Genomic DNA, 55,770 nt, shown 5'->3' on the forward strand with positions numbered 1-55,770 from the left:
CCACTACAGGCCCGCATCGGTTTAAGACCCCAAAATCCGGCGCATCCCCTGCAATCAAGCCCTGCTCCGTCGTTTGACATATCGAACGGCTCTGGCAAGCTATCTACAAGCCCCGACCGGAATCGTCGCCTCCGACGAGCCGGCAGTGCTCGGGGCTACAGGTTGCACCCATGGCCCCGCGCCGTGCACCTGCACAACAACGACAGGCCGAACCTGTCCCAAGGTGACATATGTCCAACAGCAACATTGGCAACAAGCAACCCTCCCTGCGCAAACCCGTCGTCCTGATGACCATGGGCAGCCAAGAGCGCAAAGGCCATGACTATCAGGTCATGACCCACAAATACATCACCCCGCTGGTCGAGTTTTCCGATTGCGTCCCGGTGCTGGTGCCCACCTGCTGCGGCATCGAAGATCTCGAGACCTATCTGGACATGGCCGACGGCGTGTACCTGACCGGCGCCGGCAGCAACATCGACCCGGCCCTGTACGGCCAGGAAAACGAGACCCCCGGCAAAGGCCAGGACCAGAACCGCGACCTGTTCGACATCCCGCTGGTCAAGGCCGCGATCAAGCGTGGCCTGCCGATCTTCGGCATCTGCCGTGGCATGCAGGAAATCAACGTGGCCCTGGGTGGCGACATCTACCAGAAGGTGTACGCCGAGCCAGGCTTCAACGACCACCGGGAAAACCCGGAAGACCCGGTCGAGGTGCAATACGCCCAGGTGCACGGCGTGAAGATCAAGCCGGACAGCTGGCTGCGTGACACCCTGGGTAGCGACGAGATTCGCGTCAACTCGCTGCATGGCCAAGGCCTGCGCAAGCTCGGCGCCGGCATCGAGGCCATCGCCCACGCCGAAGACGGCCTGGTCGAGGCGATCCATGCCCCGAGCATCTCGCCATTCCTGTTCGCCGTGCAGTGGCACCCGGAATGGCAAGCAGCGAAGAACCCGGATTCGATCAAGATTTTCCAGGCTTTCGGCGACGCTTGCCGGGCCCAGGTACGCAAGGCGCAGATCAAGCGTCAGCACGCTGCCTGACCCCAGTTTCCTCTGCTTTGATCGCGGGGCGGCGCAAGGTCGCCCCCGTTTTCCCCGGTCACCCTCTGCTGGTCCCAGAACACTTCCTGTGGAAACGGGCGGCGGGCTTGTGCCTGTCTCCGCGATCGTTTTTTCCTGCCCCATAAAGAGATACGATGACTGATCGCGATGAATCTGCCATCTGCGTCTCGTGCATCTGTTGTTGTCGCCTGTTCTGGCCTCTTCGCGGGTAAACCCGCTCCCACAGGGATCTCCGAAAATTTCAAGCGCGAAGCGGTGCCTGTGGGAGCGGGTTTACCCGCGAAGAGGCCGGCACAGGCAATAACATTCCTTCCTCCCCTCCACAAAAAAATCTCCCAGAGGGACTAGTCATCGTACATGTTGTACGATAACTTACCTCCAACGCAAAACAACACCCTTCACCCAAGCGCCACAGGATGCCAACAACAATGACTCCACAAGAACTCAAATCCATCCTCTCCCACGGCCTGCTGTCCTTCCCGGTCACCGACTTCAACGCCCAGGGCGACTTCAACCCGGCTGGCTACGTCAAGCGCCTGGAATGGTTGGCCCCGTACGGCGCCAGCGCCCTGTTCGCCGCCGGTGGCACCGGTGAGTTCTTCTCGCTGGCAGCCAGCGAATACAGCCAGGTGATCAAGACCGCCGTCGACACCTGCGCCAAGTCGGTCCCTATCCTCGCCGGCGTCGGTGGCTCCACCCGCCAGGCCATCGAATACGCGCAAGAAGCCGAGCGCCTGGGTGCCAAGGGCCTGCTGCTGCTGCCGCACTACCTGACCGAAGCCAGCCAGGAAGGCGTCGCCGCCCACGTCGAAGCCGTGTGCAAATCGGTAAACATCGGCGTAGTCGTCTACAACCGCAACGTCTGCCGCCTGAACGCCGACCTGCTGGAAAAACTGGCCGAGCGCTGCCCGAACCTGATCGGCTACAAGGACGGCCTGGGTGACATCGAGCTGATGGTGTCGATCCGTCGCCGCCTGGGCGACCGCTTCAGCTACCTGGGTGGCCTGCCGACCGCCGAGGTGTATGCGGCCGCCTACAAGGCCCTGGGCGTGCCGGTGTACTCCTCCGCCGTGTTCAACTTCGTGCCGAAGACCGCCATGGACTTCTACAACGCCATCGCCCGTGACGACCACGCCACCGTGGCCAAGCTGATCGACGACTTCTTCCTGCCGTACCTGGACATCCGCAACCGCAAGGCCGGTTACGCCGTGAGCATCGTCAAGGCCGGCGCCAAAATCGCCGGTTACGACGCCGGCCCGGTGCGTACTCCGCTTACCGACCTCACCGCCGACGAGTACGAAAAACTCGCCGCGCTGATGGACAAGATGGGCCCGCAGTAAGCGCCGCCCGCGGCCTGCCAGATGCCGCGCCCGGAGTGGGCCAGCCCCACTCCGGTTACAATTCGTGAGCCCGCACAAAAATAACTAGTGGGAGTACTACCAGCATGCAAGCGACGAAGAAGACGCATGTGCGCTACCTGATCCTGTTCATGCTGTTCCTGGTGACCACGATCAACTACGCCGACCGCGCCACCATTGCCATCGCGGGCTCCAGCCTGCAGAAAGACCTCGGCATCGATGCCGTGACCCTCGGCTACATCTTCTCCGCCTTCGGATGGGCATACGTGGCTGGCCAGATTCCTGGTGGCTGGCTGCTCGACCGCTTCGGTTCCAAGAACGTCTACGCCTTCAGCATCTTCACCTGGTCGCTGTTCACCTTGTTGCAGGGCTTTGTCGGTGGCCTGCCGGTGGCCTGGGCGGTGGTGACGCTGTTCACCCTGCGCTTTTTGGTCGGTTTTGCCGAAGCCCCGTCGTTCCCCGGCAATGCGCGCATCGTCGCGGCCTGGTTCCCGACCCAGGAACGCGGCACCGCCTCGGCCATCTTCAACTCGACGCAGTACTTCGCCACCGCATTGTTCGCACCGATCATGGGCTGGATCGTGTTCAGCTTCGGCTGGGAGCACGTATTCGTGGTCATGGGTGCACTGGGCATCGTGTTCTCCATGGTGTGGCTGAAGACCATCTACAACCCGCGCCAACACCCACGTATCAGCCCAGGTGAACTCGAACACATCGAGCAGAATGGCGGGCTGGTGGACATGGACCAGAAGCGCGGCAACGACGGCCCGAAATGGGGCTACATCAAGCAACTGCTGACCAGCCGCATGCTGCTGGGCGTGTACCTGGGCCAGTACTGCATCAACGCCATCACCTACTTCTTCCTCACCTGGTTCCCGGTGTACCTGGTGCAGGAGCGCGGCATGACCATCCTCAAGGCCGGCTTCATCGCCTCGCTGCCGGCGGTCTGCGGCTTCATCGGTGGTGTGCTGGGCGGGGTGATCTCCGACTGGCTGCTGCGCCGCGGCAACTCGCTGACCTTCTCGCGCAAGCTGCCGATCGTCTGCGGCCTGCTGCTGTCGACCACCATGGTGTTCTGCAACTACGTCGACGCCGAGTGGATGGTGGTCGGTTTCATGACCCTGGCGTTCTTCGGCAAAGGCATCGGCGCGCTGGGCTGGGCGGTGGTCGCCGACACCTCGCCGAAACAGATCGCCGGGCTGTCGGGCGGGCTGTTTAACACCTTCGGCAACATCGCCTCGATCACCACGCCAATCGTGATCGGCTACATCATCAGCGCCACGGGTTCGTTCAAGTGGGCTCTGGTGTACGTCGGCGCCAACGCCCTGGTGGCGGTGTTCAGCTACCTGGTGATCGTCGGCCCGATCAAGCGCATCGAGCTGCGTGAAAGCCCAAAGCCTGACGCCGAGCCAGTGGCCGGCAGCGAACTGGCCGGCTCGCGCCACTGAGTGAACACGCCCGCGGCGGCCACCCTGCCGCGGGCGGATGTACAAAAGCCTGAGAACCTGAAAAGTAGGGCCCGAACATGCAGTTGATCGAACATTCCGACTCGCCCCGCTACGTCCGCCTGCACGACGACGACAATGTCGTGGTGGTGGTCAATGATGGTGGCCTGGGCGAAGGCGCCCGCTTCGCCGACGGCCTGACCCTGGTCGAAGGCGTGCCACAGAGCCACAAGGTGGCCACCGTAGCCATCGCCAAGGGCGAACCGGTGCGCCGCTACGGGCAGATCATCGGCTACGCGCTGGAAGACCTGCGCCAAGGCAGCTGGGTGCAGGAGAGCCAGCTGGCCATGCCGGCCGCGCCGGAGCTGGACAGCCTGCCACGCTGCGACGCCGTCCCGCAGCCGCTGCCGCCGCTCGAAGGCTTCACCTTCGAAGGCTACCGCAACGCCGACGGCACCGTCGGCACCCGCAACATCCTCGGCATCACCACCACCGTGCAGTGCGTGGCCGGCGTGCTGGAGCATGCGGTCAAGCGCATTCGCAGCGAGTTGCTGCCCAAGTACCCCAATGTCGATGACGTGGTGGCCATCACACACAGCTACGGCTGCGGTGTGGCGATCAACGCGCGCGATGCCTACATCCCGATCCGCACGGTGCGCAACCTGGCGCGCAACCCCAACCTGGGCGGCGAGGCCCTGGTCATCAGCCTGGGCTGCGAAAAGCTGCAGGCCGGCCAGGTGATGCACGACAACGACCCATCGGTGGACCTCAGCGACCCGTGGCTGTACCGCCTGCAGGACGCCAGCCTGGGCTTTGTGGAAATGATCGAACAGATCATGCAACTGGCCGAGACCCGCCTGAAGAAACTCGACCAGCGCCGCCGCGAAAGCGTGCCGGCCAGCGAACTGATCCTGGGTATGCAGTGCGGGGGCAGCGATGCCTTCTCGGGCATCACCGCCAACCCGGCGCTGGGCTACGCCGCCGACCTGCTGGTACGCGCCGGCGCCACCGTGCTGTTCTCGGAGGTGACCGAAGTGCGCGACGCCATCTACATGCTCACCTCGCGGGCGGAAAACCAGGAGGTCGCAGACGCCCTGGTGCGCGAAATGGACTGGTACGACCGCTACCTGCAGCAAGGCGCCGCCGACCGCAGCGCCAACACCACGCCGGGCAACAAGAAAGGCGGCCTGTCGAATATCGTCGAGAAGTCCCTGGGGTCGATCGTCAAGTCCGGTAGCGGCGCCATCCAGGGCGTGCTCGGCCCGGGCGAGCGGGTCAACCGCAAAGGCCTGATCTTCTGCGCCACCCCGGCCAGCGACTTTGTCTGCGGCACCCTGCAACTGGCTGCCGGCATGAACCTGCATGTGTTCACCACCGGCCGCGGCACACCATACGGCCTGGCCATGGCGCCAGTGGTCAAGGTATGCACCCGCAGCGAGCTGGCCCAGCGCTGGCCCGACCTGATCGACATCGACGCCGGGCGCATCGCCAGCGGCCGCTCGACCATCGAGGAGCTGGGCTGGGAGCTGTTCCACTACTACCTGGACGTGGCCAGCGGCCGCAAGCAGACCTGGGCCGAACAGCATCGCCTGCACAACGACATCACCCTGTTCAACCCGGCACCGATTACCTGATGCCAAGGGCTTGCCCGACTCAATATTGCAACGCGGTCCCTGTGGGAGCGGGTTCACCCGCGAACACCGGCAAAGCCGGTGCCATACACCGAGTTGCCTGCTTCGCGGGTGAACCCGCTCCCACAGGGTCCGAGCAAACGCCTCAAGCACGTTCTCTTCATTCACTACTCTCTACAGGAGCACCCCATGCCTGAAATCCTCGGCCACAACTTCATCGCCGGCCAGCGCAGCGCCGCTGGCCCGCAGCGCCTGCAGAGCCTGGACGCCAGCACCGGCGAGGCTCTGCCCTACAGCTTCGCCCAGGCCACCGAAAGCGAAGTGGACCAGGCCGCCAAGGCCGCGGCCGCCGCTTTCGCCGAATTCCGCCAGCTGGCCCCGGCGCGGCGCGCCGAATTCCTCGACGCTATCGCCGCCGAACTGGACGAACTGGACGACGCCTTCGTCGCCATCGTCTGCCGTGAAACCGCCCTGCCCCCCGCCCGTATCCAGGGCGAGCGCGGCCGCACCAGCGGCCAGATGCGCCTGTTCGCCCAGGTGCTGCGCCGTGGTGACTTCCTCGGTGCGCGCATCGACCTGGCCCTGCCCGAGCGCCAGCCCCTGCCACGCGTGGACCTGCGCCAGATGCGCATCGGCGTCGGCCCGGTCGCCGTGTTCGGCGCCAGCAACTTCCCGCTGGCCTTCTCCACCGCCGGCGGCGATACCGCTGCGGCCCTGGCCGCCGGTTGCCCGGTGGTGTTCAAGGCCCACAGCGGCCACATGGCCACCGCCGACCTGGTTGGCTGTGCCATCCAGCGCGCCGCCGAGCGCACCGGCATGCCCAAGGGCGTGTTCAACATGGTGTTCGGTGGTGGCGTCGGCGAGTGGCTGGTCAAGCACCCGGCCATCCAGGCGGTCGGCTTCACCGGCTCGCTGAAAGGCGGTGACGCCCTGTGCCGCATGGCCGCCGAGCGCCCGCAGCCGATCCCGGTGTTCGCCGAGATGTCCAGCATCAACCCGGTCATCATCCTGCCGGGCGCCCTGGCCAAGCGTGGCGAAGCCATCGCCCGAGAACTGGCCGGTTCGGTGTGCCTGGGCGCAGGCCAGTTCTGCACCAACCCGGGCCTGGTGATCGGCCTGCAGTCGCCGCAGTACAGCCAACTGCTGGCCGAGCTTGGCCAGCACCTGGGCCAGCAGGCCGGCCAGACCATGCTCAACGCAGGTGGCCTGCGCAGCTACGTCGGTGGCCTGGAGCACCTGCACGCCCATGCCGGTATCGAGCACCTGGCCGGCCAGGCGCAAGCAGGCAGCCAGGCGCGCGCCCAGCTGTTCAAGGCCGATGCCCGCCTGCTGGTGGCGTCTGACCCGCTACTGCAGGAAGAAGTGTTCGGCCCGACCACTGTTGCCGTGGAAGTGCAGGACAACGATCAGTTGCGCGCCGCCCTGCTCGGCCTGCGCGGCCAGCTGACCGCGACCCTGATTGGCGAGCCGGAAGACCTGCAGGCCTTCGCCTGGCTGGTACCGCTGCTGGAAGAGAAGGTCGGGCGGATCCTGGTCAACGGCTACCCGACCGGTGTCGAGGTGTGTGATGCGATGGTGCACGGCGGGCCTTACCCGGCCACGTCGGATGCGCGCGGCACATCGGTCGGCACCCTGGCAATCGACCGCTTCCTGCGCCCGGTGTGCTACCAGAACTACCCGCAGCCACTGTTGCCTGAGGCACTGCGCGACGGCAACCCGCTTGGGCTGCGCCGGCTGGTGAATGGCCAGTGGAGTGAGGGCGCGATCTGATCGCCCCTTGAAACCAGAAAGCCCCGCGCATGGCGGGGCTTTTCTTTTGCCTGTACCGGCCTCTTCGCGGGTAAACCCGCTCCTACAGGGACCGCGCCGTACTTACAGGTAATGGATAACCTTGTGGGAGCGGGTTTACCCGCGAAGAGGCCAGGTCAGGCAACAGAGAAGCCTCAGGCCCCCTGCGCCTCGGCCTCTTCATGCGCCTGGCGCAAGCGCTCGCGGCTGTTGCTCAGGTGCATGCGCATGGCCATCTTCGCCCCTTCGCTATCACGCCGGGCGATGGCTTCGTAGATCGCCTCGTGCTCATGCATCAGCCGGCTCATGTAGTGCGCCTGGTCATCATGGGCCAGCCGCGCCGAGTTCAACCGGGTACGCGGGATGATGCTGGTGCCCAGGTGGTTGATGATGTCGGCGAAGTAGTGGTTGCCGCTGGCCTGGGCAATGCGCAGGTGGAACTGGAAATCCGCCGACACCGCATCCGTGGCGTGAGCAGCCCCTTCGTTGAGTTCGTCCAGCGCCGCACGCATGCCGGTCAGCTCTTCATCGCTGCGCCGCTGCGCCGCCAGGCCCGCCGATTCGATCTCCAGGGCAATGCGCAACTCCAGCACCGCCAACACTTCGCGCAGGGTGACCACGGTCGCCGGGTCGATACGGAAACCACCCGTGGCTGGCGCGTCCAGCACGAAGGTGCCGATGCCGTGGCGGGTCTCGACCTGCCCGGCAGCCTGCAGCCGCGAGATCGCTTCACGCACCACCGTGCGGCTGACACCCTCTTCGGCCATGATCTGCGATTCGGTCGGCAGCTTGTCGCCGCGCTTGAGCTGGCCGCTGCGAATGCGCTCGGTCAGCACCGTGACCAGTTCCTGGGCCAGACTGCGCGGCTTGCGCCGGGTCTTTGCCTGTACCTGCTGCTCTGTCATTGCCCTGTATTTCACCTTGAAAGACAGCGCTCATCATAGCGCAAGCAGTTGTACGATCACATACACGCAGTGCGGTATTTCTCGGCGTCCGCAGGCGACACGCAGCCCTTAACGCAACACTGGAAATGCTGGCCCCTCGCAGGTGCAAGCCTGTACTGTGCGGTTTCACGCTCATCCATGGAAGGAAAACACCGCATGAAACCCCTCGACCGCTTGTTGCTAGCCAGTGGCCTGTTGATCCCCTTCTGGCTGCTGGCAGGCGTATGGTTCACCGCCCTGGCCTACCCCGGCTACGACCACCTGCAACAGGCCATGAGCCAGCTCGGCGCCGTCGGTTCGCCGACCCAGAACTGGTCGCCGTTGGTCAACAACTTCCCCCTTGCCATGCTGTTCACCCTGTTTGCCTGGGGCCTGGCGCGGCGCTGGCGTGGTTCGAAGCTGGCATTGCTGAGTGCGGCGCTGGTGCTGTTGCATGGTCTGGGCAGCCTGGGTACCGGCTGGTTTCCCTGCGACCAAGGTTGCACTCCGGCGCAGCCTTCCCCTTCACAGCAGCTACACAACCTGTCCGGCTTGCTGATGTTCCTTTCGCTGACCCTTGCAAGCGCACTGTGGGCCTGGTTGGGCAATCGCATTGCCGGCTCCAGGGCACTGGGGCTGTTTTCCCTGGCCTTCGTGGTGCTGGCGATCGTGACCGTCGTACTCATGGGCAAGGCAGCGCAAAGCGGCCAATGGTTCGGCCTGTACCAGCGCCTTAACTACGGCGTATCGGTGATCTGGGTCGCCAGCCTGGCCTGGACCAGCCTGCGCACCCACCGCGCCAGCCCGTTGCGGATGGCAACAACCTGACGGCAATTTGCTGGCCCCCGGTAGCTGCTTGTGAAGGCAAACTTCGTTTTCCTTCAGATGCTTAGGACAGCAACATGCGAGTACTTCTAGCAACGATGGCCGGCTGCCTGCTAGCCACGCTCGCTTTCGGCGCCCAGGCACGGGCGCTGAGCCAGAACGATCGCCACACTTGCGGCTGGGGCGCACAGATAGCCGCCGAGGCCCAGCAGGCCAAGCTTTCCGGGGTAACCCTGTATGCCACGCGCAAGAAGCTGCAGGCGCGCAAATTCCCCAAACCGTGGATGCGCATGACTGCCTTCGGCATTACCGAACAGACCTACAACAGCCGCTCGCGGCTAAAGCCTGCAGCGATCAAGCAGACCTATTACGAGCAGTGCGTGCAGCATGCTGTAGCAAGGCGATAAAGCTCTGGCTCTTTGGGCTGCGCTGTCGCGCAGAGAACAAATATCGCTCATTTGAAGCGTCCTCTGTAGGAGCAGCCTTGTGCTGCGAAGAGGGCCGGTACAAGCAATAGACAGGCTTTGTCAGTGCCGGCCTCTTCGCAGCACAAGGCTGCTCCTACAGAATCTCACTAAACCAATGAGGCATGTGTAGTTCTATGAGAGCGGCCTTGGGCATTTGTTAAACTGATGAAAACTGTCGGACGCAACCAAGACCATTCGCAACATGGATGAACTACGCAAGATCGACCTCAACCTGCTGCTCGCTCTGCACGCCCTGCTGAGCGAAAAGCACGTCACCCGCGCCGCCCTGCGCCTGCACCGCAGCCAACCGGCGGTAAGCCACGCCCTGGCGCAGTTGCGCAAGCACTTCGACGACCCCTTGCTGGTGCGCCAGAACGGCAGCATGACCTTGACCGCCCGCGCCCAATCGCTGGCCAAACCGCTGCACGACGCCCTGGGCAACCTCAACGACCTGCTGGCCGCCCCACAGTTCGAACCGGCCAAGGCCCAGCGTCGCTTCAGGCTCTCGCTGTCCGACTATTCCTCGCGGATCATCCTGCCACCCCTGCTGCGCCACCTGCGCCAGGTCGCGCCCGGGGTGGACCTGGCCATCAGCCAGGCCAGCCGCGAAACCATGCTGGCCCAGTTGCTCGATGGTGAACTGGACCTGGCCCTGGGCATCTTCCCGGACCTGCCCCAGGCCATCACGGCGCAGCCGCTGTTCACCGACAGCTTCATCAGCGTTGCCGACCGCCAGGTGCTACCGGCCAGCGGCGGCCTGGCCCTGGACGACTGGCTGGCCCGTCCGCATGTGCTGATGGCCATGCACCCGGATGCCTTCGATGAAATCGAACGCGCCCTGGCCGCGCAAGGCCTGCGTCGGCGGATTGCCCTGGCCTTGCCGCACTGGAGTGCGGCGGTCGAGGTGCTGGCCGGCACCGACCTGATCCTCACCGTGGCCAGCCGCGCGGTTGGCTCGCTGCACCAGGACAGGACATTGCGCCAGTTCGAGCCGCCACTGGCGATTCCTTCGTTCGATTACCAGCAAGCCTGGCATAGCCGCAAGGACGACGACCCCGGGCATCGCTGGCTGCGGGAAACCGTGTGGGCGTGCAGCCAGCCGGGGCGCTGATCAGCCTTCCGACTGTTTCTCCACGGCAGTGGCACTGGCCGGCGTGCCTGCTGCCCAGGTGCCCTGCACCAGCAGCACGCCGCAGAGGATCAGCACCACACCTGCCAACCTGGCCAGGTTGAGCGGCTTGCCCCCCAACCCCATCACCCCGAAGTGGTCTGCGACCACCGCCGTGATGATCTGCCCCGCCACCACCAGCACCAGGAACCCCGCCGCCCCAAGCCGGGGGGTGAGCGCAGCAGCACCGGCCACATACAGCGCCCCCAGCACACCACCAACCCACAGCCACCAGGGCCCCTGCAAGGCCTTGCCCATGTCCGGCGCCGGCACCCTGAGGACCAGCAGCGCGGCGATCACTACCAGCGAACTTACCGTCAATGACGTGAACGCACCCCACAACCAGTGCCCCAGCGCCCGGCCGACGGCGGCATTACCCGCAGCCTGGAACGGCAGCACGGCACCGGCAAGCAACGCCAGGGCAAAGGGAAGCACCAGAAGGCACAAGGTCTTGCTGAACATGGCAGTCCTCATTCGTGACAGATGTTCAGGCGATGATCGGGAAATTCCCTTCATCCATGGAAATCGAAAGTGTGCACGTACTTTATTCACCACATGGATACACGATCACGCAGCCCATTACCGGCAAGCCAGCGCCCATAGGTACCGCGCAGTCCTGAAGCCTGAGCCGTACCTATGAGAGCAACTGTCTTGCTCAAATTCTAAAAGTTGGCGCGATCTCTGTGGGAGATCGCCCAGTCCTTTGGGCTGCGCTGTCGCGTAAAGAACTGAAATCGCAAGCGGTACGCGTACCCTGTGGGAGCGGCTTTAGCCGCGAAGAATCCAACGCGGTGCATGGCACCGGCTGCGCCGGTGTTCGCGGCTAAAGCCGCTCCCACAAAGTCCCTGGCTTGCCGGCGATGGGCCGCACAGCGGCCCCAATCGATTAGCTGAAAGGGCATCAATGCAAGGCGATCCCATAGGCGGGCAACCCACAGCCTGCCCCAATCAATGGTCAGCGCGAGGTCTCGACGCGCAGCACTTCGGTGTAGATCGCGTCGACCGTCTGGCCGACCTTGAGGTTCTTCATGCGTGCCTGCAGGTCAGGGTTCTCGACCTTGACCACCTGCAGCTTGCCCTCCGGCGGCAACAGGCTCACTTCATGCGTCTTGAGGTCGATCTTCTTGATCTGCGAGGTCACCCTGACCTGGCGGAACGCCTCGCCGCCCGGGTTGGGGTTGTCTGCGGTGGCGCGAATGGTACCGGACTCTTCAGTCGCCTTCGGTGCACCGCCCACCTCGGGATTCAGCACATAGGCCACAGCACGGGTTACGTAGATGTCGACCTGGTCACCCACCTTGAGGTTGGGCAGCGCCTTGGCCTTTTCAGTGAGCTGGAAGGTCACATCCTTCTTGGCGTCAGGGCCTTTCACCGTGACCTGTCGGTTAGCCAGGTCGATGGCCGTGACCTGCGTGGTGACGTGGCTTTCCAGCGCCTCGCTACCGATGGGAATACCGGCAGCCTGCACCGTGAAACTGGCGGCGGACGCCAGGGTGGCAAGGGCAACAGCACGAGCGAGAGAGCGAATCGGATTCATAGGCCTGCTTCCATGTGATCAAGACCGGATGGGGGCGTGAAATGTTCACGCGCCAACAAGCATAGCCCTTGCCTGGCACATTGCCGGCCCTGCCCCTTGCGACGCGTTTTGTCGTTTTTTTGCCGAATGCACCATTGCAATAGCAAATGCGAACTCTTTACACTTGCTTTACATTTACAAATCATTACTATTCGCGACCTTCAAATACAACAAAGAGTCACCTGTAATGGCAAAAAAGTCTGTTGCACCAGCATCAATTTCCGTGCTTGGCCTGCTGGTTGTGCCTGCTGTTCACGCGGCTGTCCAACCTGAATCGCAGGGCTCCCTCGCCTTGCCCGCCACTACCGTCACCAGCGCCTACGAGCAGCAAAGCTACAAGGCCAGCGAAAGCCGCAGCGCCATGAAGATCGACGCCCCGCTGCGCGACATCCCGCAAACCGTCAACGTCGTGCCCGAAAGCGTGATCAAGGACCAGGGTGCGCAGTCTATGGAAGACGTGCTGAAGAACGTGCCCGGCGTCGGCCTGTCCAACGGCGACGGCCAGCGTGACCAGGTGACCATTCGCGGCTTCAGCGCCATTGGCGACATGTACATCGACGGCGTGCGCGACGACGCGCTGTACTTCCGCGACCTGTCCAACATCGAGCGGGTCGAGGTGATCAAGGGCCCTGCCGCCGTGCTGTATGGCCGCGGCTCTTCGGGCGGCCTGATCAACAGCATCAGCAAGAAGCCGAGCTTCACGCCCAAGCGCGAAGTCGGCATGAGCTTCGACAGCGAAGGCAAGCGCCGCACCCAGTTCGACACCGGCTGGGCCGACCCGCAAAGCAACCAGGCCTACCGCGTGACCGGCGCCTTCGAAGACAGCGACACCTTCCGCGACGATGGCTATATCGACCGCAAGGCCATCGCGCCATCGGCCTACTTCCGCCTCTCCGACGACCTGGAACTGAACCTGGGCGCCACCTACCTGTACGACAAGCGCCTGATCGACTTCGGCATCCCGGCGCTGGGCAACCGCCCGGTAGATGTGGACCGCGACAAGCGCTTCGGCTCCGGCGATGCCGACCAGGACTACGCCCGCAGCGAAGTGTTCTCGCTGACTGCCAGCCTGGACTACCGCATCAACGACGACTTCACCCTGACCAACACCAGCCGGTACTACCGCTACGACCTGGACCGCAACAACACCTTGGCCGACAGCAGCCCGACGCGCTTCGTCACCGCGCCTGACGGCGAACTGCTGGTCAAGCTCAACCGTGGCAACGTCGCCCGCGACGAGTACGGCATGTTCAACCAGACCGAACTCAAGCAACAGGCGCAGCTTGCCGGCATGCAGCACAACCTGCTGTATGGCGTTGAAGTGGGCTTCCAGGACAAGCACCAGCGGGTGCGGAGCCAGAACAACGTGGCCCAGGTGCCGGTGTACCGCGACGCCCTGGTGCCGGTGCCGGAGCACGCCGCCAACCTGTCGTCCAAGGGCACCAACTTCCAGCAGACCGCCGGCCTGTATGTGCAGGACATGATCGAGCTGAACGAGCACTGGAAGGCCCTGGTCGGTGTGCGTTATGACATCTTCGGCCAGGAGTACGACGACGACCGCGCGCAGAACGTAGACCTCGACCGTACCGACAAGACCTGGAGCCCACGTGCCGGCCTGGTGTACCAGCCGGATAACATCCAGTCCTACTATGTGTCGGTCAGCCGCAGTTACCAGCCTTCGGGCGAAGTGTTCGCGGTCAGCCCGACCAACCAGCATCTGGAGCCGGAAGAAACCACCAACTACGAAATCGGCGCCAAGTGGGACCTGCTCGACAGCCGCCTGTCGGTGACCGCAGCGGTATTCCGCCTCGAGCGCACCAACATGAAGACCGCCGACCCGGCCAACCCCAACCTGACTGTGCTGGCCGGCGAACAGCGCACCGACGGTTTCGAAGCCACCGTCAGCGGGCAGCTCACGGACAAGTGGCAGATCTACGCCGGCTACGCCTACCTGGATGCCGAGATCACCAAGTCCAACAGCAAGACCAATGGCGTGGCCAACGAAGGCCAGACTCCTACCCTGACGCCGCGTAACAGCGCCAACGTCTGGCTGGTGCGCACGCTGACCCCGGAATGGCGCGTGGCCGCCGGCGCCAACTACGTCGACGAGCGCTACACCGCACTCGACAACGTGGTGGTGATGCCGGGCTACACCACCTTCGACGCCGCGCTGCTGTACAGCGTGCCGCAGTGGGATGCCGCGCTGCGCCTCAAGAACGTGTTCGACCGCGACTACTATGCCTCCGCGCACGGTTCGGTTGACCTGATTACCCCAGGTGCACCGCGCACGCTGGAAGCCAGCTTCAACTACCGGTTCTGATCGTTGCCCCAGGCGCAAGGCCTTGCCATGGTGCAAGGCCTTGCGCTGCTTCTGATACAACGCAAGCGTTCACCGCTTCGCTTGAATGCAATATCCTGTGCAGTGTATGGCACCGGCCTTGCCAGTGTTCGCGGCGCTTCGACGCCTCGGTAAACCCACTCCCACAGGGGCAGCACCTTGCTTGCGATCGCAGAGTCCTGCACCTCGGTAAGGAGAGCATATGAGCAGTAAACCGATTCGCCCCTCCACGTTCTGGGCGCTGACCACCCTGCTCGCCTTCAGCCTGACACTCACCGCCGGCTGCTCCAGCGAAGCCAGCAAGGCCAGGTACGCGACGCCGGCAACGGGCTCCAACTGCTTCGCCAAGGCCGTCCCCACCACCGGCGAAGGCGGCCTCGCGTGGGGCAATACGCTGAGCATTGCCCGGCAGAAATCGCTGAACAACTGCGTGCGTTATGCAAGCCGGTCAGGGGGCACACCGAAGACTTGCCAGGTGGTGATGGCCAAGTGCAAGAACTGAGCGCTTGGCCCGTGGGCTCAACCTCGAATGATCACCACTTCAAGGTACTCGCTCGGCACCACCAACGACGACGAGCCGCCCACATTGCTTTCATTCAGCAACTGGGTCAGATCCCGCTCCAGCGCCCCGGCCGCTTCCGGCTCCAGCGAGGCAAACGCTTTGTGCACCGGCCCGTACCAGGTGCGGAACACCTCGATGAAATGCGCCGCCGAGCGATAGCGGAAGTTGAAGTGCTGGCGGCTGACCTTCAATTCGCCCAGCGCCCCCTCGAACATCACGCGCAACTGTTCTTCATCACCCCAGCGTGAAGGCGGCAGAGCCCCGGCTGGTGGCGGTACATGCCGCCCGAGGGTCTTGAACATCTGCCCGACGAACCCTTGCGGGGTCCAGTTGGCCAGACCGATCCGGCCACCGGGCCGGCACACCCGGCTCAGTTCGCGTGCGGCCTGGGCCTGGTCGGGCGCGAACATCACGCCGAAAGTGGACAGCACGGCATCGAAGGTGCCATCGGCAAACGGCAGCGCTTCGGCATCGGCGACCTGGAACACCACATTGAGGTGCTCGGCCCGCGCGCGTTCTTCACCGCGCTTTAGCAGCTCGGGCACATAGTCGGTGGAGGTGACACAGCAGCCGCGCCGGGCAGCAGCCAGGGTGGCATTGCCGTTGCCGGCGGCGACATCCAGCACCTGCTCGTCCCAGCGCAGGTCACAGGCTTCGGCCAGGCGTTCGCCAACCAGTTGCAGGGTGGTGCCGATTACCGCGTAGTCGCCACTGGCCCACGCGGCTTGCTGGCGGGCTTTGAGGGCATTGGTATCCAAAGGGGTGCTCATGGTCTGCGCCTTCTTGTTGTGCGCGGCCGAGGTCCTTCTGGCGGTCAACGCGCCATGGATCGAGGGGATGGGAGCAAAACGCTACGCGCCTGGCAGGCGAAGCGGCAAGACAGATTGGGGATAGCGGTTATTTGAAACCGATATATGAAGGCGATCGACGTCGCTGTAGGAGCGGCCTTGTGTCGCGATGGGCCGCAAAGCGGCCCCCGTTTTGGCATTGAAGCTGATATTGCCGGGGCCGCTTTGCGGCCCATCGCGACACAAGGCCGCTCCTACAGGAGTCAGGCGAACTTGGCCCGGGCCGCGTGCAGCTTCTTGTAGCTTTCGATCAGGCGCAGGTGGCGATCGAGACCTTCGAGCTTCATGCTGGTCGGGGTCAGGCCATGGAAGCGCACGCTACCGTCCACCGAACCCAGCACCGCGTCCATGCGCGGGTTACCGAACATGCGGCGGAAGTTGGCTTCGTAGTCGTCCATTTCCAGTTCGTCGTCCAGCAGCACTTCCAGCACCACGTTCAGCGCCTGGTAGAACAGGCCGCGCTCGACGGTGTTGTCGTTGAACTGCAGGAACGCCTCCACCAGTTCCTTGGCATCCTCGAAGCGCTGCACAGCCAGGCAGATCAGCAGCTTCAGCTCGAGAATGGTCAACTGGCCCCACACCGTGTTCTCGTCGAACTCCACGCCGATCAGCGTGGTGATGGTGGTGTAGTCATCCACATCGCAGTTGTCCAGGCGCTTGAGCAGCAGCTTGAGGGAACGGTTGTCCAGGCTGTGGAGGTTGAGGATGTCGGCGCGGAACGACAAGGCGCGGTTGGTGTTGTCCCAGATCAGGTCCTCGACCGGGTAGATCTCCGAATAACCCGGCACCAGGATGCGGCAGGCGGTGGCGCCAAGGTTGTCGTACACTGCCATGTACACCTCCTTACCCAGGTCCTCGAGGATGCCGAACAAGGTCGCGGCCTCCTGCACGTTGGAATCCTCGCCGTGGCCGGAGAAGTCCCACTCGACGAACTCGAAGTCAGCCTTGGCACTGAAGAAGCGCCACGACACCACGCCACTGGAGTCGATGAAGTGCTCGACGAAGTTGTTCGGCTCGGTCAGCGCGTGGCTTTCGAAGGTCGGTTGCGGCAGGTCATTCAAGCCTTCGAAGCTGCGACCCTGCAGCAGTTCGGTGAGGCTGCGCTCCAGCGCCACTTCCAGGCTCGGGTGGGCGCCGAACGAAGCGAACACGCCGCCGGTGCGCGGGTTCATCAAGGTCACGCACATCACCGGGAACTCGCCACCCAGCGACGCATCCTTGACCAGCACCGGGAAGCCCTGCTCTTCCAGGCCCTGGATGCCGGCGACGATGGCCGGGTACTTGGCCAGTACCTCCTGCGGCACATCCGGCAGGCACAGCTCGCCTTCGAGGATTTCGCGCTTCACGGCGCGCTCGAAGATTTCCGACAGGCACTGCACCTGCGCCTCGGCCAGGGTGTTGCCGGCGCTCATGCCGTTGCTGAGGAACAGGTTCTCGATCAGGTTGGACGGGAAGTACACCACCTGCTGGTCGGACTGGCGCACGAACGGCAACGAGCAGATGCCGCGCGCGGTGTTGCCCGAGTTGGTGTCGTACAGGTGCGAGCCACGCAGCTCGCCGTCCGGGTTGTAGATTGCCAGGCAGTGCTCGTCGAGGATCTCGGCCGGCAGCGCATCGCGCGGGCCGGGTTTGAACCACTGCTCGTTCGGGTAGTGCACGAACGGCGCGTTGGCCAGGTCCTCGCCCCAGAACTGGTCGTTATAGAAGAAGTTGCAGTTCAGCCGCTCGATGAACTCACCCAGCGCCGAGGCCAGCGCGGCCTCCTTGGTCGCGCCCTTGCCATTGGTGAAGCACATCGGCGACTGGGCGTCGCGCACATGCAGTGACCACACGTTAGGCACGATGTTGCGCCACGAGGCGATCTCGATCTTCATCCCCAGCCCGGCGAGGATGCCCGACATGTTGGCGATGGTCTGTTCCAGCGGCAGGTCCTTGCCGGGGATGTAGGTGCTGGTGTCCGCCACCGGCATCAGCAGGCCCTGGGCATCGGCATCGAGGTTGTCGACCACTTCGATCACGAACTCGGGGCCGGTCTGCACCACCTTCTTCACCGTGCAGCGGTCGATGGAGCGCAGGATGCCCTGGCGGTCCTTCTCGGAAATGTCCTCGGGCAGCTCGACCTGAATCTTGAAGACCTGGTTGTAGCGGTTTTCCGGGTCGACGATGTTGTTCTGCGACAGGCGAATGTTTTCGGTGGGAATGTCGCGGGTCTGGCAGTACAGCTTGACGAAGTAAGCCGCGCACAAGGCCGAAGACGCCAGGAAATAGTCGAACGGCCCTGGGGCCGAGCCATCCCCCTTGTAGCGGATCGGTTGGTCGGCGATCACCGTGAAGTCGTCGAACTTGGCTTCGAGACGGAGATTGTCGAGAAAATTGACCTTGATTTCCATGCGGGATTACCGTGATTTAAGCGTGCAAAACGAAATTGGCCGGCATTATCCGGGTTTTCGTTGCGGAAGTCCTCCTCACCTCCAAATGCGCTTTCTTGTAGGAGCGGCCTTGTGTCGCGATGGGCCGCAAAGCGGCCCCTTACAATACTGCATGCTGCCAAGATCCTGGGGCCGCTGCGCGCCCCATCGCGACACAAGGCCGCTCCTACAGGCGATAGCGCACATCGCCGCTTGCGCATTTCACCGAATTGCTTGCCTGATCCTCTGAACCTGCCCCCGTCAGCAGACCGGCGGTCACCCCGCTGTGCTAGCGTTTCTGCACTGGGGAGCACCGTATTCCCCGATCACAAGAAACCAAGCGACAGCAACCGTTGACGGGCAGGTGAACCATGGAACTACGCATCAACCAGAAGACCTACCAGGTCGAGGCAGACGCCGACACGCCCCTGCTATGGGTGATCCGCGACGACCTGGGGCTGACCGGCACCAAGTATGGCTGCGGCCTGGCCCAGTGCGGCGCCTGTTCGGTGCTGGTGGACGGCAACGTGGTGCGCGCCTGCGTCACCCCGGTGGCCGGCGTGGTCGGGCGCGAAGTGACCACCATCGAGGCGATCGAGGCCGATGCCGTCGGCAAACGGGTGGTCGCGGCCTGGGTCGAGCACCAGGTGGCCCAGTGCGGCTACTGCCAGTCCGGCCAGGTAATGGCGGCCACGGCGCTGCTCAAGCACACGCCCAAGCCCAGTGACGCACAGATCGAGGCAGCCATGGTCAACCTGTGCCGCTGCGGCACCTACAACGCCATCCATGCTGCCGTGCATGAGCTGGCCCAAGGGGAGAAGGCCTGATGAACACACCAGTCGATACCCCCGCCGAACTGCTCAAGCTGCAACTGGGCGAAACCGTCAACCTGTCGCGTCGGCGCTTTCTTGCCGGCACGGCTGTCGGTGCCCTGGTGCTGGGTTTCGGCCTGCCCATGGGCTCGGCCCGCGTGCAGGCAGCTGCCGCAGCAACTCCGGAGCGCGGCACCCAGGTGCCGGCGTTTCTGGAGATCCGCCCGGACGGCAAAGTGCGCCTGCTCAGCCCGTTCATGGAAGGTGGCCAAGGCCCCTTCACCGCCATGGCGCAGATCGTTGGTGAAGAGCTGGACGTCGACCCGGCCAATTTCGTGGTCGACAGCGCGCCGCCCGGCGAAGCCTATGTAGTGATGGAAAACGGCATGCGCATCACCGGCGGCAGCATGTCGGTGCGCATGAGCTACCCGACCATGCGCCGCCTGGGCGCCCTCGCCCGGGCCATGCTGCTGCAGGCGGGTGCCGAGCAGCTGGGCGTGCCGGTCGAAGAACTCTCCACCACGCCGGGTCACGTGGTACATACCACGACTGGCCGCTCCATCCCCTATGGTGAACTAGCCGGGCGTGCCATGGACCTGCCGGTGCCGGACCCGGCCAGCGTCAAGCTGCGCGACCCCAGCCAGTTTCGCTGGATCGGCAAGCCGGTACGTCGCCTGGATGCCTACGACAAGTCCACCGGCAAGGCGGTGTACAGCATCGACATCAAGGTCGACGGCATGCTCCACGCTGCCGTGCAGCACGCGCCACGCCTGGGCATGACCGTCGGCAGCCTGCGCAACGAAGACCAGGTCAAGGCCATGAAGGGCGTGCATTCGGTGCATCAGCTGCCGGGTGCCGTGGCCGTGGTTGCCGAACGCTGGTGGCACGCCAAGCGCGCGGTCGAAGCCATCCAGGTGGACTGGAAGGAGCCCGCGGCCGACAGCCCGGTACGGCCAATGCCGGCCGACTTCTCCAGCGATGGCTGGCGCGAGCACCTGGCCACGGTCACGGGCCCGGCGCGCGATGACGAAAACCAGGGCGACGTGGCCGGTATGCTGGCCAGTGCCAAGACCCGGGTCGAGGCAACCTACCATAACCAGTACCTCAACCACGCCCAGCTGGAGCCGCCGTCGGCACTGGCGCGCTTCAACCCGGACGGCACCCTGGAGGTATGGCTGCCCAACCAGGCGCCGGACATGTTCCGTGACGACATTGCCAAGCGCACCGGCCTGGCCCCGGCACAGATCACCCTGCATTCGCCGTTGCTGGGCGGTTTCTTTGGCCGCCACTTCCTGTACGACTCGGCCAACCCCTACCCACAGGCCATTGCCTTGGCCAAGGCGGTCGGCCGGCCGGTGAAACTCATCTGGAGCCGCGAGGAAGAATTCCTCCGCGATGTGCTGCGCCCGGTCGCCGTGGTGAAGTTCCGCGCCGGGCTGGATGCCGACGGCCTGCCGGTGGCCCTCGAAGCCGTGAGCGCCACCGAAGGCCCGACCGAGGCCCTCGCAGGCAAGCAAGGCGAAAAGCTCGACCCGACCGCGCTCGAAGGCCTGTCGGGCAAGTCCTACGCCATCGCCAACAAGCGTATCGCGCAGATCTACGTGAAAGGCCCGGCCATGCTCGGCTACTGGCGTTCGGTGGGCAACTCGCTGAATGACTTCTTCTATGAGTCGTTCCTCGACGAACTGGCCGACAAAGGCGGCAAGGACCCGTTCGAACTGCGCCTGCACCTGCTGCGCGACAACCCGCGCCTGACCAACCTGCTGCAGGCCGTCGCCGAGCTTTCCGGCGGCTGGAAGCGCGGGCCGTTCACCGCCGAGGACGGCAGCAAGCGGGCGCGTGGCGTGGCCATGGCCTCGCCGTTCGGCTCGGAGGCAGCGGTCATTGCCGAGGTATCGATCGAGAACGGCCAGGTCAAAGTGCACGACATCTGGCAGGCCATCGACCCGGGCAGCATCGTCAACCCGGCGATCATCGAGCATCAGGTCAACGGCGCCGTCGCCCTGGGCCTGTCGCAGACACTGCTGGAAGAAGCGGTGTACGTCGATGGCAAGCCGCGCGCGCGCAACTACGACCTGTACCCGATCCTGCCGCCGTCGCGCATGGCCAGGGTGCATGTGCGCATTGTCGAAAGCGGGGCGAAGATGGGCGGCATCGGCGAGCCACCGTTGCCCGCAGTGGCACCGGCGGTGGCCAACGCAGTCGCGCAACTGACCGGCCAGCGCGTGCGCAGCCTGCCATTGAGCCGCCATACCTTCAGCTGAGCACACAAGGACGCCCCATGACCCATCGTTTCGCAAGAACCGCTGGCTGGCTGGCGCTGCCGTGCCTGGTCGCGGCAGGCCTGCTGGCCTGGTACGTCACCCGCGAACCCGCCTCGCCATTTGCCGATGCGCAGGCCACCACCGCGGACCCGGCGCTGGTCAGCCGTGGCGAGTACGTAGCCCGCCTCAGCGACTGCGTGGCCTGCCACAGCCTGGCGGACGGCAAACCGTTCGCCGGCGGGCTGGAAATGGCCACCCCGCTAGGGACGATCCACGCCACCAACATCACCCCCGACCGCGGCACCGGCATCGGTGGCTACAGCCTGGCCGACTTCGACCGTGCCGTGCGCCAGGGCGTAGCGCCCGGTGGCCGACGGCTGTACCCGGCCATGCCCTACCCGTCCTACGCCAAGCTCAGCGATGACGATGTAAAGGCGCTGTATGCCTTTTTCATGCAAGGCGTGCAGCCGGTGCAACAGGCCAACCTGGCCAGCGACATTCCCTGGCCGCTGAACCTGCGTTGGCCCATCGCCTTGTGGAACGGCGTGTTCGCCGCCACCACGCCCTACACCAACCAGGCCGGGCAGGATGCCCAGTGGAACCGCGGCGCCTACATCGTCCAGGGCCCAGGCCACTGTGGCAGCTGCCATACGCCGCGCGGCCTGGCCTTCAACGAAAAGGCCCTGGATGACAGCGGCAAGCCGTTCCTCGCTGGTGCCCTGCTCGATGGCTGGTATGCACCGAGCCTGCGTGCCGACCCCAACACCGGACTGGGGCGCTGGAGCGAAGCCGAGATCGCGCAGTTCCTCAAGACCGGGCGCAACCGGCATGCGGTGGTATTCGGCTCGATGACCGAGGCCTTCAACAACTCCACGCAGTTCATGAGTGACGACGACCTGGCCGCCATCGCCCGCTACCTGAAGTCGCTGCCCGGCGACCCGCAACGCGACGGTGCTCCGTGGCAATACCAGGCCGAAACGACGGCGGCGCGGCTCGACAGCCCTGGGGCGCATACCTATGTAACCCGCTGTGCGTCGTGCCACGGCCTGGACGGCAAGGGCCAGTCCGAATGGATGCCGCCTTTGGCCGGCGCTACTTCAGCACTGGCCAAGGAAGACGCCTCGGCGATCAACATCACCCTCAATGGTTCGCAGCGGGTGGTGACGGCCGGGTTGCCCGATGCCTATCGCATGCCGGCCTTCCGTGAGCAACTGAGTGACCAGGAAATTGCTGATGTGCTGGGTTTCGTGCGCAGTGCCTGGGGTAACAATGGTGGGCCAGTGAATGCGCAGGCGGTAGGCAAATTGCGTGGGCATACCGACCCGGCCAGCAGTAGCCCGATCATTTTGCACATGCGCTGAATTTGGTGGCTGTACCGGCCTTTTCGCGGGTGAACCCGCTCCCACAGGATTTGCACCACCCCTAAGACCTGTGCAGTACCTGTGGGAGCGGGTTCACCCGCGAAGAGGCCGGTACAGCCACCCTTGAACACCAGGCTTTACCGGAGTACCCATGGAAAGCATCGACCTGCTGGTCCTGCGCACCACCCGAGACTGGCTCGCCGCCGGCCACCGCACCCTGCTCGCCACGGTCGCCCGCACCTGGGGTTCCTCCCCCCGCCCGGTGGGCTCGATGATGGCCCTGCGCAGCGACGGCCGTGTGGTCGGCAGTGTCTCTGGCGGCTGCATCGAGGACGACCTCATTCACCGCTACACCGGTGCCTACGGCGGCCCCGGCATGCCCAGCGGCCTGCCCCAGGTGGTGCGCTATGGCGTCAGTGCCGACGAGGCCCACCGCTTCGGCCTGCCCTGTGGCGGCACCCTCGAACTGGTGCTGGAATTCGCCCCGTCGCTGCCACACCTCGAACAATTGCTCGCCGGCCTCGACGGCGGCAGCCTGGTACGGCGTGGGCTCGACCTGCGCAGCGGTGAAGCCAGCCTCAGCGCCACCACCACGCCCGAACTGTTCAGCTTCGATGGCCGGCACATGCTCAGTACCCTTGGCCCCGGCTACCGCCTGCTGCTGATCGGTGCCGGCGCGCTCGCCGAATACCTGGCGACCATGGCCCTGTTCAATGGCTTCAGCGTTTCACTGTGCGACCCGCGCCCCGAGTACACGGCAGGCTGGAACGTTGCCGGCGTCAACCACCTTGCCGGCATGCCGGACGACGTCGTCCGCGCCTTCGCCCCGGACCTGCGCAGCGCCATCGTCGCTGTCAGCCACGACCCCAAGCTGGACGACCTGGCCCTGCTCGAAGCGCTGCACAGCCCGGCGTTCTATATCGGTGCCATCGGCTCACGGCGCAACAGCCAGCTGCGCCGCGAGCGCCTGATCGAACACTTTGGCGAAAGCGAAGCGTCGTTGCAGCGCCTGCACGGCCCTATCGGCATTTATATCGGTAGCAAGACCCCGGCCGAGATTGCCGTCAGCGTCATGGCCGAGATCCTCGCGGCGAAGAACGATGTCACCCTGCCCGGCGCAGTCAGCGTGACCCGGGCCAAGGAAGCCGAGCAGCTGGCCCGAGCCCTGTAGGAGCGCATGCCAGGCTGCTATTTATTGCCAACGCTCCAGGTTTTGCTGCACCAGTTGCTCCGGCAACGCCCCGGCAACGATCTTTTCCATCGCCCTTGTCAGTGCCTCACGCAGCTTCGGCTGATTGCAGGGCGAGTCATGCGAAAGCGCCAGGTACAGCCCTTCGCTGGATACCGGTGGTTCCAGCACCTGTAAATTGTCGGCAATCCCCAAGGTGCGTGCCAGCGCCAAGCCGGGATACTGCTCGTACACCACGTAATCGCTGCGCTTGTGCATCAACTTCTCGAATGCCTGCCTGGCACCGGGTACCGCTTCGAGGGTGAGGTTGGTTCTGGCGTAGTCGTCGAACTGCTGGCCGTGGCTATTGTTGACCAGCGTGCCGCCTTTGCGGCCCTTCAGGTCGGCCCATTGCTGGTAGGCAAAGGTATTGTCCTGGCGCACCCAGATAACACTTGGGGTATACAGGAATGCGGGGGTAATGAAGTCCATCTGCTGCTGACGGGTCTTGGTCAGGAAGTACCCGGCCATCAGGTCGATCCGGCCCGTGCGCACTTCTTCCTGGGCGCGCGACCACGGCCCGCCGTAGACCACCTCGATTTCCAGCCCCAGTTGTTTGCCCAGGTACTTGAGCAGGTCGGCATTGGCACCGATCAGTTGCTGGGGGTTTTGCGGGTCGCGCCACAGGTAGGGGGGGTATTCCGGGTTGCCGGTGGCAGTCAGCCGCCGGCATTCCTCATGCGCTACCGCCGCCAGCGGCAGCAGCAGGCACGGCAACAGCAGCAAGGCGTGGCGAAAGCAGCGCTCGATCATCGACAACCCTCGGCACATGTGACATCCGCAGACCCGGAGCGGTGGCCAATGGTTGCCACTTCCTGTGGTCGACTGCAGCACCCATCTGTGCGTGCTGCAGACAGTCTGGACCATGTATGGCCATAAGGTTGGCCTTTTATCGGCCAGATGGAGCGCCCCCCTTACTTCAGGCCCCCTGCCGGCGCATCGCCAGGATTGCCGCGCCAAAACCGATAAAGGTAGTGCCCACCACCCGGCTCACCCAGCGCGACAGGGACGGCCGGGTCAGCACGCCCTTGGCCCGCGCCGCCAGTGCGGCATACAGGCTCAGCGAAACCAGCGACAACGCTACGAATATCCCGGTCAGGATCAGGAACTGCGGCAACAGCGCCGCCCCCTGGTCGATGAACTGCGGGAACAGCGCGGTGAAGAACATGGTCGCCTTGGGGTTGGTCACTGCCGTGAGGAAGGCCGACTTGTATAGCTTCAGCGGCGTGGGCCGAACCTTGGCCACACCCTCTGCGTCGCCCTGCGCCAGCATCGGGCTCTTTTTCAGCAATTGCCGCGCCCCCAAATAGAACAGGTAGCCCGCCCCCAGGATCTTCACGGCGTTGAACAGCATTTCGGAACTGGCCAGCAGCGCGCCCAGCCCCAGCATGGCGGCTGCCGACAGGCAGAACAGGCCCGAGCCATTGCCCAGCGACGACCAGATCGCGCTGCGCTGGCCATGGGCAAGGCTGTTGTTGATGGCCATCAGGGTGGGAGGGCCGGGGCTGGCGATCGCGATGGCAGCGACCAAGGTAAAGGCAAACAGCGAGTGAGAATCCATTTTCAGGCTCGTCAGACAATCAGGAAAAATTGCGCACAGGGTGCGCAGGTTCAGTCGCCATTCTGCCGCTTGGCCGCCTTCTTGGCGATAGCCTTCATCCGCGTTGCCGCCCGCTGCACGGTGGCCATCTTCTCGGGGCGCTTCATGCCCCGCCATTTACGAATTTCGTCACGGCTGCGCCCGCAGCTCACGCACAGCTCGCTATTGAGCTGGCACAGCGAGACGCAGGGGTTGTTGATGTCTTTGGCCATGCCGCCACTCAGCCGGGCATTTCAGCCTGCGCGCGCTCGGCGGCAGCGTGGAACACCTGGCGTACTTCTTCGGCCTTGACCTTGGTGACCGACCTGGCAGCCAGCAGCTCGTCGACCACGCGCAAGCCCTGTTCCAGGGCGGTCGCCAGTTGCTCGCGGTCGGAGGCGTCAGCGATATCACCCAGATAAGGAGCGATGAGATACACGTAACGGTCCTGCAGCTTGAGCGCTTCCAGCGCGTCGAGGGCTTTCTGGAACCGATCGGCAGCGGCAGGGCTCATGCTCAATTTATCGAAATGAATCAGGCTCACACGGTCAGTGGCCATCTGGACGAATCTCCGTTTCCTGGTACGGCCAGGCCCACAAGCGGCAGCGCTTCTACGATGCCCGGATGTGCAGGCCTGGGTAATGCCCACAGGGTACCAGAACCCGAGGCAGAAAGGGCCATCGCCCCCAGAACTAAAAGTATTTGGCAGGTCGCGTAATGGACGCCCCGGGGCGTTATCGGGACAGGAGCCGCCGTTTAGTGCGCAGGATAATCCCGCCAGCAATCTCCCCGCCGAGGCAGTCATCGAACTCGGTAGCCCACACAAAACTACAAGCCTGCACCAGCCGGTAAGCCAGAAAGGGGCCTCATCATTCATGGCAAAGGAACACATCACCGAAACGCTCGACCTTGGCGTGACGGATCCCTCGAAAACCGCGGAAGCACGCCAGGACCGGCGTTTCGAGGGCAAGCTCGACTGGATCGTCTTTGGTTTCACCAGCCTCCTGGCCATCGCTTTCGTCCTCTGGGGCTTCCTCAACCAGGCAAGCCTCGCCAGCAGCGCCTCCAGCGCGCAATCCTGGGTCATTCTCAACTTCGGCTGGTTCTTCGTGCTTACCTCCACGCTGTTCGTGGTGTTCGTGCTGTGGCTCGCCGCCAGCCGGTACGGTCGGGTCCCGCTGGGCCGTGATGGCGAACAGCCAGAATTCCGCACGGTGTCGTGGGTGGCGATGATGTTCAGCGCCGGCATGGGCATTGGCCTGATGTTCTTCGGCGTTGCCGAACCGCTGTCGCACTATGTATCGCCACCGCCCGGGACGGCCACCGGGCAGTCCAGCGAAGCGATGCAGGTGGCCATGGCCACAACGTTGTTCCACTGGACCCTGCACCCCTGGGCCATGTACGCCATCGTCGGCCTGGTGATTGCCTATGGCACCTTCCGCCGCGGCCGCTCGCAGCTGATTTCCGCCGCCTTCCGGCCGTTGATCGGCAAGCATGCCAACGGCCCGCTCGGCCGCCTGATCGACATGATGGCGATCTTCGCCACGCTGTTCGGCTCGGCGGCCTCGCTGGGCCTGGGCGCGCTGCAGATTGCCGGCGGCCTGGAATACAACGGCTGGATCGAAAGCCCCGGCAAGCTGTTCTACATCTCGATCATCACCCTGCTGACCATTGCCTTCGTTACCTCGGCGGTGTCGGGCATCGGCAAGGGCATCCAGTGGCTGTCCAACACCAACATGGTGCTGGCGCTGGTGCTGGCGGTGTTCGTGTTCATGGTCGGCCCGACCCTGCTGATGCTCAACCTGCTGCCAACCTCGATCGGCATCTACGTCAAGATGCTGCCGGAAATGATGGCCCGTACCAACGCCAGCGGCGGTGAACAGATGAACAACTGGCTGGCCGGCTGGACCGTGTTCTACTGGGCCTGGTGGATTTCCTGGACGCCGTTCGTAGGCATGTTCATCGCCCGCATCAGCCGCGGCCGCACCATCCGCCAGTTCGTTACCGGGGTGCTGCTGGTACCGAGCCTGGTCAGCCTGGTGTGGTTCACCGTCTTTGGCGGCGCGGGTATCGACGCACTGCGTGAAGGCGCCTTCCAGCTGGCCAATGGTGCGGTCAACAGCAACCACGCGCTGTACCAGTTGCTGGACAGCTACCCGCTGGCCTCGGCGACATCAGTGCTGGTGATGGTTCTGGTAGGCATATTCTTCGTCTCCGGTGCCGACGCGGCCTCGCTGGTAATGGGCACGCTCTCGGAACACGGCACCACCACGCCATCGCGACGTACGGTGATCTTCTGGGGTGCGCTGACCGGTACGGTGGCGGCGATCATGCTGGCAATCGGCGACCCGCGCGACCCCGGCGAGGCACTGACCGGCCTGCAGAACCTGACCATCGTCGTGGCCCTGCCGTTCGTGGTGGTGATGGTGCTGCTGTGCCTGGCGCTGTACCGCGACCTGCGCAAGGACCCGATGATGCTGCGCCACCTGCGCGGCAACGAACTGATCGAGAAGGCCGTGTTGTATGGCGCGGTGAAACATGGCGAAGAGTTCTACATCGTGGTGCAGGAGAAGAAGACTTCGACCAAGCCGGCGTCGGCAGAGGCCGAAGTGACCGGCAACTGACCTGGCAAGTTTGTGGAATCGGGGGCTGCTGCGCAGCCCCCGATCAAGATGCCTTCACTGCCGTGATCAGCCCTTCAACGCCGCCTCTATCCTGGCCACATCGATCTTGCCCATCTGCATCATGGCATCAAACGCCCGCTTGGCCGCCGCCCGGTCGGGGTGGCCGATGGCTTCGATGAGGATGCGCGGGGTGATCTGCCACGAAATCCCCCATTTATCCTTGCACCAGCCGCAGACACTGGCCTCCCCGCCGTTGCCGACAATGGCATCCCACAAGCGGTCGGTCTCGGCCTGGTCCTCGGTGCTGACCTGGAATGAAAACGCCTCGCAATGCGTGAAGGCCTTGCCTCCGTTGAGCCCCACGCAGGGAATACCCATGACGCTGAACTCCACGGTAATCACGTCACCCTGTTTCCCGGATGGATAATCAGCAGGTGCCTGATGCACCGCTATCACTGTCGTGTCAGGGAAGACGCTGGCGTAAAAATTCGCGGCCTCCTCGGCGTCGTTGTCGTACCAGAGGCAGATTGTGTTCTTGGCTGTCATGGTCTTGTTCCAAGAATGGGTGTGAGCCTTTGAGTCTAGTCTCACAGTCGCCGGTTGAAGTCCTGCAACATCCTGCAGACATTTCCGACATCAGGTAGTGAACCTGCTGACAAAAAAACGGTCTTTCGCTGACGGTCAACCCACCGACCGGTTCATCGGCCCAGTCACCGGGCCTACTTTTTGTCCTGTTTCAGCGAAGACCCAACATGCCCGATTCCCGCCCAACTGCTTCCGCCCTCACTGCCCTGCGCGGCGGCCTGATCGCCACCCTGGTGGCCCTTGCCGCACCCGCGCACGCCGAAGAGCCTGCCAGCGATGCACGCTGGGTCAGCGACAGCCTGAGCACCTACGTGCGCAGCGGCCCCACCGATGGCCACCGCATTGTCGGTACGCTCAAGTCCGGGCAGAAGCTGACCCTGATCGGCAGCCAGGGCAACTACAGCCAGGTGCGCGGGCAGAACGGCGATGTGGTGTGGATCCTCAGCAACGACCTGCAGTCGGTGCCAGGCCAGGGCGAGCGCCTGCCGCAGCTCGATGCCCAGGTCGCGGACCTGACCGGGCAGTTGAAGAACATCGACGACAGCTGGAAGAACCGCGTACAGGGCATGCAGGAAACCCTCGATTCACGCAAGAAGCTGATCGACGAACTTGAAGCACGCAACAAGGCGCTGAATGAACAGCTCGACCAGAGCCAGTCGCAGCTGCGCGATACCCAGGCCCGCCTGGGGGACGAGAACAAGCAGGTGATGATGCGCTACATGGTGTATGGCGGCAGCATTGCCGGCGCGGGCTTGCTGGCGGGGCTGATCCTGCCGGCTCTGACCCGTGGGCGCAGGAAGAACGATCGCTGGTTCTGAAGACGGCGCCAGCCTGCGCTGGCCTCTTCGCGGGTAAACCCGCTCCCACAGCCTTGAGCCTGTTGGAGACACTGTAGGAGCGGGTTTACCCGCGAAGAGGCCAGCAAGGGCTTACTTGCTACGTGCCTTGTTGTAGATAGTCTTGGCTTGGTCCGCCGAGGCCTGACACTGAGTCATATCGCCCTTGCTCTGAGCATCCTTGGCATTTTGCAAGTGGACTTTGAAGTCATGGGCCATGCCGCCATGCATTGCCTGGCCACTGGCCTTTTCGAAATCCTCAAGCTCCTTGATCTTGGCCGCACAGTTGCTCGCCGGGTCTGCGTGTGCGGCAAAACTGAGGACCGAGGCAATCACCAGCAAAGGTATGCATTTAGTGGATTTCATGGAGCGTTCTCCTGGAAAACCTGAAGGGTCGTCGAGATGACACTGGCTCGACGCAGCAAACAGCATAGTCGGCCATACGCCCCGGCGCCTCGGCTCAGCCCGGGGGCTATGCCCCCTCGGCAAACAGGAAATCGATGAACACCCGCACCCGCAGCGGCATGTGCCGGGCCTGGGGGTAGATCAGCATGAACGGCCGCGAAGTGCCGCCAAACTCGGCGAGCACTTCCACCAGTTCGCCACTGGCCAGTGCGTCCTGCACGGTAAAGCGGTAAGCCTGCATCAGCCCGCCGCCGTGGCGCACCAGCGTGGCGGTGGCGAGGAAGTCGCCCAGGCAGGTGAACCCACCCTGGGTTTCGATCTCCACCTGCTGGCCATCCTGAAGGAAGCTCCACGGCGGGCGGCGGCCACTGCTGGGCAGTTCGAACTGGATGCACTCATGTTGCAGCAAGTCGTGCGGTGTTCGTGGCGTGCCAGCACGGGCCAGGTAACCCGGCGTGGCCACCACCACCAGTTCGGCATCTTCCAGGCGACGCGCCACCAGCCGCGAATCGGCCGGCTCGCGGCCACGAATGGCCAGGTCGAACGGTTCCTCGGCAAAGTCGACGTTGCGGTTGCTGACATGCACATCCACCTGCACCTTGGGGTAGCGCTGGCGAAACCGAGGCAGCAGCGGCAACAGCCGGTGATGAGCATAGGGCGTGGGTGCACTGATACGCAGCCGACCGCTCGGCTCGACCTGCCCGCCCGTGACCTGGCGCTCGGCCTCCACCAACTGCCCCAATGCCTGCCGGCATTGCTGGTAATAGGCCTGGCCGGCTGCGGACAGGCGCATCTGCCGGGTGGTGCGGACGAACAAGCGCACGCCCAGGCGCTCTTCCAGGCGCGCCACGCTGCGGCTGACCGCCGCCGGGGTAACGCCGGCTTCCGTGGCCGCAGCGGTGAAGCTGCCGCTGTCGGCGGCCAGGCAGAACAGTTCCAGGCTGCCCAGTTGCAGGTCATCGAAATGGCGGGTCATGTCGGCTCGATTGATTACATGATGTATCGATTGAAATGCCCAGCGCCTCATTTTTCAAGTGCTGATTGCAACCTACAGTGGCTTCACACCGAGCCCATGGCTCACTTCACTGGAGATCATGCACATGAACACGCCACGCACCGTCATCATTACCGGGGCCTCGAGCGGCCTGGGTTTCGCCCTGGCCGAGGCCTTCCTCGAACGCGGCGACAACGTGGTCGGCAACGCCCGCAGCCAGGCCCGCCTTGAGCAAGCCGCCGCCCGCCTCGGCAACCCATCGCGCTTCATCGGCGTGGCTGGCGACATCGCCGAGCCGGGCACGGCCCAGCGCCTGTTCGCCAGCGCCGAGCAAGCCTTTGGCGGGGTCGACCTGCTGATCAACAACGCCGGCATCTTCATTGCCAAGCCGTTTGCCGAGTACAGCGAAGCGGATGTCGACGCCCTGGTCGGCACCAACCTCAAGGGGTTCTTCTACCCGGCCCAGGAAGCGGCGCGGATCATGACCAGGCAAGGGCATGGCCAGATCATCGCCATCACCGCCTCCATCGCCTTGCAACCGGACACCCGCGTGCCGGCCCTGCTGCCGGTACTGGTCAAGGGTGGCCTGAACCAGGCGGTGAAAGGCCTGGCACTTGAACTGGCAGCCAGCGGCGTGCAGGTGAATGCGGTGGCACCGGGGATCATCGATACACCGCTGCATGGCGGCAACACACAAGGCATGGGCGCGCTGTCACCCAGTGGCCGCACCGGCTTGCCACAGGATGTCGTGGATGCAGTGTTGTACCTGGCCGACTCACGCTTCGTCAGCGGCGTGATCCTGCCGGTGGATGGCGGTAGCACCGCTGGCACCTGGCATTAACAGAGGAGCGAGCAACCATGCCTTATGTCCATATTCGCGTGACCGATGAAGGCGTCAGTGCTGAGCACAAGCGCCAGTTGATCGAACAGACGACCCGCATGCTGCAGCAGGTGCTGGGCAAGCCGCCGGCCAGTACCTTTGTGGTGATCGAGGAGGTGCCGACCGATAACTGGGGGGTTGGCGGGGAGACAGTGACTGCGGTGCGGGCCCGAGAGCGAGGGTGAAGCCAGCTTGCATCTGAATTGCTGCTTTGGCAGGGACCTGTAGGAGCAGCCTTGTGCTGCGAAGAGGCCGGTACAGGCAACGGAGAAGCATTGTCAGTACCGGCCTCCTCACAGGACAAGGCTGCTCCTACAAAGGGCTTGCCGGCGATTGGGCTGCACAGCAGCCCCTACTGGCGCAACCGCTCCAACGCCTGCAACACATACCCCGTGGCCCGCTCCACCTGCCCTTCCCGGCAGGCAATGCCCAGTTGCCGCCACAACCCCGGCCGCAGCGGCCGGCGGGCAATGCGCCGGTCCAGCTCGGCCGACTCCCCCTCCTGCGGCAGCAATGTCGCCCTATACCCGGCCCCGACCAGGCTCTTGATCGCATCGTTGTAGTTCAGCTCGATTCGCGGCTCAGGGTACAACCCCGCTGCCGCGAACCACTCGCCGGTCACCCGCGAAAGCTGGGTGCTGCTGTCGTTGAGGATCAACGCCCGCTGCGCCAGCCAGGCCGGCGTGACCTTGGCCGGTGGCTGCCAGTCGGCCGGCACGTAGGCCAGGATCGGGTCGCGCCGCCAGGGCGTAACCGCAAGCCCTTTACCGGCCACCTGTGGCAAGGCCACCAGGCCGATATCCAGCGTGCCCTCGCGCAAGCGCGCCAACGAGGCCTGGGAGGTCAGCACCTGTACCTGCACATCGATCCCCGGGTGCACCGTACGCAAGTGCTCCAGCGCTTGCGGCAGCAGGTGGGCGATGGCACCGGTGGAAGCGCCCAGGCGCACCCGGCCGGTCAGGCCCTCGACCTGTCGGCGCACTTCATCCAGCGCAAGGTCGGCGTCGGCCAGCAGGCGGCGGGCACGGGCCAGCAGGGTTTCGCCGATGACCGTGGGCCGCACCTGGCCGCGGGTGCGGGTAAGCAACGGGGCGCCGATGCGCGCCTCCAGCTCGGCCACGTGCAGGCTGATGGTGGGCGGTGCCAGGTTGAGCTGGCGGGCGGCTTCGGCAAAGGAGCCCAGGTCGGAGATGACCACCAGGGTGCGGAGGCGATCGAGGCTGATTTCGCGCATGGGCCAAACTCATTCAGAAAAGATGAACATATCGATCATCATATTCAAATTTTCTTTACCAGAGCCACAAGCGAGCATAGGCCATCCCTCCCCGACCGGACTTTGACCATGCACACCCCTGTTGTCTTCATCGACGGTGACCAAGGCACCACCGGCCTGCAGATCCATGCCCGTCTGCAAGGCCGCAGCGATCTGCGCCTGCTGACCCTGCCCGAAGCCGAGCGCAAAGACCCGCAACGGCGCCGCGAGGCAATCAACAGCGCCGACATCGCCCTGCTGTGCCTGCCCGACGATGCCGCCCGCGAGGCCGTGGCGGCGATCCACAACCCGCAGGTACGGGTGATCGACGCAAGCTCCGCGCACCGCACCAGCCCAGGCTGGGTCTATGGCCTGCCGGAGCTCGACGAGCAGCAAGCCGAGCGCATCGCGCACAGCAAGCGCGTCAGCAATCCCGGCTGCTACCCCACCGGCGCCATCGCCCTGTTGCGCCCACTGGTCAAGGCCGGCCTGCTGCCAGCGGATTACCCGCTGAACATCCACGCCATTTCCGGCTATTCCGGTGGCGGCCGCGCCGCAGTCGAACGGCATGAACAGCCCGCCGCCGGCAAAACCCCGGCCCTGCAACTGTACGGCCTGGAACTGGCGCACAAGCACGTGCCGGAAATCCAGCAGCACGCCGGGCTGTCGGCGCGGCCGATGTTCATGCCCGGCTACGGTGCCTACCGCCAGGGCATCGTGCTGAGCATCCCGCTGCAGTTGCGCCTGCTGCCCGGCCAGGTCAGTGCCGAACAGCTGCAGGCCTGCCTGCAGCAGCACTACCAGGGTGCCCGCCACGTCCAGCTGATGCCCCTGCACCAGCACGGCGCAGCGCCGAACCTCGACCCCGAGGCGTTGAACGACAGCAACGACCTGCGCCTGGCGCTTTACGCCAACCCTGAGCATGGCCAGGTGCTGCTGACCGCAGTGTTCGACAACCTCGGCAAAGGTGCCTCCGGTGCGGCGGTGCAAAACCTCGACCTGATGCTCGGTGCATTGCAGGTACAAGGCTGATCGGCAAAACCGGTTAGACTGTACAGCCCGCGCCCGCATGGCGCGAGCCGTCCATCTACCCGCCGGAGCCCGCCCCCCGATGTTCATCCTGAGCCGCCTCGACAGCGTGCCGCCTGAATCTTTCCAGAACCAGATCCGCGAACTGGTGATCCACCACGTCGGCGAACTGAGCAGTGTCGCCATCAGCGCCGACAACCCGCTGTACCCGCTGTACCAGTACGGCGTCGGCATGGAGGTGCACCAGTACCTGCAAGCACTGGACGGCACCCGCGGCCTGGCCGTGACGCTGACCCTGGCGCTGGATGCCGAAGAGCCGGACCAATTGCTGGGGTTTGCCCTGTCGCTGCCGGCCGAGGACGATGAACAGGCGTGCGCCCTGGCGTTCCTGGCCGTGCGCGCCAGCCATCGACGCCAAGGCATCGCCCGCGCCCTGCTGGGCGACCTGCAGGCACGCCATGCCTGCGTCGAGCTGAATGCGTTTGCCAGCCAGGTACCGTGGTTCGAGGCGATGGGCATGCAGGTGGTGGCCGCCAATGGGCCGCAGGTACTGATGAGCAGTACCGGGCGGGCTAGCGGCGCGCTGATCGGGCGACTGGATATTGCGCCGATCTACCAGACGGCGGAAGTGATGCAGATCCATACCTACCTGCTCAACCAGCAGGGTGAGGATGCGATGATCGAAGCGGAACAGATGCGGGATGAGCGGCTGGACGAACTGACCGCTCAGGCCCGGGAGTGTGTACGGCAGCGCAAGACCGTGCATTGACCCAAGGACCTGTGGGAGATTGCCCAGCCCTTTGGGCTGCGCTGTCGCACAGATAACTGAATTCGCAAGCGATCCTCGTACCCTGTGGGAGCGGCTTTAGCCGCGAAGAATCCAACGCGGTGCATGGCACCGGCTGCGCCGGTGTTCGCGGCTAAAGCCGCTCCCACAGGGTCCCCGCTAATTCAATGAGTTATGTGCAGTTCTATGAGAGCGGGTTTACCCGCGAAGAAGCCACACTGGCCTGTCAGCCATGCACCCAGCGCCGATGCAGCCCACGCGCCAGGGCATCCAGCACAAACCCCAGCACCCCGATCAGCAGTACCATCGCCATCAGCTCGGAATACGCCAACCGGTCGCGGGTATCGAGAATGAAGTACCCCAGCCCCGCACTGACCCCGAGCATTTCGCACGGCACCAGCACGATCCACAGGATACCGATGGCCAGGCGCACGCCGGTCAGCACATGGCCGATCACCCCCGGCACGATCACCTTGCACAAAGTTTCCCGGCGCGTGGCACTCAAACTGCGGCTCAACTGCAACCAGCGCGGGTCCAGCTGCCTTACCCCGGCCGCCGTGTTCAACAAGATCGGCCACAATGCGGCAAACGCCAGCAGAAAGTAGACAGGCTGGTCCCCCACGCCCATCAGCATCACCACCACCGGCATCCACGACAGCGGCGAGATCATGCGCAGGAACTGGAACGCCGGTGTGGTCGCCGCCTCCAGGTGCCGGTAGCTGCGCACCAGCAAGCCCAGCGGCACGCCGATCAGCAGCGCCAGCAGCAGCCCGACCAGGATACGTTTGAGGCTGACCCAGATATGCCCGTACACCTCGCCCTGCCCCAGCAACTCGACCAGGCTGGCCAGGGTCGCTGCCGGCGAAAAGCGCGCCGACAGCCCATCGGCCTGGCCGAACAGCGCGACACCGGCCCACCACAACAGCAACAGACCCAGCAACCCTGCCAGCCCCAGGGCGGCATGAACGACATGCGTGCGCATCAGACCGCGAACTCCTCGCTACGCTCGAAGTTATCTGCGATGCCGAACACCGACGGCCCGCCAACGGTAGCAATGGCGTTGCGCACGAAGCGGTCGTCGACCAGGTCGCGGGCGGTCTGTGCAGGGTCAAGGCCGGCCAGGAACGCGCTGTCGCCCTCGATCAGGGTGGTTTTCAGGCGCTTGACCAGTTCTTCGGTGTAGCTGGGGAACGGGTAAGGCTGGAAATCGATGCGCTTTTCGTCCCACTGCTGGTGGCGAATGGCGCCACTGGCAATGTAACCGGCACGGTCCTCGGCGGCCGGGGCCAGCACTTTGCCGAGCACCGCTGGTTCATGCGGGGTGTACTTGTTGGGGCCGGCCTTGGACAACAGTGCGGCGGCCTCGGCGCGGTGGTCACGGGTCCAGTGCTGGGCCTTGACGATGGCGTTGACCACCTTCTGCGACCACTCCGGGCGGTTGTTCAGGTCGTGCTCGTGCATGAACACCACGCAGCAGGCGTGGTTGCGCCACACATCGCCGGTAAAGCGCTGCACGCGGCCAACCTTGAGGTTCTCGGCCAGGGCGTTGAAGGGCTCGGCGACGATATAGCCAGCGATGCGCTTGCTGGCCAGTGCAGGCGGCATGTCGGACGGCGGCAGCACCAGCAGGTTGACTTCGTTGCCGGCCAGTGGCGCATTGGCCGGCTTCGACACCGGGGTCAGGCCGTTGTCGTCGAGCATCTGTTGCAGCACCACGTTGTGGATCGAGTACCAGAACGGGATGGCCACGGTCTTGCCGCCCAGCTGTTTCATGTCGCTGATGTCCGGGGCCACGGTCAGGCCCGAACCACCCACGTGATTCCAGGCCACCACCTTGGCCGGCACCTTGCTGGCGTAGCGGGCCCATACGGTCATCGGCGACAGCAGGTGGATGACGTTGACCTGGCCGGAGATGAACGCCTCGATCACCTGCGCCCAGCTGCGCAGCAGCACCGGGCGCTCGGCCTTGATGCCTTCGGCCTCGAACAGGCCGTTGTTGTGTGCCACCAGCAGCGGCGTGGCGTCGGTGATCGGCAGGTAGCCAATACGCACCGGCGCGTCCGGCTCGGCGGCGGCCCGGGCCTGCAGGCTCGACAGCAACGGCAGTGCTCCGGCGGCCGTGAGCATGGCGCCGAGCTTGAGGAAATCGCGACGCGAAGAAGAGGAACAGCAGTCATCCATGCACATGGACAGCCTCCGAGGGCAACGGGGTTGGGGTAGGTTCGACTGTGCGGCTTGCCTGCCGAAGGGTTTTGAGGATTTCGATGCGCAAGGCGCCCAGTTCCTCGACCCGCTGCGTCCGTGGTTGCGGCAGGTCGATGTGCCACTGGCCGAGGGTGTGCGCTGGGTGGTTGCCCAGTAGCAGGACCCGGTCGGACAGCAGCAGGGCTTCGTCGATATCGTGGGTGATCAGCACCGCCGCCGTGTTGTGGGTGGCGATCAGTTGCAGCAGCAGTTGCTGCATGTCGGCCCGGGTCACTTCATCCAGCGCGCCGAACGGCTCGTCGAGCAACAGCACTTCGGGCTGGCGGGCCAGGCAGCGAGCCAGCGCGGTGCGCTGGGCCATGCCGCCGGACAACTGCGCCGGGTACTGGCCACGGGCATGGGCCAGGCCCACGGCGGCAATCGCATGGTCGATGCGTGCGCGCCGTTCGGCGGCGGCAAGTTTTGGCTGGCGGGCGAAGTCCAGGCCGAAGGCAACGTTCTTCTCCAGGCTCAACCAGGGCAACAGGCTCGGGTCCTGGAAGGCCACCGCCAGGCGTGGGTGCGGGCCCTGCAGCGGCTGGCCGTGCAGGGTCACGCTGCCACCGCGGGGCTGCTGCAGGCCCGCCAGCACCCGCAGCAAGCTGGACTTGCCGACCCCGCTGGGGCCGAGGATGGTCACCACTTCGCCGGGGGCCAGCTGCAGGTCGAACTGCGCCAGCACCGCTTGCCAGCCACCCTCGCGCGGGTAGCCCAGGCTGATGTCACGGGCTTCGAGCAACATATTGCTCATGCCGCGCCCGCCTGACGTTGCAGTTCGGCGCGCAGTTGCACCAGGCTGGGCGTGACGATCGGCACGAAGGCCGACTCGCGCCAGCGGCGGGCAAAGCCTTCACCGTACTCGCTGAGGTAGGCCTTGCCACCACTGGCCTGCAACTCCAGCTGTACGGCGTCGGCAGCGCTTTCGGCCAGGGTGATGCGCAGCTTGAACAAGGCTGCCGGCTGCTGCTGGAAGCGGCCATCGAGCAGGCCCTGGTTGAGCTCGTTCACGGTGTTTTCCAGGCGCTCGCTGAGCACCTGACGTGCTTCGTCGAGGAACGAGGCACGGCCATGCAGGTGAGCCTGCACTTCCGCCAGCGCCCGCCGCGCCAGGCCAATGGCCATGCCGCACTGCAGCGCCAGGAACGCCGGGCGTACCCGGGGCAGGAACTCGCGGGCATTTTCGTGCAGCAACCAGCCACGCTGCAATTGCACCTGGTGGAAGGCCAGTGCTGCGGTGTTGCTTGACTGCAGGCCCATCAGCTGCAGGTCGTCGGAACGCTCCAGGCCCTGTGCGTCGGACGGGATGGCCAGCACGAACGGTGCACCACCGGCTTCATCTTCGATAGCCGCAGCCACCACGAAGCCGCTCTTGCGCAAGTTGGTCACCCAGTGCAGGCGCCCTTCCAGCTGCCAGCCATCGGTTTGCGGGCGGCCACGCACCTGCAGCGCTTCGATGCCGGACAGGAACTTCATGGCGTTGGACAGCCCGGTGGCGCCGGCCAGTTCGCCAGTCAGCAGGCGCGGCAGCAGGCGCTCGCGCAGGGGCTGGTTGGGGCTGTGCAACAGGTATTCGATGAAGGCGCGCTGGCCCCAGCAAACGAACGCCGCTGCCAGCGAGCGGCTGGCGATCGCGGCGATGGCCTCGACCGCGTCGCTCACCTGCCCGCCCGTGCCGCCCAGGGCCGGGTCGACACCGACGCGCAGCAGCTGCGATTCGGCGATTTGCGCCAGCACCAGCTGCGGCTCGCATTGGCCCCGGTCAATGGCCTCGGCATTGGCATCCAGCCATTGTCGAAATGCACAATCTTGCATGGTCTTGCTCCTTTGAAAACGCCGGGGCCGCCTGGCGGCCCATTCGCGGCACAAGGCCGCTCCTACAACGATCGCGGTACGACCGGTGTCACACGCAGATCATGCAGAAGGTTGCCAGCGGTACTTGCCGAGCTCGTCATTGAGCGGCGTCTGGGCGAACACATTAGCAAAGTTGCACAGGGTTGCGAGGCTCACGCCCAGAATCACCTCCAGGGCGTTGCCTTCGCTGAAACCGGCTGCGCGGAAGGCCTGGTAAGTGGCCTCGCTGACATTGCCGCGGGTGGCGATTACTTCGCGGGCGAACGCGGCCAGGGCTTCATACCGGGCATCGGGCAGCTCGCCACGGGCACGCAGGGCATCGACCACCTCCTGCGGCAGCTTGGCCTTGTTCAGGGCCACGGCCGTGTGGCCGGCCACGCAGAAGTCGCAGCCATGCTGGGTGGCGGCAATCAGCTGCACCACTTCACGCTCGGCCAGGCTCAGTTCGGCTTTGCCGTTGAGTGCCGAAACGGTCACGTAGGTTTCCAGCGCAGCCGGGGCATTGGCCAGTACGCCCAGCAGGTTGGGGATGAAGCCGGAATTCTTCTGGGCGTTCTCGAGGAACGGACGGGCCGCTTCCGGGGCGCTCTGCAGCGTGTGTAAAGTAATGCGCGAGGACATGGAGTGGTCTCCTTTGATGAGTGTCACTACAGTCTGTTGGTTATAAGAACTACCCTCCATATTCATCAGTCGCCTTTCCTTGCTCTTGAGTCTTTGCATTAGATGATTTCGTCCAGCCACCTTGTCGATTGGTTATTAGAGGGCCTGGAGCTCGATGCCAGCCTGTTCCATGTGGGCCGCTACTGCGGCGGCTGGCACGCCAGCACCGAAGGCATGGGCCGGGCCAGCTTCCACCTGGTGGTGCAAGGGCATTGCTGGCTGCACATCGATGGCCAGCCCGAGGCACTGCGCCTGGAGGCGGGCGATGCGGTGTTCCTGCTGCGCGACCTCGGCTATCGCCTGGCCAGCGACCAGGACCCGGCCAGTGCCTGCGCCCAGCCACGCCAGCACATGCAGCACATGGACGCCGATGCGGTCGATGGCGTGGGCCTGGTATGTGGTTTCTTCCACTTCAGGCCGGGGTTGTCGGCGCTGATCGTCGACGGCCTGGCCGACTGGATATTGCTGCGCGCCGATGAACCGGCCGGGCATGCGGCGCGGGCGTTGTTCGAGCTGATCCTGGAGGAGTGCCGGCGCGCCGCCGGGCCGTCGCAGACGTTGCTGGAGCGGCTGACGCACTTGCTGTTCCTGTATGTGCTACGCCAGCAGGTGCATGCCGGGCAGACGCTGGGCGGGCTGGTCGCCCTCGCCCGGCAACCGGCGTTTGCCGGTTTGCTGGAGCAGTTGATCGAGCAACCGGGGCAAGCGTGGACGCTGGAAAGCATGGCCGCCTGTACCGGGTTGTCGCGGTCGGCGTTTTTCAAGCGTTTCAATGAACTGGCCGGACAGTCGCCGGGGCAAGTACTGCTGGCGCTGCGCATGCGCCTTGCAAGCCAGTTGCTGCGGGCGGGGCATACCGTGGAGCAGGTGGGGGCACAGGTGGGGTATCAGTCAGTGGCGGCGTTTACCCGGGCGTTTGCCAAGGCGGTGGGGGTGCAGCCGGGGGCGTATCGGCGGCAGCATGAGGGGCGTTAGCCTGCACTGGCCTCTTCGCGGGTGAACCCGCTCCCACAGGGATATCAGAATCTCTGGAACTTGTGAGGTACCTGTGGGAGCGGGTTTACCCGCGAAGAGGCCGGTGCAGGCAGCAGATTCAGACCTGACTGACCGGAATATCCCCTGCCCCTTTGCCCTCCCGCCGCTCACCCATCCAGGCATTGACCTTCTGCCCGAACTCGGCCGGCGCCTTGCGCCCGAACCGCCGCGCCAGATCAAGGATGGTCTGCTGCGCCAGGGCCTCTTCCATGCGCTTCTGCGCACCCAGCATCACCGCGTGGATCGCGCAGGTGCCCTCGGTCGCCCAACCCGGCGGCGAACCCTCGAACAGGCTGCAACGCTCGCGAACTTCGCGGCAGTCGAAGATCTTCTTCGGCCCGTCGATGGCATTGACGATATCCAGCACGGTGATTTCATCCGACGGCCGCGCCAGCCGGAAGCCGCCACGCACGCCCTCGGTGGCGGCCACCAGACCGGCACGGGCCAGCTTGGTGAATACCTTGGCCAGGTACTCCTGGGGTACACCCTGCAACTCCGCCAGGTCGCGCACGCTGGACTCGCGCGAGTCGCCCCGCTCGTCCACCAGGAACAGCAGGCAATGGATACCGTATTCGACGCCAGCACTGTAGAGCGACATATCTATCTCCGACCAATCTTGTCGCAAATAATACGCCTATAGCATCCGCACCGCAAAGCGCAAAGCTGCCGTCTGTCGGCCTTGTTTATGCCTTAAGCCCAGTAAATACAGCTATTCGAGCCGTGAAATGGTCATGCGGAGTGTCGGCATGTGGGAAAAAAGACTTGCACGCACTAACTACGATCAATACAGTCGTAGTTATTCGAGAGGCACACAACCCGCCCTCGAAGCCCCTTTCGAACCTTGCGGAGCATCTTCATGAAATCGAACATCCTCATCATCGGTGCCGGCTTTGCCGGTGTATGGAGCGCCCTGAGCGCTGCGCGCCTGCTCGATCAGGCCCAGCGCGCCGACATCAACGTCAGCGTCCTCGCTCCACAGCCTGAACTGCGCATCCGCCCGCGCTTCTACGAGGCCGACGTGCACGGCATGAAGGCCCCGCTGGGCGAGCTGTTCGAAGCAGTGGGCATTCATTTCATCCCGGGCAACGCCGACAGCATCGATACCGAAGGGCGCAGCGTCAGCTACACCGACGCCCACGGGCACCGGCAACAGATCGCCTACGACCGCCTGATCCTCGCCGCCGGCAGCCAGGTCGCACGCCCGGCAGTGCCTGGCCTGGCCGAACATGCATTCGATGTCGACCAGATGGAATCGGCCATGCGCCTGGAACAGCACCTGGTCGGTCTGGCCACCCTGCCAGCTTCGCCTGCACGCAACACTGTGGTGGTCTGTGGCGGTGGCTTCACGGGTATTGAAACCGCCACGGAAATGCCTGCCCGCCTGCGTGCCATCCTCGGTGCCAGTGCAGCGGTGCGGGTGGTGGTGGTCGACCGCGGTGCGCAAGTTGGTGCGGCGCTGGGCGCCGGTATCACCCCGTCGATCATCGCCGCCTGCGAACAGGCCGGGGTCGAGTGGAAGGCCGGAGCCTCGGTGGTGGCTGTCGATGCCGGTGGCGTTACCCTGGACAACGGCGACCATATCGCCAGCAACACCGTGATCTGGACCGTTGGCGTGAAGGCCAGCCCGTTGACCGCACAGGTTGCCGGCGAGCGTGACAACTTCGGCCGGCTGAAAGTGGACGGCCACCTGAAGGTGCTCGGCCAGGACCATGTTTACGCCACGGGCGACACCGCCTGGGCCGCTGTGGACGAGCTGGGCAACCACGCCCTGATGACCTGCCAGCACGCCATCCCCATGGGCCGCCACTCCGGCAACAACGCCGCGGCCGACCTGCTCGGCCTGCAGCCGGTGGTGTACCGCCAGCCCAAGTACGTCACCTGCCTGGACCTGGGCGAATGGGGCGCGACGTTCAGCGAGGGTTGGGAGCGCGAACTGAAGCTGCACGGCCAGGAAGGCAAAGACCTCAAGCGCCAGATCAACTCGGTGTGGATCTACCCGCCAGCGGCTGATCGCGCCCTGGCACTGGCCGCTGCCGACCCGCTGATCGCGATCGTCTGACCGCAGCGAGGTGCGAGCTGAAATAACTGGGGCCGCGTTGCGGCCCATTCGCAACGCAAGGCTGCTCCTACATGCAATGCGATTGCTTTGTAGGAGCAGCCTTGCGCTGCGAATGGGCTGCAACGCAGCCCCTGTTACAGCAACGCCAATCTATCAGTCATTCACACTCACAACCCGCCCCGCCTTCTCGGCAGCCTTGCCCCGGGTCGCCAGGCAGTAATACAGCGGCACCGTCACCAGCAAGCCGAACAGCCACGACAGATCAGCCCCTTCGACGATATTGGAATACGGCCCCACATACAGCGACGTGTTGGCAAACGGCAACTGCACCAGGATGCCGCAGGCATAGGCAATGATCGCGTGGTGGTTGAAGCGGCCATAGATGCCGCCGTCAGCACTGAAGATCGAGGCGATGTCGTACTGGCCCTTCTTGATCAGGTAGAAGTCGATCAGGTTGATCGACGCCCACGGCACCAGCACCAGCAGCAGTGCCAGGATCAGGCCGATGAACTGGCCGATGAAGTCCGCCGAGGCATTCAGCGCTACCAGGCCGCAGCCCACCAGAATCACCGAAGCCAGCACCACCCGCACCTTGATGCTCGGCGTCCACTCGGCGACGAAGGTCTGGATCGCGGTGACGATCGACAGCACCGCGCCATACAGGTTGAGGGCGTTGTGGCTGATGATGTTGAGCAGGAACAGCACCATCAGGATCGGGCCCAGCCAGCCGGTGGCCTGCTTGACCGCATCCATTGCATCGGTGCCTTCCGGCACGCAAAGCACCGCCACCGCACCAAAGCTGAAGCACAGGATAGTGCCCAGGGTAGCGCCGAAGTAGGTGGCCCAGAACGGCTTGGCAATGCCCACTTCACGCGGCAGGTAGCGCGAATAGTCGGAGGTATACGGCGAGAAGCTGATCTGCCAGATGGTGCCCAGCGACACGGTGGCGATGAAGCCCGACAGGTTGAACGCGCCACGGCTGAAGAAGTCGGCCGGCAGTTCCTGGGCGAACATCATGATGAAGCCGGCCAGTAGCGCCGAACCCATCACCCAGGTACCGATGCGGTTGAGGATGTGGATGAAACGGTAGCCGATCACGCCAATGGCGGTGGCACTCAGCGCACCGATCACGATCGCGCCGGGCATCGGCACGCTCGGGGTGATGCCGTGGATGGTCTTGCCCGCCAGGACGATGTTGGAAATGAAGAAGCCGACATAGATCAGCGCGGTGAAGAACACGATCAGCAAGGCGCCGTAGCGGCCGAACTGGCCACGGCTCTGCACCATTTGCGGAATGCCCAGCTGCGGTCCCTGCGCAGAGGCAAGGGCAATGACCACGCCCCCGACCAGATGGCCCAGCACGATGGCGACCAGCCCCCATAACAGGTTCAGGTGGAATACCTGGACCACCATGGCGCCGGTGACGATGGGCAGTGGCGCGATGTTGGTACTGAACCAGAGGGTGAACAGGTCGCGCGCCTTCCCGTGGCGCTCGGCAGGTGGAACGTAATCGACCGTGTGATTCTCGACAAACTGGTGTTGCGACGACGGTTGGGACATAGGATTTCAGCTCGAAAGGTCGTTTTTATCTTTGTAAGGAAACCGCATCTAGGCGGCCTCTCAGCTGCGGACCATATTATGGTATTCCAAACTTTTGACAACACTGATCCGTAGGAAAAAACGCCCACTGATCCGCTCGCGCAACCCCTGCGGCAAACAGCCTCACCGCTCAAGCCCACGGTATACGCGGGCTTGAGCCGTTCATCGCGCAACACCCCTGCTTGAAAATTCCGCTTGCAAAATAGGTATTACGGTATACCATCAGACACATCAACGATAAAAACCGCGGACCACCGCAGCCCTATAGAGGTACACCAGATGATCGACGCAACCGTCTACAAGCATGTCCTGGGCTCCTTCCCGTCCGGCGTTACCGTCATCACCACCCTGGACGACGATGGCTCGGTCGTCGGCCTGACCGCCAGCGCCTTCTCCTCCCTGTCGATGGACCCGCCGCTGGTGCTGTTCTGCCCCAACTACACCTCCGACTCCTACCCCGTGCTGATCAGGCAGAAGCGCTTCGCCATTCATCTGTTGTCCGGTGAACAGCAGGCCGAGGCCTATGCGTTCGCCAAGAAGGGCAAGGACAAGGCCAGCGGCATCGAGTGGTCCCTGAGCGAACTGGGCAACCCGATCCTGGCCGGTGCCACCGCAGTCATCGAATGCGAACTGTGGCGCGAATACGAAGGTGGCGACCACGCCATCATGGTCGGCAAGGTGCACAACCTGATCGTCCCTGAAGAGGCGCCACGGCCGATGGTGTACTGCCGCGGCAAGATGGCCAGCCTGCCGGCCTTTGCCTGAAGCCTATTCTGAATCGAGACCGCTGGCGCCAACCCTGCCAGGCGCCAGCCCCTTTCAAGCGTTGAGGAAAGCCCCATGAAATTTTCGTTGTTCGTGCACATGGAACGTTGGGATGAACAGGTCAGCCACCGCCAGCTGTTCGAAGACCTGACCGAACTGACCCTGATGGCCGAGCACGGCGGTTTCAGCACCGTGTGGATCGGCGAACACCACGCCATGGAATACACCATTTCGCCAAGCCCGATGCCGCTGCTGGCCTACCTGGCTGCGCGCACCGACAAGATCCGCCTGGGCGCCGGCACCATCATCGCGCCGTTCTGGAACCCGATCCGCGTGGCGGGCGAATGCGCCCTGCTCGACGTGATCAGCAAGGGCCGCATGGAAGTGGGCCTGGCCCGTGGCGCCTACCAGTTCGAATTCGACCGCATGGCAGGTGGCATGCCGGCCACCGACGGCGGCAAGGCCCTGCGCGAAATGGTGCCGGTGGTGCGCAAGCTGTGGGAAGGCGACTACGCCCATGACGGCGAAGTGTACAAATTCCCCACGTCCACCAGCGTGCCGAAGCCCTACAACGCCGTACCGCCGATGTGGATCGCCGCCCGCGACCCCGACTCGCACAACTTCGCCGTGGCCAATGGTTGCAACGTCATGGTCACCCCGCTGATGAAGGGTGACGAGGAAGTGCTGGACCTGAAGAACAAGTTCCAGGCCGCCCTGGACAACAACCCGGGCGTGCCACGCCCGCAACTGATGGTGCTGCGCCACACCCACGTGCACAGCCCGGCCGAGCCGGAAGGCTGGAAAGTTGGCGCCCAGGCCATCTCGCGCTTCTACCGCACCTTCGATGCCTGGTTCGGCAACAAGACCACCCCGGTCAACGGCTTCCTAGAGCCGAGCCCGGAATCGAAGTTCGCCGAAGTGCCGGCGTTCGAGCTGGAGAACATCCGCAAGAACACCATGATCGGCACGCCGGAAGAGATCATCGCGCGTATCAAGTACTACCAGGAACTCGGCGTCGACGAGTTCAGCTTCTGGTGCGACAACAGCCTGCCCCACGCCGAGAAGAAGAAATCGCTGGAGCTGTTCATCAAGGAAGTGGTGCCGGCGTTCGCCTGATTTCCCATTACCTGAAACATTGCGGGACGCGCCCGCTCCCGTGGGCCCTGCGGCCCGCGTGAGCGGGCTTTTTTTGGGGGATTGATCCGTTGCCTGTACCGGCCTCTTCGCGGGTAAACCCGCTCCCACAGGTATGGCGCAGACATGAACCCTGTGGGGTACCTGTGGGAGCGGGTTCACCCGCGAAGAGGCCGGTACAGAACGCCACAAAAACCCCGATACACAGCGCCTTTCGTCCCCTCGCAAGAGAAATTTCCAGCCACCTCTTGCACAACAAATATTATGGTATACCATCAGACAACAAGAGCTGATAACCCTCACCAGGAGCCACCCATGAGTTTCGAAATCCGCAAGATCGTCACCTACTCCGAAGAGACCCGCATCGAAGGCGGCAAGGCCACCGACAAACCGGTGACCATGGTCGGCCTGGCCGTCGTGATCAAGAACCCATGGGCCGGTCGCGGTTTCGTTGAAGATCTGAAGCCGGAAATCCGTGCCAACTGCTCGGACCTGGGTGCCCTGATGGTCGAGCGCCTGACTGCAGCCATCGGCGGCGCCGACAAGATCGAAGCCTACGGCAAGGCCGCAGTCGTCGGTGCCGACGGCGAAATCGAACACGCCTCGGCGGTGATCCACACCCTGCGCTTCGGCAACCACTACCGTGAAGCGGTACAGGCCAAGAGCTACCTGAGCTTCACCAACAAGCGCGGCGGCCCGGGCACCTCGATCCAGATCCCGATGATGCAGAAGGACGACGAAGGCCTGCGTTCGCACTACATCACCCTGGAAATGCAGATCGAAGATGCCCCGCGTGCCGATGAGATCGTCGTGGTCCTGGGCGCCTCCGACGGTGGCCGCCTGCACCCGCGCATCGGCAACCGCTACATCGACCTGGAAGAACTGGCTGCCGAAAAAGCCAACGCTCAATAACAACAACCAAGACGGGCCGGGGCGTGGCGTGCTTACCCGCCGCGCCCGACCTTCAAGGAGCGCCCTCCATGATTCAGCCTGTCGCTGAACGCACACCCGCCGGCACCAGCTACCTGTCCGTCGGCCAGGGCCAACCCGTGGTACTGATCCACGGCGTGGGCCTGAACAAGGAAATGTGGGGCGGTCAGTTCGTTGGCCTGGCCAACGACTACCGCGTCATCGCCTACGACATGCTCGGCCACGGCCAGAGCGCGCTGCCAGCCGCCGACATCGGCCTGGAAGGTTATGCCGCGCAACTCGCCGAACTGCTCGACCACCTGCAGATCGCGCAAGCCACCGTGATCGGCTTTTCCATGGGCGGCCTGGTCGCCCGGGCGTTTGCCCTCGAATACCCACAGCGCCTGGCTGCACTGGTAGTGCTCAACAGCGTGTTCAACCGCACCCCCGAGCAGAGCGCCGGCGTTATCGCCCGCGCCGCCCAGGCTGCGCAGCTTGGCCCCGACGCCAACGTCGACGCCGCGCTCGACCGCTGGTTCAGCCGTGAATACAAGGCTGCCAACCCGGCGCAGGTCGCCGCCATTCGCCAGGTGCTGGCGAGCAACGACCCGCAGGGCTACCACACCACTTATTCGCTGTTCGCCACCCAGGACATGTACCGCGCCGCCGACCTGGCCAGCATCCAGGTGCCGACGCTGATCGCCACCGGCGAACTCGACTCGGGCTCCACCCCGGCCATGACCCGCCAGCTTGCTGCCAGCATTCCTGGCGCACACAGCGTGGTCCTCGCCGAGCAACGGCATATGATGCCGGTGGAAGCACCGCGTGAAGTCAACAAGATGCTGCTGGACTTCCTCGCGCAAGCCCGCACCCTCACCGAATCCGCCAAGGGGATTGTTGCATGACCCTCGTTCGTTTCCAGATGTGCATCGACGGCCAATGGCGCGATGCCCAGAGCGGCAAGACCTTCGACAGCCTCAACCCGGCCACCGCCCAGGCCTGGGCGCAACTGCCCGACGCCGACGAGGCCGATGTGGAGCTGGCCGTGCAGGCCGCCCAGCGCGCCTTCGACAGCAAGGAGTGGCGCAGCATCACCGCCACCGCGCGCGGCAAGCTGCTGCGTCGCCTGGGTGACCTGATTGCCGAAAACAAGGAACACCTGGCCCAGCTGGAAAGCCGTGACAACGGCAAGCTGATCCGCGAAACCCGCGGCCAGGTCGGCTACCTGCCAGAGTTCTTCCACTACACCGCAGGCCTTGCCGACAAGCTTGAAGGCGGCACCCTGCCGCTGGACAAGCCCGACCTGTTCGCCTACACCGTGCACGAGCCGATCGGCGTGGTGGCCGGGATCATCCCGTGGAACAGCCCGCTGTACCTCACCGCCATCAAGCTGGCCCCGGCCCTGGCCGCCGGCAACACCATCGTGCTCAAGCCGTCCGAGCACGCCTCGGCGACCATCCTCGAGCTGGCCCGCCTGGCCCTCGAGGCCGGCTTCCCGGCTGGTGTGGTCAACGTGGTCACCGGCTACGGTCCCAGCACCGGCGCGGCGCTGACCCGCCACCCGCTGGTGCGCAAGATCGCCTTCACCGGCGGCGCCGCCACCGCCCGCCACGTGGTGCGCAGCAGCGCCGAGAACTTCGCCAAGCTGTCGCTGGAGCTGGGCGGCAAGTCGCCGAACATCATCTTCGCCGATGCCGACCTGGACAGCGCCATCAACGGCGCCGTGGCAGGCATTTATGCCGCGTCCGGGCAAAGCTGCGTGGCCGGCTCGCGCCTGCTGGTGCAGGACGAGATCTTCGACGAGTTCGTCGAACGCCTGATCGCCCGCGCCAAGCGCATCCGCATCGGCAACCCGCAGGACGATGCCAGCGAAATGGGCCCCATGGCCACCGCGCAACAGCTGGCCGTGGTCGAAGGCCTGGTGGCCGCCGCCAAGGCCGAAGGCGCCAAGCTGCACATGGGCGGCAAGCGTGCCGAGGTCGAGGGTGACGGCTGGTTCTACGAGCCGACCCTGTTCGAGTGCGACAGCAACTCGATGACCATCATGCAGGAAGAGGTGTTCGGCCCGGTTGCCGCGGTAATCCGCTTCAAGACCGAGGAAGAGGCCCTGGCCATCGCCAACGACTCGCAGTTCGGCCTGGCCGCCGGCATCTGGACCCGCGACCTGGGCCGTGCCCACCGCCTGGCCCGCGACGTGCGTTCGGGGATCATCTGGGTCAACACCTACCGTGCCGTGTCGGCCATGGCGCCGATCGGCGGGTTCAAGAACAGCGGCTACGGCCGTGAGAGCGGCATCGATTCGGTGCTGGCCTATACCGAGCTGAAGACGGTGTGGATCAACCTGTCCACGACGCCGATGCCCGACCCGTTTGTGATGCGCTAAGAGGTAGCACGAGATGATCGAACCAGGCATCTACAAAGACGTGATGGGCTCGTTCCCGTCCGGCGTCACGGTGGTCACCACCCTGGACGCCGACGGTGGCATCGTCGGCATCACCGCCAGCGCGTTCAGCGCGCTGTCGATCGACCCGGCGCTGGTGCTGTTCTGCCCCAACTACGCCTCCGACACCTACCCCATCCTGCGTGACAGCAAGCAGTTCGCGATTCACCTGCTGTCCGCCGACCAGACCGCCGAGGCCTATGCCTTCGCCGGCAAGGGCAAGGACAAGGCCAAAGGCATCGACTGGCACCTGAGCGAGCTGGGCAACCCGCTGCTGGCCAAGGCCACGGCGATCATCGAATGCGAGCTGTGGCGCGAGTACGACGGCGGTGACCACGCGATCATCGTCGGCGCGGTGAAGAACCTGGTGCTGCCGGCCGAGCCGGTGACCCCGATGGTCTACCACAAGGGCAAGCTGGGCGCCCTGCCCCCCTTGGGTTGATAGACCGCGTTGGCTTCTTCGCGGGCTCGCCCGCTCCCACAGGTACTGCGTAGGTTTCAGCACCTGTGCAATCGCTGCGGGAGCGGGCAAGCCCGCGAAGAAGCCAACACCGATGACCCTGTTTTTAGGGGCCGCGTCATCGTCTCACCCTCGGTTGCGTCCCCTGTTTTATTTTGGAGTACTGCACATGAGCAATGAAAAGTACGAAAAAGGCCTGCAGATCCGCACCCAGGTACTGGGCGAGGACTACGTCAACCGCTCGATCCAGAACGCCGACGACTTCACCAAGCCGTTGCAGGAGCTGGTCACCGAATACTGCTGGGGCCACGTCTGGGGCCGCGAAGGCTTGTCGCTCAAAGAGCGCAGCATGATAAACTTGGCCATGATTTCCGCGCTCAACCGGCCCCACGAGCTCAAGCTGCACATTCGCGGCGCCTTGCGTAATGGCCTGAGCCGTGAACAGATTCGCGAGATCCTGCTCCAGGTCGGCATTTATTGCGGCGTGCCCGCGGCGGTGGACAGTTTCCGCCTGGCCCGCGAAGCGTTCGCTGAAGCCGATGCGGAGTCAACCCGTTAACACCGGGCTGTTCGAACCCACGCAAGGAGCACCCAAGGTTCGTGGTGCTGTTGCGGTTGCGGCCGGGCAGCCTCTTTAAGAGCGCACTTGATGAAACGCCAGCCACTCGACGACAGCTTCAAGGTCAATCGCAACCCCGTTACCCTGCGCGAAATCGTGCTCGACAAGCTGCGCGCCGCGATCATGAACTTCCACCTGCTGCCAGGCGATCGCCTGGTCGAGCGCGACCTCTGCGACCGCCTCGGCGTCAGCCGCACCTCGGTGCGTGAAGCCCTGCGCCACCTGGAATCCGAAGGCCTGGTGGAATTCGCCGACGCCAAGGGCCCGCGCGTGGCCATCATCACCCTGGAAGACGCCCGCGATATCTACGAGCTGCGCTGCGTGCTCGAAGGCCTGATCGTGCAGCTGTTCACCCTGAACGCAAAGGCCAAGGACATCCGCGCCCTGGAACGCGCGCTGGAGGTCAACCGCGAAGCCCTCGAGGAAGGCGAACTGCAACAGGTGCTGGACTCGGTACAAGGGTTCTACGATGTGCTGCTGGAAGGCTCCGGCAACCAGGTGGCCGCCCAGCAGCTGCGCCAGTTGCAGGCGCGCATCAGCTACCTGCGCGCCACCTCGGTGTCGCAGGAGAACCGCCGCGGCGCCAGCAACCGCGAAATGGAAAAGATCGTCGAGGCGATCAAGAGCGGCGACCCGCTGGTTGCCCACCAGGCCTCGGTCGACCACGTCCGCGCCGCCGCCAAGGTGGCCCTGGACTACCTGCGCCAGAAGCAGGATGACAACGTCAAGGTGCGCGAGATGGTCGAGCCCCTGGCCTTGAAGGATCCCCGCATATAAGCAACCCACAGGCCACCGATCATGCCCAACGCCCCGCGCTACTGCCCGCACTGCACCACGGAACTGGCCCGGGGCGTTCCCACAGGCGACACCCACGAACGCCTGCACTGCACCGGCTGCGGCTACATCCACTACATCAACCCGAAGATCATCGCCGGCTGCATCATCGAGCGTGATGGCAAGTACCTGCTGTGCCAGCGCGCCATCCCGCCGCGCCCCGGCACCTGGACCTTGCCGGCCGGGTTCATGGAGGCCGGCGAAACCACCGAGCAGGCAGCCCTGCGCGAGGTCTGGGAAGAAAGCGGCGTACGTGCCGAAATCGTCTCGCCGTACTCGATCTTCAGCGTCCCGAAGATAAGCGAGGTCTACATCATCTTCCGCGCCATCGCCACCGAGGAAACCGGGCAGTACGGGGCGGAAACGCTGGCCTACAGGTTCTTCGAGCCGGACGAGATCCCGTGGGATGAAATCTACTATCCGGCAATCCGGCAGATTCTCGAGCGCTATATCCTCGAGCGGCAAGCCGGGGTTTATGGCATCTACATGGGCAATGACGACACTGGCAAGGTGCACTTCATTCGCTAGCTTGTACCGGCCTCTTCGCGGGTAAACCCGCTCCCACAGGTTCGGTGCACACCTTGAGCAATGTGCTATCCCTGTGGGAGCGGGTTTACCCGCGAAGAGGCCGGTACAGCCACCAAAAATTCTCGCCAAACGTCTCCCACAGGTACGGTGCATACCTTGAGCAAGGTGCTATCCCTGTGGGAGCGGGTTTACCCGCGAAGAGGCCGGTACAGCCCCAAAAATTCTCGCCAAACGTCTATTCTGGATGCACCCTTAAGGCCTTACGCAAAAAGGACCAGCAGAGCACATGGCAAAATGGCTAGACGGCGGCGGTCTGATGGCCGAGCGCATCCGCAACCACGATTGGGCCGCCACCCCGCTGGGCCCGCTGGAGCACTGGCCCGACCCGCTGAAAACCAGCCTGGCCCTGTGCCTGGCCTCGCGCTTCCCGCAAGCCGTGCTCTGGGGCCCTGACCTGCTCACCCTGCACAACGACGCCTTCTCGCAGATACTCGGGCAAAAGCCCTCGGCATTGGGCATCCCCTTCCGCGCCGTTTGGCAGGAAGCCTGGGCCGACATCGGCCACATGGCCAACCGCGCCCTGGCCGGCGAGGCGGTGTACATCGAAGACTTCCCGCTCGTCATCGACCGCAACGGCGGCCCCGAACGGGCCTATTTCACCTTCTGCTACAGCCCCATACGCGACCACGACGGCAAGGTGCTGGGCATGCTCGATACAGTCACCGAAACCACCGCCAGCGTGCTCGCCAACCAGCGCCTGAACTTCCTCGACGACCTGGGCCGCGCCGTGGCAGACGCCACCGACCCGGACCAGATCCTTGCCACTACCACGCGCATGCTGGTGGAGCACCTGCAACTGTCGAGTTGCGCCTATGCGGTGATGGAGCCCGACGAAGACGGTTTCACCATCTGCGGTGACGCCGTGGCGCCCGGTTCGCCGCATCTATTGGGCCGCTATCGGTTACAGGATTTTGGCAAGCTGGCGCTCGGCCGCCTGCGCAATGGCCTGCCGCTGGTCATCCAGGACAACCTGAGCGAGCTGTCCCCGGAGGAAGCTGCCACCTTCCAGGCCATCGGCATTACCGCGACCATTTGCATGCCCTTGATCAAAGGCGGCCGACTGACCGCGCTGATGGCCATCCACGACAAGGTGCCACGGGAGTGGACCCACTATGAACAGACGCTGATCAGTGAAGTCACCGAGCGCTGCTGGGCGCATATCCAGCGGGTACAGGCCCACGCCGAGGTCCGCGAAGCCATGGCAGCACTGGAGGCGATGAATGCCACTCTCGAACAGCGCGTGGATGAACGCACCAGCCAGTTGCTGCACACAGAAGCCGTGCTGCGCCAGACCCAGAAGCTCGAAGCCATCGGCCAACTGACCGGCGGCGTGGCCCATGACTTCAACAACCTGCTGACCATCATTCGCTCGTCGCTGCATTTTCTGCAGCGCCCAAACCTCGACGCACAGCGCCGCGAGCGCTACCTCAAGACCATGTCCGACACTGTCGACCGCGGTACCAGGCTGACCGGCCAGTTGCTGGCCTTCGCCCGCCGCCAGGCCCTAAGCCCGCAAGTGTTCGAGGCCGGGCCACGGCTGGAGGCCATGGCCGACATGCTCGACACGGCCACCGGGGCACGGATCCAGGTCGAGCTGCAGTTGCCGCAGGCGCCTTGCCATATCCGCGCCGACCTCAACCAGCTGGAAACCGCGGTAATCAACCTGATGCTCAACGGCCGCGACGCCATGGCCGGCGAAGGCACCTTGCAGCTGCGCCTGCAGGCTGACCAGTCACTGCCCGCCCTGCGCGGCCAGGCGCCACAGCCGGGCCCGTTCGCGGCGATTTCGGTGAGCGACAGCGGTGTCGGCATAGCCGCCGAACTGCTGGAGCGCATCTTCGACCCGTTCTTCACCACCAAGGCACCGGGTGAAGGCACCGGGCTCGGGCTGTCGCAGGTGTTCGGTTTTGCCAGGCAGTCCGGGGGCGATGTGCAGGTGAAGAGTGTGCCGGGCCAGGGCACCACCTTTACCTTGTACCTGCCCCAGGAGCCGCCGCCTGAGGTCTAGCGGTCAACGCCGCCCTTCGGCCAGCATGCGCACGGCCAGGCCCGCCAGCACCGTACCCATCAGCCAGCGCTGAACCTGCTGCCACAGCGGGCGACCGGCGAGGAATACGGCGATCGACCCGGCCATGATCGCGATCAGTGCATTGACCGAAACGCTGATGGCGATCTGCGTCGACCCCAGCACCAGCGACTGCAGCAGCACGCTGCCATGCCCCGGCTCGATGAACTGCGGCATCAACGACAGGTACATGACGGCGATCTTGGGGTTTAGCAGGCTGGTGGCAAAGCCCATGGTGAACAGCCGCCGCGGGCTGTCGGCAGGCAGGTCGCGAACCTGGAACGGCGACCGGCCACCAGGGCGCAGCGCCTGCCAGGCCAGGTACAACAGGTACAGCGCGCCACCGATGCGCAGCGCGTCGTAGGCAAAAGGCACGGCCATCACCAGGGCGGTGATGCCCAGCGCGGCGCAGAACATGTAGATGACGAAGCCAAGGGCCACACCACCCAGCGAAATCAGCCCGGCCTTGCGGCCCTGGCAGATCGAGCGGGAGATCAGGTAGATCATGTTCGGCCCTGGGGTCAGGACCATGCCGAGACAGATCAGGGCGAAGGTGAGCAGTTGCGTGGTTTCGGGCATGGGGCACTTCCTGGTTGTGCGTTGAAGTGCTGCGAGTTTATCCGAGGCCATGCATGTCGTCTTTACCCTTGGCTCTCGCCTGCCAGGTTAACGCGGCAACCTGTAGGAGCGGCCTTGTGTCGCGATAGGGCTGCAAAGCAGCCCCAGGATTTCAGCGCAGGTGCACAAATCGCCGGGGCTGCTTTGCAGCCCTATCGCGACACAAGGCCGCTCCTACAAGGGCTAACGCACGCCAGTGAGTCAGCTGATCTGGCCGGCTATCAAGCCCAGGGCCACCGTGATCATCGCCACCCCCGACACCCGGCCAACCAGTTTCGCCGCCCCAGGCCGGGTGCTCAGCACGGCTTTGGCGCCAAAACCGACCAGCGAATAGATCACCAGCGAGCTGCACAGGTGCACCAGGCCCAGCAGCAAGATCTGCAACGGCACCGGCCAGCTCGACTGCGGGTCGGTGAACTGCGGCAACAGGGCCAGGAACAGCAGGAACACCTTCGGGTTCAGGCCACTGACGCAAAACCCTTTCAATGCCCAGCGGGACCCCGACTCCCCCGCACCATCCTGCCCGGCCGCCGGCAAGGCGGGGCTCAGCAGCAGGTTGCCACCCAGCCACAGCAGGTAGCTGCACCCCGCCAGGGTCAGCAAGGTCAGCGCCAGCGGGTGGCCGGCCAGCAGGCTGCCGACCCCTGCCGCCACCACCAGGGTCGCGAGGAAATGCCCCGACAACATCCCCGCCACCGCAGGCATCACCCAGCGCCCCCGCATGCCGGCCGAAATGGCATAGGCCCAGTCCGCGCCCGGGGTAATCACGAACAGCATCGACACGGCCCAGAACGCCGTCAGAACACTGAGAGCCACTTGAATCTTCCTTTTTCCACTGCTTTGGGATGACGAAAGA

54 protein-coding genes are annotated in these 55,770 nt (G+C 64.4%); 32 read left to right on the forward strand and 22 right to left on the reverse strand.

Annotated features, from left to right (window positions below; genetic code table 11):
- Positions 1-230 precede the first annotated feature (230 nt).
- From WM94_RS15800 to WM94_RS15820, 5 genes are all read left to right on the forward strand, one after another.
- Positions 231-1,040 carry a gamma-glutamyl-gamma-aminobutyrate hydrolase family protein gene (locus WM94_RS15800; RefSeq protein WP_061551630.1) on the forward strand — a complete coding sequence of 270 codons (810 nt, stop codon included), beginning with the start codon at positions 231-233 and terminating at the stop codon, positions 1,038-1,040.
- Between the two features lie 449 nt (positions 1,041-1,489).
- Positions 1,490-2,401: a 5-dehydro-4-deoxyglucarate dehydratase gene (gene kdgD / locus WM94_RS15805; protein ID WP_039615340.1), complete on the forward strand. Its 912-nt coding sequence runs from the start codon at positions 1,490-1,492 to the stop codon at positions 2,399-2,401.
- A gap of 104 nt (positions 2,402-2,505) precedes the next feature.
- The gene (locus WM94_RS15810) at positions 2,506-3,867 is read left to right on the forward strand and encodes an MFS transporter (RefSeq protein ID WP_061551631.1); all 1,362 of its coding nucleotides are present in this window, start codon (positions 2,506-2,508) and stop codon (positions 3,865-3,867) included.
- A gap of 77 nt (positions 3,868-3,944) precedes the next feature.
- Positions 3,945-5,498, forward strand: a complete 1,554-nt coding sequence (garD, locus tag WM94_RS15815; RefSeq protein ID WP_013972992.1) for a galactarate dehydratase — start codon at positions 3,945-3,947, stop codon at positions 5,496-5,498.
- 186 nt (positions 5,499-5,684) lie between these two features.
- Positions 5,685-7,265 (forward strand): aldehyde dehydrogenase (NADP(+)), encoded by a 1,581-nt coding sequence (locus tag WM94_RS15820; RefSeq protein WP_061551632.1) that lies wholly within the window; start codon positions 5,685-5,687, stop codon positions 7,263-7,265.
- A gap of 173 nt (positions 7,266-7,438) precedes the next feature.
- On the opposite strand, the gene WM94_RS15825 is transcribed toward WM94_RS15820, so the two are convergent.
- A complete protein-coding gene (locus tag WM94_RS15825; protein WP_024087290.1) occupies positions 7,439-8,188 on the reverse strand; it encodes a FadR/GntR family transcriptional regulator in 750 nt (249 codons plus the stop codon).
- A gap of 195 nt (positions 8,189-8,383) precedes the next feature.
- Between WM94_RS15825 and WM94_RS15830 the strand changes: the two genes are divergently transcribed.
- The 3 genes from WM94_RS15830 (at position 8,384) to WM94_RS15840 (ending at position 10,609) form a co-directional block, all read left to right on the forward strand.
- The gene (locus tag WM94_RS15830) at positions 8,384-9,034 is read left to right on the forward strand and encodes a DUF998 domain-containing protein (protein ID WP_061551633.1); all 651 of its coding nucleotides are present in this window, start codon (positions 8,384-8,386) and stop codon (positions 9,032-9,034) included.
- Positions 9,035-9,108: 74 nt separating this feature from the next.
- Positions 9,109-9,438, forward strand: a complete 330-nt coding sequence (locus tag WM94_RS15835; RefSeq protein ID WP_023660807.1) for a hypothetical protein — start codon at positions 9,109-9,111, stop codon at positions 9,436-9,438.
- Between the two features lie 262 nt (positions 9,439-9,700).
- Positions 9,701-10,609, forward strand: coding sequence for a LysR family transcriptional regulator (locus tag WM94_RS15840; RefSeq protein ID WP_061551634.1), 909 nt, complete (start codon positions 9,701-9,703; stop codon positions 10,607-10,609).
- On the opposite strand, the gene WM94_RS15845 is transcribed toward WM94_RS15840, so the two are convergent.
- Both WM94_RS15845 and WM94_RS15850 read right to left on the reverse strand, forming a co-directional pair.
- Positions 10,610-11,128 (reverse strand): DMT family transporter, encoded by a 519-nt coding sequence (locus tag WM94_RS15845; RefSeq protein WP_061551635.1) that lies wholly within the window; start codon positions 11,126-11,128, stop codon positions 10,610-10,612.
- Positions 11,129-11,621: 493 nt separating this feature from the next.
- Positions 11,622-12,203: a hypothetical protein gene (locus WM94_RS15850; RefSeq protein WP_061551636.1), complete on the reverse strand. Its 582-nt coding sequence runs from the start codon at positions 12,201-12,203 to the stop codon at positions 11,622-11,624.
- 226 nt (positions 12,204-12,429) lie between these two features.
- On the opposite strand from WM94_RS15850, the gene WM94_RS15855 reads away from it, so the two are divergent.
- Entirely contained in the window at positions 12,430-14,562 is a 2,133-nt protein-coding gene (locus tag WM94_RS15855; RefSeq protein ID WP_061551637.1) for a TonB-dependent siderophore receptor, read from the forward strand.
- A gap of 220 nt (positions 14,563-14,782) precedes the next feature.
- On the forward strand, positions 14,783-15,082 hold the full coding sequence (locus WM94_RS15860; protein ID WP_061551638.1) for a hypothetical protein: 300 nt from the start codon (positions 14,783-14,785) through the stop codon (positions 15,080-15,082).
- A gap of 17 nt (positions 15,083-15,099) precedes the next feature.
- On the opposite strand, the gene WM94_RS15865 is transcribed toward WM94_RS15860, so the two are convergent.
- Complete coding sequence (locus WM94_RS15865) at positions 15,100-15,912, reverse strand: class I SAM-dependent methyltransferase (protein WP_061551639.1); 813 nt, start codon at positions 15,910-15,912, stop codon at positions 15,100-15,102.
- A 281-nt stretch (positions 15,913-16,193) separates the two neighbouring features.
- Positions 16,194-18,380 (reverse strand): OsmC domain/YcaO domain-containing protein, encoded by a 2,187-nt coding sequence (locus WM94_RS15870; RefSeq protein WP_013973003.1) that lies wholly within the window; start codon positions 18,378-18,380, stop codon positions 16,194-16,196.
- A 389-nt stretch (positions 18,381-18,769) separates the two neighbouring features.
- On the opposite strand from WM94_RS15870, the gene WM94_RS15875 reads away from it, so the two are divergent.
- The 4 genes from WM94_RS15875 to WM94_RS15890 all read left to right on the forward strand — a co-directional run bounded on the left by WM94_RS15875 (position 18,770) and on the right by WM94_RS15890 (position 24,006).
- The gene (locus tag WM94_RS15875; protein ID WP_003259224.1) at positions 18,770-19,225 is read left to right on the forward strand and encodes a (2Fe-2S)-binding protein; all 456 of its coding nucleotides are present in this window, start codon (positions 18,770-18,772) and stop codon (positions 19,223-19,225) included.
- Positions 19,225-21,474: a molybdopterin cofactor-binding domain-containing protein gene (locus tag WM94_RS15880; protein ID WP_061551640.1), complete on the forward strand. Its 2,250-nt coding sequence runs from the start codon at positions 19,225-19,227 to the stop codon at positions 21,472-21,474. The genes WM94_RS15875 and WM94_RS15880 overlap by 1 nt, the downstream gene beginning before the upstream one ends.
- Before the next feature lie 17 nt (positions 21,475-21,491).
- Positions 21,492-22,835: a cytochrome c gene (locus tag WM94_RS15885; RefSeq protein WP_061551641.1), complete on the forward strand. Its 1,344-nt coding sequence runs from the start codon at positions 21,492-21,494 to the stop codon at positions 22,833-22,835.
- A 151-nt stretch (positions 22,836-22,986) separates the two neighbouring features.
- On the forward strand, positions 22,987-24,006 hold the full coding sequence (locus WM94_RS15890) for an XdhC family protein (RefSeq protein WP_061551642.1): 1,020 nt from the start codon (positions 22,987-22,989) through the stop codon (positions 24,004-24,006).
- Between the two features lie 21 nt (positions 24,007-24,027).
- Here WM94_RS15890 and WM94_RS15895 read toward each other — a convergent pair whose 3' ends face one another.
- From WM94_RS15895 to WM94_RS15910, 4 genes are all read right to left on the reverse strand, one after another.
- On the reverse strand, positions 24,028-24,816 hold the full coding sequence (locus WM94_RS15895; RefSeq protein ID WP_061551643.1) for an ABC transporter substrate-binding protein: 789 nt from the start codon (positions 24,814-24,816) through the stop codon (positions 24,028-24,030).
- A gap of 166 nt (positions 24,817-24,982) precedes the next feature.
- Complete coding sequence (locus tag WM94_RS15900) at positions 24,983-25,624, reverse strand: LysE family translocator (RefSeq protein ID WP_061551644.1); 642 nt, start codon at positions 25,622-25,624, stop codon at positions 24,983-24,985.
- 50 nt (positions 25,625-25,674) lie between these two features.
- Positions 25,675-25,875: a DUF1289 domain-containing protein gene (locus WM94_RS15905; RefSeq protein WP_061551645.1), complete on the reverse strand. Its 201-nt coding sequence runs from the start codon at positions 25,873-25,875 to the stop codon at positions 25,675-25,677.
- A gap of 8 nt (positions 25,876-25,883) precedes the next feature.
- The gene (locus WM94_RS15910) at positions 25,884-26,201 is read right to left on the reverse strand and encodes a hypothetical protein (RefSeq protein ID WP_003259233.1); all 318 of its coding nucleotides are present in this window, start codon (positions 26,199-26,201) and stop codon (positions 25,884-25,886) included.
- Positions 26,202-26,517: 316 nt separating this feature from the next.
- Here WM94_RS15910 and WM94_RS15915 point away from each other — a divergent pair, with 316 nt between their 5' ends.
- Positions 26,518-28,266: a BCCT family transporter gene (locus WM94_RS15915; RefSeq protein WP_061551646.1), complete on the forward strand. Its 1,749-nt coding sequence runs from the start codon at positions 26,518-26,520 to the stop codon at positions 28,264-28,266.
- A 66-nt stretch (positions 28,267-28,332) separates the two neighbouring features.
- On the opposite strand, the gene WM94_RS15920 is transcribed toward WM94_RS15915, so the two are convergent.
- Positions 28,333-28,812 (reverse strand): VOC family protein, encoded by a 480-nt coding sequence (locus tag WM94_RS15920; protein ID WP_015270715.1) that lies wholly within the window; start codon positions 28,810-28,812, stop codon positions 28,333-28,335.
- Positions 28,813-29,018: 206 nt separating this feature from the next.
- Here WM94_RS15920 and WM94_RS15925 point away from each other — a divergent pair, with 206 nt between their 5' ends.
- On the forward strand, positions 29,019-29,669 hold the full coding sequence (locus tag WM94_RS15925) for a TIGR04211 family SH3 domain-containing protein (RefSeq protein WP_061551647.1): 651 nt from the start codon (positions 29,019-29,021) through the stop codon (positions 29,667-29,669).
- 111 nt (positions 29,670-29,780) lie between these two features.
- Here the strand turns inward: WM94_RS15925 and WM94_RS15930 are convergent, their stop codons facing one another.
- Both WM94_RS15930 and WM94_RS15935 read right to left on the reverse strand, forming a co-directional pair.
- Complete coding sequence (locus WM94_RS15930) at positions 29,781-30,053, reverse strand: hypothetical protein (RefSeq protein ID WP_013973013.1); 273 nt, start codon at positions 30,051-30,053, stop codon at positions 29,781-29,783.
- A gap of 106 nt (positions 30,054-30,159) precedes the next feature.
- Positions 30,160-31,068 (reverse strand): LysR family transcriptional regulator, encoded by a 909-nt coding sequence (locus WM94_RS15935; RefSeq protein WP_003259239.1) that lies wholly within the window; start codon positions 31,066-31,068, stop codon positions 30,160-30,162.
- A 124-nt stretch (positions 31,069-31,192) separates the two neighbouring features.
- Between WM94_RS15935 and WM94_RS15940 the strand changes: the two genes are divergently transcribed.
- Positions 31,193-31,927 carry an SDR family NAD(P)-dependent oxidoreductase gene (locus tag WM94_RS15940; RefSeq protein WP_061551648.1) on the forward strand — a complete coding sequence of 245 codons (735 nt, stop codon included), beginning with the start codon at positions 31,193-31,195 and terminating at the stop codon, positions 31,925-31,927.
- Between the two features lie 17 nt (positions 31,928-31,944).
- The gene (locus tag WM94_RS15945; protein ID WP_061551649.1) at positions 31,945-32,151 is read left to right on the forward strand and encodes a 4-oxalocrotonate tautomerase family protein; all 207 of its coding nucleotides are present in this window, start codon (positions 31,945-31,947) and stop codon (positions 32,149-32,151) included.
- A 167-nt stretch (positions 32,152-32,318) separates the two neighbouring features.
- On the opposite strand, the gene WM94_RS15950 is transcribed toward WM94_RS15945, so the two are convergent.
- Positions 32,319-33,200 (reverse strand): LysR family transcriptional regulator, encoded by an 882-nt coding sequence (locus tag WM94_RS15950; protein ID WP_061551650.1) that lies wholly within the window; start codon positions 33,198-33,200, stop codon positions 32,319-32,321.
- A gap of 108 nt (positions 33,201-33,308) precedes the next feature.
- Here WM94_RS15950 and argC point away from each other — a divergent pair, with 108 nt between their 5' ends.
- On the forward strand, positions 33,309-34,250 hold the full coding sequence (gene argC / locus WM94_RS15955) for an N-acetyl-gamma-glutamyl-phosphate reductase (RefSeq protein ID WP_013973018.1): 942 nt from the start codon (positions 33,309-33,311) through the stop codon (positions 34,248-34,250).
- Between the two features lie 79 nt (positions 34,251-34,329).
- Positions 34,330-35,016: a GNAT family N-acetyltransferase gene (locus WM94_RS15960; protein WP_061551651.1), complete on the forward strand. Its 687-nt coding sequence runs from the start codon at positions 34,330-34,332 to the stop codon at positions 35,014-35,016.
- 244 nt (positions 35,017-35,260) lie between these two features.
- On the opposite strand, the gene WM94_RS15965 is transcribed toward WM94_RS15960, so the two are convergent.
- The 5 genes from WM94_RS15965 to WM94_RS15985 form a co-directional block, all read right to left on the reverse strand.
- On the reverse strand, positions 35,261-36,016 hold the full coding sequence (locus tag WM94_RS15965; protein WP_061551652.1) for an ABC transporter permease: 756 nt from the start codon (positions 36,014-36,016) through the stop codon (positions 35,261-35,263).
- On the reverse strand, positions 36,016-37,221 hold the full coding sequence (locus WM94_RS15970; RefSeq protein WP_003259241.1) for an ABC transporter substrate-binding protein: 1,206 nt from the start codon (positions 37,219-37,221) through the stop codon (positions 36,016-36,018). The genes WM94_RS15965 and WM94_RS15970 overlap by 1 nt, the downstream gene beginning before the upstream one ends.
- Complete coding sequence (locus tag WM94_RS15975) at positions 37,208-38,029, reverse strand: ABC transporter ATP-binding protein (protein WP_061551653.1); 822 nt, start codon at positions 38,027-38,029, stop codon at positions 37,208-37,210. Before WM94_RS15975 ends, WM94_RS15970 begins: the two co-directional genes overlap by 14 nt.
- Entirely contained in the window at positions 38,026-39,090 is a 1,065-nt protein-coding gene (locus WM94_RS15980) for an acyl-CoA dehydrogenase family protein (protein WP_061551654.1), read from the reverse strand. The genes WM94_RS15975 and WM94_RS15980 overlap by 4 nt, the downstream gene beginning before the upstream one ends.
- Before the next feature lie 99 nt (positions 39,091-39,189).
- Entirely contained in the window at positions 39,190-39,750 is a 561-nt protein-coding gene (locus tag WM94_RS15985; RefSeq protein WP_061551655.1) for a carboxymuconolactone decarboxylase family protein, read from the reverse strand.
- Positions 39,751-39,852: 102 nt separating this feature from the next.
- Here WM94_RS15985 and WM94_RS15990 point away from each other — a divergent pair, with 102 nt between their 5' ends.
- The gene (locus tag WM94_RS15990; RefSeq protein WP_061551656.1) at positions 39,853-40,764 is read left to right on the forward strand and encodes an AraC family transcriptional regulator; all 912 of its coding nucleotides are present in this window, start codon (positions 39,853-39,855) and stop codon (positions 40,762-40,764) included.
- 118 nt (positions 40,765-40,882) lie between these two features.
- On the opposite strand, the gene WM94_RS15995 is transcribed toward WM94_RS15990, so the two are convergent.
- The gene (locus WM94_RS15995) at positions 40,883-41,422 is read right to left on the reverse strand and encodes an Rrf2 family transcriptional regulator (RefSeq protein ID WP_003259245.1); all 540 of its coding nucleotides are present in this window, start codon (positions 41,420-41,422) and stop codon (positions 40,883-40,885) included.
- A gap of 258 nt (positions 41,423-41,680) precedes the next feature.
- Here WM94_RS15995 and WM94_RS16000 point away from each other — a divergent pair, with 258 nt between their 5' ends.
- A complete protein-coding gene (locus WM94_RS16000; RefSeq protein ID WP_061551657.1) occupies positions 41,681-42,883 on the forward strand; it encodes an NAD(P)/FAD-dependent oxidoreductase in 1,203 nt (400 codons plus the stop codon).
- A gap of 153 nt (positions 42,884-43,036) precedes the next feature.
- On the opposite strand, the gene WM94_RS16005 is transcribed toward WM94_RS16000, so the two are convergent.
- Positions 43,037-44,443 (reverse strand): cytosine permease, encoded by a 1,407-nt coding sequence (locus WM94_RS16005; protein ID WP_015270727.1) that lies wholly within the window; start codon positions 44,441-44,443, stop codon positions 43,037-43,039.
- A 318-nt stretch (positions 44,444-44,761) separates the two neighbouring features.
- Between WM94_RS16005 and WM94_RS16010 the strand changes: the two genes are divergently transcribed.
- The 10 genes from WM94_RS16010 (at position 44,762) to WM94_RS16055 (ending at position 54,239) form a co-directional block, all read left to right on the forward strand.
- Positions 44,762-45,247 (forward strand): flavin reductase family protein, encoded by a 486-nt coding sequence (locus WM94_RS16010; protein WP_003259250.1) that lies wholly within the window; start codon positions 44,762-44,764, stop codon positions 45,245-45,247.
- Positions 45,248-45,322: 75 nt separating this feature from the next.
- Positions 45,323-46,363: an LLM class flavin-dependent oxidoreductase gene (locus WM94_RS16015; protein ID WP_054572566.1), complete on the forward strand. Its 1,041-nt coding sequence runs from the start codon at positions 45,323-45,325 to the stop codon at positions 46,361-46,363.
- A 333-nt stretch (positions 46,364-46,696) separates the two neighbouring features.
- Positions 46,697-47,293, forward strand: a complete 597-nt coding sequence (locus WM94_RS16020) for an amino acid synthesis family protein (RefSeq protein WP_003258678.1) — start codon at positions 46,697-46,699, stop codon at positions 47,291-47,293.
- Positions 47,294-47,361: 68 nt separating this feature from the next.
- Positions 47,362-48,195 (forward strand): alpha/beta fold hydrolase, encoded by an 834-nt coding sequence (locus tag WM94_RS16025; protein ID WP_013973028.1) that lies wholly within the window; start codon positions 47,362-47,364, stop codon positions 48,193-48,195.
- A complete protein-coding gene (locus WM94_RS16030; protein WP_061551658.1) occupies positions 48,192-49,673 on the forward strand; it encodes an aldehyde dehydrogenase in 1,482 nt (493 codons plus the stop codon). The genes WM94_RS16025 and WM94_RS16030 overlap by 4 nt, the downstream gene beginning before the upstream one ends.
- A gap of 13 nt (positions 49,674-49,686) precedes the next feature.
- Positions 49,687-50,172 carry a flavin reductase family protein gene (locus WM94_RS16035; RefSeq protein WP_003258675.1) on the forward strand — a complete coding sequence of 162 codons (486 nt, stop codon included), beginning with the start codon at positions 49,687-49,689 and terminating at the stop codon, positions 50,170-50,172.
- A gap of 187 nt (positions 50,173-50,359) precedes the next feature.
- On the forward strand, positions 50,360-50,749 hold the full coding sequence (locus WM94_RS16040) for a carboxymuconolactone decarboxylase family protein (protein ID WP_008100863.1): 390 nt from the start codon (positions 50,360-50,362) through the stop codon (positions 50,747-50,749).
- 90 nt (positions 50,750-50,839) lie between these two features.
- Positions 50,840-51,586: a GntR family transcriptional regulator gene (locus tag WM94_RS16045; protein WP_013973031.1), complete on the forward strand. Its 747-nt coding sequence runs from the start codon at positions 50,840-50,842 to the stop codon at positions 51,584-51,586.
- Positions 51,587-51,607: 21 nt separating this feature from the next.
- Positions 51,608-52,171 (forward strand): NUDIX hydrolase, encoded by a 564-nt coding sequence (locus WM94_RS16050; RefSeq protein ID WP_013973032.1) that lies wholly within the window; start codon positions 51,608-51,610, stop codon positions 52,169-52,171.
- Positions 52,172-52,457: 286 nt separating this feature from the next.
- Positions 52,458-54,239, forward strand: coding sequence for an ATP-binding protein (locus WM94_RS16055; RefSeq protein WP_061551659.1), 1,782 nt, complete (start codon positions 52,458-52,460; stop codon positions 54,237-54,239).
- Between the two features lie 3 nt (positions 54,240-54,242).
- Here WM94_RS16055 and WM94_RS16060 read toward each other — a convergent pair whose 3' ends face one another.
- Both WM94_RS16060 and WM94_RS16065 read right to left on the reverse strand, forming a co-directional pair.
- Positions 54,243-54,875 carry a LysE family translocator gene (locus WM94_RS16060; protein WP_023660833.1) on the reverse strand — a complete coding sequence of 211 codons (633 nt, stop codon included), beginning with the start codon at positions 54,873-54,875 and terminating at the stop codon, positions 54,243-54,245.
- A gap of 240 nt (positions 54,876-55,115) precedes the next feature.
- Positions 55,116-55,730 (reverse strand): LysE family translocator, encoded by a 615-nt coding sequence (locus WM94_RS16065; RefSeq protein WP_061551660.1) that lies wholly within the window; start codon positions 55,728-55,730, stop codon positions 55,116-55,118.
- Between the last annotated feature and the right edge of the window lie 40 nt (positions 55,731-55,770).

Source organism: Pseudomonas sp. ABFPK (assembly GCF_001586765.1).
Lineage (GTDB): Bacteria > Pseudomonadota > Gammaproteobacteria > Pseudomonadales > Pseudomonadaceae > Aquipseudomonas > Aquipseudomonas asiatica.

Coding starts and splice junctions, on each gene's coding strand:
- WM94_RS15800 (WP_061551630.1), top strand. CDS start 231: ATGTCCAACAGCAACATTGGCAACAAGCAACCCTCCCTGCGCAAACCC.
- kdgD (WP_039615340.1), top strand. CDS start 1,490: ATGACTCCACAAGAACTCAAATCCATCCTCTCCCACGGCCTGCTGTCC.
- WM94_RS15810 (WP_061551631.1), top strand. CDS start 2,506: ATGCAAGCGACGAAGAAGACGCATGTGCGCTACCTGATCCTGTTCATG.
- garD (WP_013972992.1), top strand. CDS start 3,945: ATGCAGTTGATCGAACATTCCGACTCGCCCCGCTACGTCCGCCTGCAC.
- WM94_RS15820 (WP_061551632.1), top strand. CDS start 5,685: ATGCCTGAAATCCTCGGCCACAACTTCATCGCCGGCCAGCGCAGCGCC.
- WM94_RS15825 (WP_024087290.1), bottom strand. CDS start 8,188: ATGACAGAGCAGCAGGTACAGGCAAAGACCCGGCGCAAGCCGCGCAGT.
- WM94_RS15830 (WP_061551633.1), top strand. CDS start 8,384: ATGAAACCCCTCGACCGCTTGTTGCTAGCCAGTGGCCTGTTGATCCCC.
- WM94_RS15835 (WP_023660807.1), top strand. CDS start 9,109: ATGCGAGTACTTCTAGCAACGATGGCCGGCTGCCTGCTAGCCACGCTC.
- WM94_RS15840 (WP_061551634.1), top strand. CDS start 9,701: ATGGATGAACTACGCAAGATCGACCTCAACCTGCTGCTCGCTCTGCAC.
- WM94_RS15845 (WP_061551635.1), bottom strand. CDS start 11,128: ATGTTCAGCAAGACCTTGTGCCTTCTGGTGCTTCCCTTTGCCCTGGCG.
- WM94_RS15850 (WP_061551636.1), bottom strand. CDS start 12,203: ATGAATCCGATTCGCTCTCTCGCTCGTGCTGTTGCCCTTGCCACCCTG.
- WM94_RS15855 (WP_061551637.1), top strand. CDS start 12,430: ATGGCAAAAAAGTCTGTTGCACCAGCATCAATTTCCGTGCTTGGCCTG.
- WM94_RS15860 (WP_061551638.1), top strand. CDS start 14,783: ATGAGCAGTAAACCGATTCGCCCCTCCACGTTCTGGGCGCTGACCACC.
- WM94_RS15865 (WP_061551639.1), bottom strand. CDS start 15,912: ATGAGCACCCCTTTGGATACCAATGCCCTCAAAGCCCGCCAGCAAGCC.
- WM94_RS15870 (WP_013973003.1), bottom strand. CDS start 18,380: ATGGAAATCAAGGTCAATTTTCTCGACAATCTCCGTCTCGAAGCCAAG.
- WM94_RS15875 (WP_003259224.1), top strand. CDS start 18,770: ATGGAACTACGCATCAACCAGAAGACCTACCAGGTCGAGGCAGACGCC.
- WM94_RS15880 (WP_061551640.1), top strand. CDS start 19,225: ATGAACACACCAGTCGATACCCCCGCCGAACTGCTCAAGCTGCAACTG.
- WM94_RS15885 (WP_061551641.1), top strand. CDS start 21,492: ATGACCCATCGTTTCGCAAGAACCGCTGGCTGGCTGGCGCTGCCGTGC.
- WM94_RS15890 (WP_061551642.1), top strand. CDS start 22,987: ATGGAAAGCATCGACCTGCTGGTCCTGCGCACCACCCGAGACTGGCTC.
- WM94_RS15895 (WP_061551643.1), bottom strand. CDS start 24,816: ATGATCGAGCGCTGCTTTCGCCACGCCTTGCTGCTGTTGCCGTGCCTG.
- WM94_RS15900 (WP_061551644.1), bottom strand. CDS start 25,624: ATGGATTCTCACTCGCTGTTTGCCTTTACCTTGGTCGCTGCCATCGCG.
- WM94_RS15905 (WP_061551645.1), bottom strand. CDS start 25,875: ATGGCCAAAGACATCAACAACCCCTGCGTCTCGCTGTGCCAGCTCAAT.
- WM94_RS15910 (WP_003259233.1), bottom strand. CDS start 26,201: ATGGCCACTGACCGTGTGAGCCTGATTCATTTCGATAAATTGAGCATG.
- WM94_RS15915 (WP_061551646.1), top strand. CDS start 26,518: ATGGCAAAGGAACACATCACCGAAACGCTCGACCTTGGCGTGACGGAT.
- WM94_RS15920 (WP_015270715.1), bottom strand. CDS start 28,812: ATGACAGCCAAGAACACAATCTGCCTCTGGTACGACAACGACGCCGAG.
- WM94_RS15925 (WP_061551647.1), top strand. CDS start 29,019: ATGCCCGATTCCCGCCCAACTGCTTCCGCCCTCACTGCCCTGCGCGGC.
- WM94_RS15930 (WP_013973013.1), bottom strand. CDS start 30,053: ATGAAATCCACTAAATGCATACCTTTGCTGGTGATTGCCTCGGTCCTC.
- WM94_RS15935 (WP_003259239.1), bottom strand. CDS start 31,068: ATGACCCGCCATTTCGATGACCTGCAACTGGGCAGCCTGGAACTGTTC.
- WM94_RS15940 (WP_061551648.1), top strand. CDS start 31,193: ATGAACACGCCACGCACCGTCATCATTACCGGGGCCTCGAGCGGCCTG.
- WM94_RS15945 (WP_061551649.1), top strand. CDS start 31,945: ATGCCTTATGTCCATATTCGCGTGACCGATGAAGGCGTCAGTGCTGAG.
- WM94_RS15950 (WP_061551650.1), bottom strand. CDS start 33,200: ATGCGCGAAATCAGCCTCGATCGCCTCCGCACCCTGGTGGTCATCTCC.
- argC (WP_013973018.1), top strand. CDS start 33,309: ATGCACACCCCTGTTGTCTTCATCGACGGTGACCAAGGCACCACCGGC.
- WM94_RS15960 (WP_061551651.1), top strand. CDS start 34,330: ATGTTCATCCTGAGCCGCCTCGACAGCGTGCCGCCTGAATCTTTCCAG.
- WM94_RS15965 (WP_061551652.1), bottom strand. CDS start 36,016: ATGCGCACGCATGTCGTTCATGCCGCCCTGGGGCTGGCAGGGTTGCTG.
- WM94_RS15970 (WP_003259241.1), bottom strand. CDS start 37,221: ATGTGCATGGATGACTGCTGTTCCTCTTCTTCGCGTCGCGATTTCCTC.
- WM94_RS15975 (WP_061551653.1), bottom strand. CDS start 38,029: ATGAGCAATATGTTGCTCGAAGCCCGTGACATCAGCCTGGGCTACCCG.
- WM94_RS15980 (WP_061551654.1), bottom strand. CDS start 39,090: ATGCAAGATTGTGCATTTCGACAATGGCTGGATGCCAATGCCGAGGCC.
- WM94_RS15985 (WP_061551655.1), bottom strand. CDS start 39,750: ATGTCCTCGCGCATTACTTTACACACGCTGCAGAGCGCCCCGGAAGCG.
- WM94_RS15990 (WP_061551656.1), top strand. CDS start 39,853: ATGATTTCGTCCAGCCACCTTGTCGATTGGTTATTAGAGGGCCTGGAG.
- WM94_RS15995 (WP_003259245.1), bottom strand. CDS start 41,422: ATGTCGCTCTACAGTGCTGGCGTCGAATACGGTATCCATTGCCTGCTG.
- WM94_RS16000 (WP_061551657.1), top strand. CDS start 41,681: ATGAAATCGAACATCCTCATCATCGGTGCCGGCTTTGCCGGTGTATGG.
- WM94_RS16005 (WP_015270727.1), bottom strand. CDS start 44,443: ATGTCCCAACCGTCGTCGCAACACCAGTTTGTCGAGAATCACACGGTC.
- WM94_RS16010 (WP_003259250.1), top strand. CDS start 44,762: ATGATCGACGCAACCGTCTACAAGCATGTCCTGGGCTCCTTCCCGTCC.
- WM94_RS16015 (WP_054572566.1), top strand. CDS start 45,323: ATGAAATTTTCGTTGTTCGTGCACATGGAACGTTGGGATGAACAGGTC.
- WM94_RS16020 (WP_003258678.1), top strand. CDS start 46,697: ATGAGTTTCGAAATCCGCAAGATCGTCACCTACTCCGAAGAGACCCGC.
- WM94_RS16025 (WP_013973028.1), top strand. CDS start 47,362: ATGATTCAGCCTGTCGCTGAACGCACACCCGCCGGCACCAGCTACCTG.
- WM94_RS16030 (WP_061551658.1), top strand. CDS start 48,192: ATGACCCTCGTTCGTTTCCAGATGTGCATCGACGGCCAATGGCGCGAT.
- WM94_RS16035 (WP_003258675.1), top strand. CDS start 49,687: ATGATCGAACCAGGCATCTACAAAGACGTGATGGGCTCGTTCCCGTCC.
- WM94_RS16040 (WP_008100863.1), top strand. CDS start 50,360: ATGAGCAATGAAAAGTACGAAAAAGGCCTGCAGATCCGCACCCAGGTA.
- WM94_RS16045 (WP_013973031.1), top strand. CDS start 50,840: ATGAAACGCCAGCCACTCGACGACAGCTTCAAGGTCAATCGCAACCCC.
- WM94_RS16050 (WP_013973032.1), top strand. CDS start 51,608: ATGCCCAACGCCCCGCGCTACTGCCCGCACTGCACCACGGAACTGGCC.
- WM94_RS16055 (WP_061551659.1), top strand. CDS start 52,458: ATGGCAAAATGGCTAGACGGCGGCGGTCTGATGGCCGAGCGCATCCGC.
- WM94_RS16060 (WP_023660833.1), bottom strand. CDS start 54,875: ATGCCCGAAACCACGCAACTGCTCACCTTCGCCCTGATCTGTCTCGGC.